This is a genomic window from Bacillus sp. FSL K6-3458 (assembly GCF_038005045.1).
Taxonomy (GTDB): domain Bacteria; phylum Bacillota; class Bacilli; order Bacillales; family Bacillaceae; genus Bacillus; species Bacillus altitudinis.
In genome coordinates, this window is sequence record NZ_JBBOSI010000001.1 from 2,130,860 (window position 1) to 2,188,530 (window position 57,671).

The following is a 57,671-nucleotide window of genomic DNA, read 5'->3' on the forward strand; positions in this document are numbered from 1 at the left end:
GCGAAAAAATATATGGTTGACCGGGCATTAACGGTTGGACACACATATGATGTGAAAAATGAAACAGAGGAATTTCTCTTTGTCGTTGATAATACGGGTAAAGTAGGCGGGTATTACAAAGAGTATTTCGAAGACAATTCTGCTGAATGATTTTGATGGTCATCACTCATACTAAGAAAAACAGTAAAGGGTGATGATGATGAAAAAGCAGCAGCAAGAAGAGCAGAAACATCAAAATGCTTGGCATGACAATGAAGATGCTGATATGGCGATGACACTTGAGCAAATTTCTGATGTGTATGCCGAAGGAACGATTGATACCCCGAAAGATGAATAGTCATTTAAAACAGTGATTTTACATAATCACTGTTTTTTTATGGTCTCATAACGAATGATTTCTTGAAAAACCTGAAACTTTTTTCCTGCTTTAACAGTCTAAATAAGTAGAGGAAAGAGCATCGGATCAAAAAGAAAAAGTTAAATGAAATTTAATCTATTCGTAATGGAATAACGACGATTTATAGCGTATTCTATAAGTGAGAATAAAACGTACCCACAGAGCCGTGTGGCCGTTTTGTCATAAAGGAATTTGATGCAGGAAGAGGGGGTTTACGTGGGTATTTTTTCTGTCAGTAAACAAAATGATCATAAAAAATTCGAATCCTTATTAATTGAAGGAGAAAGAATTGAGGCTGTTTACAGACTGCGTCACGACCAAATTTGTTTCACCAATAAACGACTGATCTTTGGCGATAACCGCGTATTTTCTAAAAAGAAAGTCAGGGTCTCCTTGCCGTATCGATCAATTGAAAGTTTTGCCATTCAAGAAGCTGGCGTGTTTGATCAGGACACTGGTATGCTGCTTGTTACAAGCTCAAAAGTATTTGAACTCGATTTTTCTAAAGATACAGATTTGAGTGACGTGCAGGCCATTTTAACAAAACATCTTTGCTGATCAACGATGCGATTACATAGATCACATGCACTTTTCTCATTCTTTGTTCTTATTTTTATCTATCGCATATCCCTTGAGCTTTTCCCATCACAGTGGGGAAGGCTTTTTTCTATTCGTGTGTTTGAATCACATCAAAAAAGGATAAAGATGAAACAGATACAGAAAGGAGAATGAACAATGAAAGTATTAGTTGCTGGAGCAAACGGACATACAGGGAGACTTGTCATTCGATATTTAAAAGAAAAAGGACATGAGCCGCTTGCTCTCATTCGAGATGAAAAACAAGCAGATGCGCTAAAAGAACTTGGAGCAGCGCCTGTCATCGGTGATCTTGAAAAGGATGTGACAGATGCTGTGAAGCAAGCAGAAGCTGTCATCTTTGCAGCTGGTTCAGGCTCAAAAACAGGTGCAGATAAAACCATCGCTGTTGATCAAGAGGGGGCAAAACGCCTCGTTGATACAGCCAAAAAAGAAAATATTCAGCATTTTGTGATGCTGAGTTCTTATAATGCCGACGATCCTCATCAAGGAAAAGGACAAGGCAGTATGGAGATTTATTATGAAGCGAAAAGAAAAGCCGATGAACATTTAAAACAGTCTGGTCTTTCTTACACCATTGTGCGGCCAGGAGCACTGCTGCATGAGGAGAAGACAGGGAAAATAGAAGCGGCTGCTCATATTCCAGACGATCGTGACATTGAGATTTCAAGAGAAGATGTAGCCACTGTCTTAGTGGAAAGCTTAACGGAATCCAATGTGAAAAATAAAGCCTTTGACTTAATCAAAGGTGATACACCAGTAGAAGAAGCACTTCGCAATCTTTAAATGAAGAAAGCTGCTGCCAAAGGCGGCGGCTTTTTTTGATGTTTTCATTTCGCATGGAGCGGGAAGGTAAAGAGAAAGGAGTGATTGACCGTGAGCTTAACGAAAGAGCAAAAAGCTGATTTATATGAAAGACTTATTCAATTAAAAGAAGATGTGAAAGGATCAAAAAAGAAAGAAGAATCCATGCTGGTCGAATCGAATGAGATTTCAAATGGTGTTGGAAACCATATCGCAGATCACGGAAGCATCTATTTAGATCGCATGACCGAACAGACGCTGGATCAAGTCGATGATCAGATCGAAGGTGAAATTGATGCGGCGCTTAAGCGGATGGAAGACGGAACATATGGAATTTGTGAAAAAACAGGAAAAGATATTCCATATGACCGTTTGAAAGCAGTACCCTATACTCGTTATTCAATTGATGCAAAGAAAAATGAAGAAACCAATCAAGATCCAAATGAATTTGACCGTTCGTTCTCTGAGCAAATGCGTGATTTAACAAATAGAGAAACAATGGATCAATTACATTCAGATACGTATGAAAGGCTAGAAGAAGAGCAAGATGTTGATGTAGATGAGGAAAAATAACATGATGAGAGGAATTTATGTTTTCTCAACATAATGTTTTCCCACGTCTACATGGACAAAAATCTTGTATACATGAGTATTTTTTTAGAAAAAACATATCTTGAAATTTAATAAACTTTCGTGTAGTATAGTTTAAAGGCTGCGATGCGCGTAATGTTAATTAAGTTTTAACCTTTAAGCTGTAATAGGGAGTTTTATATTGAAGCCGGAATGTCACGCCTCCTTCGAGAGGAAGACAGGAACGTTTCTGCAAACACCCACTTTGAGGAGTGGTGGTTTAAAACTTTCTTACTTAGATTACGGCATCCGCAGCTTTTCCTAGGATGATTCAAGCCATTTTCCATTTTTGGAAAATGGCTTTTTATTTTGTCCAAAATACGATTTTGAACAGACCGAATGTGGATGTACAAATGTATGTTAAAATAGACAAAACAAACGACGGAGAGGGAATTGGATGTTACAACAAGCAGAAGCACTTCTTAAACAATATTATGGCTTTGATGTTTTTAGACAAGGACAAAAACAAGCCATTGAATCGATTGTGAATAAACGGAAGGATACGGTCTGCATTATGCCGACAGGCGGAGGGAAATCGGTTTGCTACCAGATTCCTGCCCTTATGATGGAAGGAACGACAATCGTTGTATCTCCGCTTATTTCTTTAATGAAAGATCAGGTTGATGCGTTAAATGAGATGGGAATACGATCGTCCTTTTTAAATAGTACACTTTCAGCAGGTGAAATGAATACAAGGCTGAAAAAATGTGAACAGGGGGAGTATGATTTGCTTTATATCACCCCTGAACGCTTACAAAATGAACGTTTTTTTCAGCTGCTTGATCGATTGACGATTCCTTTAATGGCTATTGATGAAGCGCACTGTATATCTGAGTGGGGACATGATTTTAGACCGAGCTATCGCTTTATACAAGAATGTGTAAACAAGCTTTCAAAAAGGCCTGTTATTGTAGCATTAACAGCCACTGCTACAAAGAAGGTCCAACAGGATATATGTGAGCAACTTGGCATGGACGAAGAAGAAACAATCTTTACTGGTTTTGCTAGAGAAAATTTGTCTTTTCAAGTGGTGAAAGGGCAAAACAGCGACCAATTCATCACACAATATATGAAGAAAAACAGTCTTGAGTCAGGCATTATTTATACAGCCACACGAAAAGAAGCAGATCAAATTTATCATCGTCTAAAAAAGCAAAAGATCAAAGCGGGTGTTTATCACGGAGGATTAGATGATGAAGTGAGAGAAGAACAGCAAAATCTTTTTTTAAATGATGATATTCAAGTAATGGTAGCTACATCTGCATTTGGTATGGGGATTAATAAGTCTAATGTACGTTTTGTCATTCATCATCAAATTCCAAGAGATATTGAAAGTTACTACCAAGAAGCAGGACGTGCCGGGAGAGACGGGCTTGAAAGTGAATGCATTTTACTGTTTTCACCGCAAGGCGTACGCGTGCAGCGCTTTCTCATTGAACAATCAACAGAAGATGAATTGCGGTATCAGCATGAATTGCTCAAGTTGAGACAAATGGTAGACTACTGTCATACGGAACAGTGCCTTCAGCAATTTGTGATGGATTACTTTGACCAATCATCAAGTGCCCCTTGTCAAAAATGCAGCAACTGTCTAGACGAGAGAGAGCGTGAAGACGTCACGAGAGAAGCACAAATGGTTTTGTCGTGTACCGTTAGAATGAACGAACGATTCGGAAAAATGATGATAGCTCAAGTATTAGCCGGCTCTAAAAACAAAAAAGTGCTTGATTTTGGTTTCGACCGGCTTCCTACTTATGCTTTAATGAAACAGCATTCAGCCCAACATATCAGTGATTTCATTGAATTTTTAATTACGGAAGAGTATTTACACATGTCTGAAGGAGCTTTTCCAACACTAAAAGTGACACAAAAAGGAAAGAAAGTGCTAGTGGGGCAGGAGACCGTCTATAAAAAGCAGGCGATAAAGGCAGAGGCTATTCAAGAAAATGATGCATTATTTGAGCAGTTAAGAATGGTCAGAATGAAGTTGGCAAGAGAGCAGGGCGTTCCGCCATTTGTTGTCTTTTCTGATCAAACATTGAAGGAAATGTCAGCAGTAGAGCCTAAAACAGAAGAAGAACTTTTAAATATTAAAGGTGTCGGTGCACAAAAAAGAGAGAAATATGGAGATGTTTTTTTAGAAGAAATTCGTTTATTTATAGAAAAAGAGAAAAAATAAAGAGTTTGAAGAAGGAAAATAAATTTTTTTCGTTTCACTTGGACGCGTTTTCATCATGATGATTTCCATCCCTATAAAACCTTGATATGATGCGGAATTGAGCCATTTAGTGGGCTGATTTACCAATGGAGAGAGATGTTTCATGTAAAGGAACTGTAATCTAAAACATATCGTTTTGTTATTGAAATGACATTTACATATGTTACGATAGCACTCGTTAGCCGCCATAAAAAGCTAACAAGGGAGGATTTACTTTATGAAGAAGACTATTATGTCCTTGGTTGCTGTTGCAGCAATCTCAACAACAGCATTAGGAGCACAGCAAGCTTCTGCAAAGGAAATCACTGTACAGAAAGGTGATACACTTTGGGGAATCTCTCAAAAAAATGATGTGTCTCTAAAGGACCTAAAGGGTTGGAACAATTTATCTACAGACATGATCTATGTAGGAGATAAATTGACAATCTCTTCAAAAGAGAAAACTCAGGAGCAGTACAAAGTCCAGAAGGGGGACAGCCTCTGGAAAATCGCTCAAAAATTCAATGTGTCAATTAGCGATATTAAGTCTTGGAATAACTTAAACTCAGATATAATTATGATTGGTTCAACATTAAGTGTTGCTGGTCAAAGCTCAGCTCCGGTAAGCTCAGAACCTGTTCAAAAACAGGCACCTGTCCAAAAAGAGCAAACAACGAAAAAAGCTGCTCCTAAAAAGGAAACAGCTAAAGCAGAATCATCTTCTGCTAGTCAAAGTGTTCAAAAAGAAATGACTGTAACGGCTACGGCTTATACAGCAAATGATGGTGGCATCTCAGGTATCACTGCAACAGGGGTAAACTTAAACAAAAACCCAAATGCAAAAGTAATCGCAGTAGATCCTAATGTCATTCCATTAGGAAGTAAGGTTTATGTTGAAGGCTACGGTGAAGCCATCGCAGCAGATACTGGCGGCGCAATTAAAGGTAACAAAATTGATGTACACGTACCAAGCAAATCCCAAGCTAAAAATTGGGGCGTAAAATCAGTCAAAGTGAAAGTACTTAACTAGTAGTCTATTGTTTTTGGAAGAAAGCATCAGGTGGCGGCCTGATGCTTTTATTATACCTTTTTTTGGCCGGAAATACACATATTTTTCTGAAAAATTCGCATTTTCGACAAAAACCAGCGTATAAGTCCATCTCAACGCTGGTTTTTGTGTCGTTAGCTGTCCACCCAATAAATTTCTCCACTTTGCTCTTTCCAATTAATTTGGACATCAAAATGGTGTTTTTCATAAAAATGAATCAGGCGGTCCACATGGTTCCAATCTCTTTTGACGAGATCCCCAGTAATGACTGGAATGTTTTGCTCTCTTGCGATTTCTTTTAAATGCTTCATACAAATGGATCCATAGCCATTATCAGGCGGGCCTTTAATATCGGCAATGTGAATCTTTCCTTCTTCAGGATATTCCGCGATCAAGGAAAAATCAGATTGTCCGCGAAAAGCTTTTTCACAATCGCTTAACATGATTTTGCACGTATCTGCATTCTCAATTGCAGAGACGATCATCCATTCATCTTCCTTCGCTTGATCAATGCCAATAATCTTTGCTTTTTTTGAAATATCTTTTATATTTTCTTGCATTCGATACATTTGGAACTGCAACTGCTGTAATTCTTGCTCTAATGTCTTCACATCTTTTGTTGTTTCCTGTAAGATTGACAAGTCTATTGCTCCTTTCATAAAAGAGTTGATAAAAACCACACAAATTCCCATTCTAAAGGAAGTGAGTGGATCTTTCAAGCCGCTAGAAGGCAGGCAATCGGCAAGTTTGTCTAAAATTCGACGAAGACAGCGAATTCATTGACTTTAGAGACAAAGTTAAATAACATACTCTTAGTCGGAACTAATAAAGAGAGGTTTTCAAACATGAACGAACAGAATCAAAAACCGAAAAATTTCACCGGCATTGTTGTCTTTTTAACAATTGCCATAAACGGCTTAATTGCTTTATTATTTTTCATGCCAAAAACAGATAAATTTAGTCATCTGGATATTACATTTCTGCCGTTACTGAATGCCGTGATGAACAGTTTTACGTTTATCTTTTTACTTTCAGCGCTCATTATGATTAAACAAAAGAACATTAAAGCCCATAGACGATTTATCTTTGCTGCTTTTTCAACAACACTTGTCTTTTTAATTTCGTATGTAACGTATCATTCAATGGCAGCTGATACACACTTCGGGGGAGAAGGAATCATTCGTCCGATTTACTTCTTTATTCTCATCACACATATCGTCTTATCTGCCGTCATTGTACCGCTTGCACTGATCACCCTCTTTAGAGGCGCACAAATGCAAGTCGAACGTCATCGTAAAATTGCCAGATGGACCATGCCTCTTTGGCTCTATGTCAGTCTAACAGGTGTCATCGTATATATTATGATTTCTCCATACTACAGCTAACGTATGTCCATCTGGACATACGTTCTTTTATTTACAAGATGAAGTGCTTTGGATAAAATGGGAATTGGGTATCCGACTTGCACGGTATCTTCCCACCTATAGAATCACATCATGTCTGGCCGTTTGCTCGTTTGGAGAACACAATTGAACGAAACGGGGGTTATATGATGACTGAACAATTGCAGTACAAACCGGGGCTTGAAGACATTGTGGCAAGCGAAACGTCAATTTCGTTCCTAGATGTCCAGCAAGAAGAAATTGTGATTCGCGGTTATGACCTCATCGAGCTGGCACAAAGCAAGACGTACTTAGAAACAGCCTATCTGCTCATTTATGGAAGATTACCAGATGCAATGGAATATCACCAATTTCAGCAAGATATTTCCTCACAAACAAGCTTACATCCAACCATTCAAACCATTTTGACAAAACTGCCAAAAACCACTCACCCAATGGATGCCATGAGAACGTGTTTATCTGCTCTTGCAGGGTACGATGAACAACTGAATGATCGATCAGAAGCATGCCAACAAGCGCGTGCCGTTCGATTACTTGGCCAGCTGCCAGCGATTGTTGCGGGAAGCTATCATATTCTCACACAAGACACCACACCTACTCCAGACCAGACCAAATCCTACACTGAAAACTTTCTAGCGATGTTAACAGGCCGCACTCCGGCACAAGACGAAATCAAAGCATTTGACCAAACGCTCACACTTTATAGTGAGCATGAGCTGCCGAATTCAACATTTGCAGCAAGAGTCATTGCATCTACTCATTCTGACATGTATGGTGCTTTTACTGGAGCGATTTCTTCATTAAAAGGTGACTTACACGGAGGCGCAAACGAAGCAGTCATGCACATGCTGCTCGAAGGCAAAACAACAGAAGGTTTCCTTGCGCTCATCGAACGTAAATTAGCCGCAAAAGAAAAAATGATGGGCTTTGGACACCGGGTATACATGAGAAAAATGGACCCAAGAGCGGCTCTTTTAAAACGATCGTTGAAAACGCTTACCGAATCAAAAGGAGACACGACGCTTTATGACATGTGCGTCGCAGGCGAGGCATACATGAAAGAAAAGAAAAACCTCTATCCAAATCTTGATTATTACGCAGCACCTATTTATTACGTGCTCGGCATTCCTATTTCACTTTATACACCGATTTTCTTTGCTGCGAGAGCAAGCGGATTAGCAGCGCATGTCATCGAGCAGCATTCACACAATCGGATTTTTAGACCGAGAGTACGGTATTTAGGACCAAGAGGATTAAAAGTCTCAAATGATGATGGAAAAACGGGGGAATGAATATGAATAAAACAGCAGTAGCCAATCAAACAGACCAACTATTAGCAGATATCGCAGCCTATGCCGTGGATGGAGAAATTACGAGCAAAGAGGCCATTGAAACAGCTCGGTATGTACTTATGGATACACTCGGCTGCGGTATGCTGGCGCTCAACTTTCCAGAATGCACGAAGCATCTTGGACCAATCGTACCTGGAACTGTTGTCCCTAACGGAGCAAGAGTGCCCGGCACTTCATTTGTATTAGATCCTGTTCAAGCGGCTTTTAATATAGGATGTATGATCCGCTGGTTAGATTATAATGACACGTGGCTTGCACAGGAGTGGGGCCATCCCTCAGATAACCTGGGTGGGATATTGGCTGTAAGCGATTATATCAGCAGAACGAGGCTTGCAAACGGAGAAGAACCGCTTTCGATGAATGACGTACTGCATGCGATTGTAAAGGCACATGAAATACAAGGTGTGCTTGCTTTAGAAAATTGTTTGAATCGAAATGGCTTGGATCATGTTCTTTTTGTCAAGGTGGCATCAAGTGCAGTCGTTTGTGCAATGCTTGGCGGAACGAAAGAAGATGTGCAGCATGTGTTATCACAAGCATTTGTGGATAATTCACCGCTTAGAACGTACCGGCATGCCCCGAACACAGGATCAAGGAAATCGTGGGCAGCAGGGGATGCCACAAGCCGTGCAGTGAGACTAGCGATGATGACATTGAAAGGAGAAATGGGCTATCAGACGCCCCTCAGTGCAGAAAAGTGGGGATTTGAAGATGTGTTAATGAAAGGAAAACCACTCACACTTGCCCAGCCGCTCGGGTCATATGTGATCGAAAATGTACTCTTTAAAATTGCCTATCCAGCAGAATTTCATGCGCAAACTGCCGCTGAGGCCGCTGTCATTCTACATGACGCGGTAAAAGACCGTTTAGATGAGATTGACAGGATTGAGATTACGACACATGAATCAGCCATTCGAATTATTGATAAAAAAGGACCGCTTTACAACCCGGCAGACCGTGACCATTGCTTGCAGTATATTACGGCCATTGGGTTAATCTATGGTGAGCTGACTGCTGATCATTATGAAGAAGAGACGGCGCAGAATCCGCTCATTGACCGTTTGCGTGATCAAATGATCGTCAAAGAAGATAAACGGTATACAGAAGACTATTTAGATCCGAAAAAGAGATCAATTGCAAACTGTGTTCAAATCTTCTTTAAAGACGGAACGATGACAGATCGAATTGAAATTGAATATCCGCTTGGTCATCGCAGAAGAAGGCAGGAAGGGATCCCGCTGCTTGAAAAGAAATGGGCATATCATTTGAAAACGAGATTTCCACAAAAACAAGTCGATCAAATTGTTTCACTTTGCCAAAATCCAAATCAATTAAAAACAACGACAGTACCAGCATTTATGGATTTATTTGTCATATAAGGGGGAGCTAGTGTGTGGATCGTGAATGATGAAGTAAATCAAGCTGACTTAGCCGCAGCTTTTAAAGAGCAAATGCACAAATCCGCTTTATTTCAAATTCCAGGCGTTCACGATGGAATGTCTGCGCTCTATGCGAGGAAAATCGGATTTCAAGGGCTTTATTTATCGGGTGCCGCTTTTTGCGCAAGCAAAGGGCTTCCTGACCTCGGGATGATTCATTCCACTGAAATGGCGGAAAAGGCAAAGGAAATCATTCGAGCTTCTCAGCTGCCTCTTTTAGTTGATATGGATACTGGCTATGGCGGGGTATTAAATGCAGCCAGGGCAGCAAAAGAAATGGTTGAGAGCAAGGTAGCGGCTGTTCAAATTGAAGATCAGCAAATGCCGAAGAAATGCGGACATTTAAACGGAAAATCACTCGTTTCTGTAGAAGACATGATGGCGAAAATCAAAGCGATCAAACAAGCGGCACCTACACTTCTCGTCATCGCAAGAACAGATGCGAAGTCAGTAAACGGGATGGAGGATGTCATTCACCGGGCTAATCTCTATCTAGAAGCAGGAGCAGATGCCATTTTTCCTGAGGCGCTGATCACAGCAGAAGATTTCACGTATGCTTCAAACAATATAAAAGGGCCGCTTCTTGCAAACATGACGGAGTTTGGAAAAACACCTTATTATCATGCAGACGAATTTTCTATGTTTGGCTTTCAAATGGTGATTTATCCAGTGTCATCCCTGAGAGTTGCTGCAAAAGCGTATGAGCGTTTATTTACAGAGATTAAAGAAAAGGGGACGCAACAGGGAATGCTGGAGGACATGCAAACGAGAAAAGAGCTATATGAAACGATTCATTATGATGAATATGAAGAAATGGATCAGCATTTAGCCAAGACGATCCTGCCGGAAATCGGGAAAGAGCATTCATAAAATGAAAAGCACTTCCTTCATGGAAGTGCTTTTTTTACGATGATGGTGTGGATGATGAAGCCAATTTCATCTTTTCTTCAACTGTTTTCGTTTTTTCTTTTACTTTTTCAGCATAAGTGAAATCACCGTAGCAATACGGATAGCGGAAGTTATCTTTGTCGCCCCCGCATGTATAGACTTCAGGGTTTCGCTTCACTTGCTTTTTGGAGTATTGCTTTGCCAATTTTTCGGAATGTTTTCCCCCGTTTTTTGCAACAAAATCAATATAGCCGATTCCCATGTTATAGCTTTGAATAATGGTTTCCAAATCAACGCCTTTTTTCTTCCCATGCTTGTACATGGTTGAAAAATGATGGACTCCTTGTTTAATGCTTTTCTGAGGGTCATTGATTTCATTTCGTTTCAAACCAAGAGATTCAGAGGACTGCATTGGATCTCCGCCTCTGCCTTTTGATTCTTGATACATCATACCGAGAATTAACGCGGTATATTGATCTAAATCTTGATCTCTTAACTCTGTTTCTACAAGCGGTTTGTAATCATCCAGTCTCGACAAAACAATTGATTCCGTATCAATCGGCAGCTTTTTTAACTCCTTTTGATTAAAGGAAATGACAATGGCCGCTAATACGCAAACAAACAGAAAAATCGTGAAACAGCCTGAAATGGCAAAACATCCTGTTTTTTTCTTTTTCAAGGTCAGTTCACCCCTGTTTTGCCCCGCTTTTAAAAGGGAAGTACAGCCTTTATATTATGCCATATCCTGCACAGGATACCAAGTGAAAACCTTATATTCAATCATAGCCAAACGTAAATTCTGTTCTTGTTTTCAGTCTATAGCAGAAATAAACAAAACCGATCATGAGCCACACCATGCCGATGATTAATGCATTTGTACTGATGCTTGTTAAGAGCCAAATACAAAAAGCCGTTCCGCAAAGAGGGATGATGGCATACCTCAGTGTGTTTAATACACCTCTTTGTTTTTGTTTGATGAAATAGTAAGCGAAAACAGACAAGTTAACAAACGTAAATCCAATTAATGCCCCGAAGCTGATAAACGAGTAAATGACCTCAAGCTCACCAACAACTGCGGTTAACGAAAAAACACCAATTAATAAAATATTAAATACAGGCGTTTTCAATGTTGGGTGAATATAACCGAAGAAACGCTTTGGTAATGATTGATCTCTTCCCATCGCATACAAGAGTCTTGCGGCACTCGCATGTGATGATAGGGAGGAAGAGATGACAGCGACCATGGTGCCGGCTAAAAAGAATGAGTGGAGAAACGCGCCGCCCACAAATTCTGCAATTTCAAGTGATGCCGCATCTGGATGCTTGAACTGTTGAAAATTTGGAAACACCTGCTGTAAAAAATAAGAGGTGAGGGTAAACAGCACACCTCCAATAGCGACCGTTAAAAATATGGCGAGAGGAATCGTTCTTTTTGGTTTAATTGTTTCCTCAGACATGGTCGAAATCGCATCAAATCCTAGAAAAGAAAAACATAAAATCGTCGCGCCGGAAAAAATAAGGGCGGGATTTAAGCTCGCTGAATAAAACGGACGGGTTGATAGTATCTCTCCCGTGCCTGCATGCTGCGTGAGCCCATAAATAATAAACCCAACAAATGTCACAGCGACAATCACCTGAAAGGTCACAAAAAGCGCTGTAATGTTGGCTGTAAGACGTATACCGATTACATTGACAGTCGTTATGGCGATAGCAAGTATGATGATCCAAATGTAATGAGGTACATCAGGAAAGGCTGCGGTTAAATATGCACTTCCGATTGCAAAATTCACCATAGGCAAAAATAAATAGTCCAGCAATAGTGTCCAGCCTACAAGGAAGCCAACGTGAGGATGAATACTTTTTTGCGCGTATGTATATGCAGATCCTGCTTTTGGAAAAGCCTTCACCATATTCCCATAGCTAAGCGCTGTCAATAGTAATGCCAGTAAAGTAAAGATATAAGCTGCAGCAACGTGTCCTTTCGTCAGCTGAGCAACAATGCCGTATGAATCAAATACGACAAGTGGGTCCATATAAGCAAGCCCGATCACAACAAGTGGAAAAACAGTCAGGCTGCGTTTTAGTCTTGGCTCTTCAGTCAATTTGCCTATCAGCTCCTCTAAAAAAATGAATAAATAATGCTCATTTTAAAAAGAATGCTACCACGTGTCAATGCTATTTGAATAAATCTTTTTTCAAAAGGTGTGGAAGCTTTGCATGCTACACGTTTTGGTATATGATGATACATAGAATAAGTCGTGAGTTGACTGACAAGAAAGGTGAAGCGAAATGAAGGAAGAACTGAATACAAATCAAGAACAGGAACGGATGGAGCTGGACGAAGAAAGTCTATTTCTTGTCTCCCAAACATTTAAAGCCTTATCTGATCCGACGCGTATTCGTATTCTGCATTTGCTGTCTCAAGGTGAACATTCAGTAAATGATATAGCAGAAACACTAAACCTTATGCAATCAACCGTATCTCATCAGCTGCGCTTTTTAAAAAATCTTCGTCTCGTGAAATCTAGACGAGCAGGGACCTCGATTTTTTACAGTCCTGAAGATCAGCATGTGATGGAAGTGCTTGAACAAATGATACACCATGCACAGCATGATTGAGAAAAAACCTTCCTACTTTTATATAGGAAGGTTTTTTATGCATGATGTACTTGGGTTGATCGTTTATTTGCTTTCATCATTTGATAAGAAAACACAATATAGTAAGCCGCTAGAAGGAAAAAGCTGAGTATTGTCAGCGCATCATCGCTGACAATATGCTGATACAATTCAACGATATCCATTTTGGTGATCGCATGTGTTGTCAGATTGACCGATTTAAATGCAAGCCTAGATAAAAACAAACATAAAATAAAGCTTTCAATCCATTTACTTGTTTTCATATACAGCCGGCCATTTTCTAATTTCATCTGAATCGTCTGATAGGCGTGAACGGCGAGACTGCTCCCGAAGATCATGCCAATGACGGCATAGATAAAAATACTGTGATTTTGCCATCCTTCTGATAAGAGAATAAGGGCAGTGAGACTAAATACATACATTCTCATGAAAAGATTTACCGGGCGCACAAGCTGATAGCGTCTCATTCGATTCATTCGAATGATGATCCAGACGAGCATGACGATCCCGATCATGAACAACTGCCATACGTAATGTGTCATGATGCAACCTCCTCCTGCACAGGCAGGGATGTAAACGAATGCTGGCTGTTACTTATCATTACCATTCTTTCTTTTTTTATCAAATCAAAACCTATATTTATGAAAAAGAGGAAAAGTCATGAAAATTGATCGCATTTTGTCCATTGTGATGATACTGATTAGCAAACGGCAAGTACAGGCGAAAGACCTCGCTGAACTACATGAAGTGAGCGTAAGAACCATATACCGTGACATTGATACGATTAATCAAGCGGGGATTCCAGTTGTCACAAAACAAGGCGCAGGGGGTGGAATTTCACTCGTTGACGACTATCGTCTAGAGAAAAAATTATTCACCGATGATGATATTGAACTGATTTTAACAGCTCTTGAAAGCATTACGAGTGCATACACCTTTAAAGAAAGTGAACATGTACTAAAGAAAATGAAATCCCTGATTCCGTCTCAAAATGAAAAACAGCAACATGTATTTATTGATTTAAGCTCTTGGGGGAAAGACAGCTACTTAGAAAAGAAGCTCCAGCTCATTCATACCGCTGCCTCAGCGCATCAATATATCCAGTTCACCTACCGCAATGCAAAAGGCGAAACACTTCCTAGAAAAGTAGAGCCTTATACACTTGTCTTAAAAGGAAGACACTGGTATTTGTATGCGTATTGCTGCGTGAAAAAAGCGTTTCGCCTGTTTAAACTCAAAAGAATGTCAGACCTTATCACGCATTCAGTATCCTTTCTTCCTAAACGAATAAAAAATGAAGAAAAGCCTTGGAATGATTCTTGGCACGAAGAACCTTCCGTCAGTACACTAACGCTCAGGTTGACTGAAGATTCTGTTGGTAAAGTGAAGGAATGGATAGATGAAAATGAATTTACCGTATGTGCAGATGGTACGTATCTTGCCACAATCACGTTGCCTCAGGATGATTGGTTATATAGCTTTCTTTTTTATTTAGGGCCAGATGTCGACATTGTCTCTCCGCCATCCGTTCGGGAAGCGTTTGATCTCAAGTTGAAACAATTTCAAAAACCAAAAGGAACTTGACACAATGTTGTCAGGTTTCTTTTTATATGATGGAAAAAAAGGAGATGAGAATGTATGTACGATATCGTGATTTTACAGAAACAATGGATCAAGGGATTATCTGTTCGAACAACAAACGAAATGGAGCAAACAAACGAGCGGAAGATTGCACCGCTTTGGCAGCAATTTTTCACGCAGCAGCTTCGCGGAGGACATGCGCCAGTCATAGGGCTGTATTCAGATTATGAAAAGGATGAAAATGGCGCTTATTTGTTCACAGCGGGGCAATTGGTTGACCAGCAGCTAGCACAAGATGCAAAAGAGATTCCAGGCTCCACCTACGCAAGATTTCAAACGAGAAAGGGCCCGATTGAAGAGGTTGTGTTTGAAACATGGCAGCAGATTTGGAGTTGGGATCAGCGTTATTTGCGAACATATACTGGCGATTTTGAATGGTACGACGAACGATCGATTGATCCAAAAGAAGCGCAAATTGATATTTATATTGCTGTCGATGAAAAAATAGTTGCTAAAACTAATGATATTAGTTAATATAAAACTAACGACATTAGTTTTAGGGGGAAAACAAGATGAGATTGACAACATTTGACCGTTTGCACCAGCTTACATTAATGCCGCGTATTTTTCCGGTAAATTGTTATGTATTTGAGGAAGAGAATGAACTCATCTTAATTGATGCAGCTTTGAAAATGGCAGCAAGCTCGATAATTGAATTTGCACATCAATTAAACAAACCCATTAAAAAAATTATTCTGACTCATAGTCATATGGATCATATTGGCGCACTAGATGAAGTGAAAAAGGTTTTTCCAGAGGCAGTTGTTTATTTATCGAAACGAGATGCTCGCCTGTTTGCTGGCGATTTCTCTTTACTTCCTGGTGAGCCAGAGAAAAAAGTCAAAGGCAGTTTTTCAAAAGACATTCACACAAAACCAGACGTGCTTGTTGAAGAAGGGGACGAGATTGGGTCCCTGAAAGTCATTGCCACACCAGGACATACACCAGGAAGCATCTCTTTATACGATGAAAAGTCAGGGGGTGTCATTGCGGGTGATGCAGTTGTGACAAAAGGCGGTTTATTTGTAACGGGTGAGTTTCGCTTCACCTTTCCATTCCCGGCTTTTGCCACTTGGGATGCAGAAACAGCACTAAAAAGCGCTGAAAAATTACTGGCACTTCCCTTGTCTTGTCTCGCAGCAGGACATGGTGATCTCATCATAGAGCCTGAGGCAAAGCTCAGAGCCGCTATCGAAAAAAGGAAGCAGCAGCTACAAAAGGGGGGACAGTAAGCCATGTCTCCAAGAATGGGTATCACACAAGAAAAAATTGTTGAATCTGCCATCGAATTTGTCGATGAAGAGGGCTTTTCCGCTTTGACTATTGCAACATTGTCCAAACGGCTTAACATCAGACCACCATCTCTTTACAACCATATATCCGGTCTTCATGAAATACAGGCAGCTCTTGCTGTCAAGGGGCTGACAATGCTTTGTGAGGCCGGCAAACAAGTAACAGCGGGGCTGGAAAAAGAAGACGCTGTTTTAGCATTTGCAAGACAATATGTTCAATTTGTTCGTCAGCATCCCGGTCTTTATGAGGCTGCTTTTTCACATATGAATGAAAAAGAAGTCAGTGTGGCTGCAGAGCATCTTGCTGATTTTGTCCAATCCATCATGTCTCGTTTTGGTGTAAAAGAAGAGGACATGACGCATGTCGTCAGAGGGCTCAGAAGCTTACTGCACGGTTTTGGAGATATTTCAAATAAAAAGGGATTTCAACGGAAAGAACACCTTGAAGATAGTGTGAGCTATGCGGTCCGTCTTTATATTGCAGGCATCAAAGAGCAAGAAGATCTGTCTCGTTGACAGGTCTTTTTTATGTATCGAACCGATATGATGAAGGAGATGTAAACAAATCAAAACATTTTTTGGGCAAAAAACCAATAAAGATTTGACAGTTTTGTGAAACATGGTATGCTTATTATGTGAAATAATTCACATAGAGGAGTAGAGGCAGATGAAAAGAAAGCCTGTTTATGTGGAAACAACCATTCAAGCACCTATTGAAAAAGTATGGGAGTATACGCAAAATCCAAAGCTTCATGAACAATGGGATTTGCGATTTTCGACCATTTCATTAAATGGACCTAGTGATGAACAGCCCCAATCCTTTTTGTATGAGAAACACCTTGGATTCGGCATTAGTGTAACTGGGACAGGAGCGTATCGAACGAGCGTGAAGGATGAGCGTCATGAAAGAGCATCCTCACTTCAATTTAAATCATCACACCCTTTGTCTTTCATCAAAGAAGGCGGAGGGTATTGGAAATACATGAAAACGAATGATCACATTGTGTTTCAAACGCAATTTGATTATGAAACAAAGGAAGGAAAAGGGTGGAAATGGGCAGACCGTTTGTTTTTTCGACCAATGATGGGGTTTATGACTGCCTTTAGCTTTGGCGCATTAAAGACGTGGCTTGAAAAGGGCACGCATCCCCGGTTGCTGCTAGAGAGAACACTTGCCCATTATGGCATTTGTTTGTTGTTTGCTATCGTCTGGTTATGTCAAGCGATCATTCCTTTTTCACCTTCTGCTTTTGAACATAGCACCGGATTTCGATTGTTTTATGCGCTATTAGGTGTATCATGGCTCATGCCTAAACTGCCAAAGAAATATATATTCATCCTTCAAAGCATCTTTCTGCTGCTGATGCTTGGTATAGGGATTTTATCGCCAGAAACAACTCTGCACGAGCCGCTGGTGCTGAGTGCATTTTTCATTTTATCCGTTGCAGGAATGATTAATTTAAAAGATTGTGTTGATGTGTTTTCGATCAAACGAAAAAGGGGAGGTAGACATGGTCGTTCATCATCATCAAGTAAAGGATTACGATAAGCTGCATCCAACATTAAAAGAACGTTATAACCGCGCGTTTACGGCCGAAGGCATCATGGAGGAAATAGGAGGCGGGACAAAGCTCATCCGATTGTTATTCAAAATCGGCCCATTGTTTCGCTGTTTTTTTCCTGAAAGAGGGCGAAATATTCCCTTCCAAATTGTGAACAAGCCTTTTACGACAAGTAAGGGAGAAGAAGGGATGCACTGGTTTCGAACGTTCTATTTTCCTGAAAAGGAAAGACATTTTGATGCAGATATGATCATTGATCAGAAGAGCCATCAAGTACTGGACTACTTTGGAAAACCTAGGCTTCTTGTGTCAGAGCTTCATTTTACAGTCACGGAAAAAGGGTTCTTGCACATTCAATCAGGTAAGCAAAAGTTTTTGCTGTTTGGGCGAGAGTGGCCGCTCCCTTCTTGGCTTTACGGTGAATCTGATGTAACAGAAGGGTACGATGAGCGTGCAGGTGAGTATACGATTGATGTTCAAGTGAAAAATCGCCTTTTTGGCACTCTTTTTACTTATAAGGGCCGGTTTACGGAAAGGGTGTCATCTCATGAATAAATGGCATTTGATGTGTAGCATCGTGTTGATGTCCTGCTTTCTCGTTACACGTTTGACGACAGCTCCCATACCAGAATTTTTTGTTTTGATTGCGATTTTATTTTTTCTTCCCGCTTTCTTACACTTTTTTTATCAGGAAGAGAAGAAACGGCAGCAGGAGGGGCTGATCGGTTTCATAATGAAAGCCTTTCCAGTAGCAGCTCTATGTGCAACAGGCGCATTCATCTATCATTCTCTTTGGCTTGCCTTGGGATGGCTTTTCTTTACAATGATTCTGGCTTTATTTGGTTTCACCCGTTTGCTGAAAAGAGGGGCTCATCCGCTTCATGAGCTGATGATCGATGGCGCATGTATGTATATCGCTCTAGGTGGGCTTTGGTTCTGGCTGTACATAGCAGATATACAAGTGATGACATTTTCACCGATGATTGTTCTTTTGACTGCTATTCATTTTCATTACTCGGCTTTTTTTATCCCTATCTTTTATGGCTTATTAGGAAGGCAACGGAAAAAAGAGACGACGCTATACAAAGTGGGCGGCTGGGTTATTTTACTGTCGCCAGTGATGATTGCTGTTGGAATCAGCTATTCTCGCCTGTTTGATACGTTCAGCGTCATTTTGTATGTGATCGCACTTTATTTGTATGGAATTTTGTGTATGACAACTTCTTTTCGTTCAACTGTCGCAAAAGGGTTCGTTGTGTTTTCTAGCATCATGTTAATGGGAACCATCGTCCTATCATTCCTTTATTCTGCCGGAATGCTTTTACATGTTACCTACATCAGCATGGATCAAATGATTTGGTTTCATGGCAGTATCAATGCAAGTTTGGTTATTTTACCAGGCCTCATTGGATGGTTGATTGAAAGACCAGCTGATCGATTGAAACAGAAGGATTTTCCGGTATCGAGAGTTCACGGTCGTTTTCAGGTCATGTCTTTTCAACATGACGACATGCAGCATGATGAGAAGATTGGTTTAGTCGATTCTCTTGACCAATTAAATGGAAAGGCATTTTCAGCAGAGAGTGTGTCACCGGTTATTCGCAGATTTTATGAGGACCCGATGTCCTTTACGTTAAAAGCAGCCGTCTGTTTTCATTGGTGGGTAAGGCCGTTTGTCTTTTTGCTTCAACCTGTTTTTAGACAAATAGGACAGCTCTATTTAGGGTCATCACGAATGCCATATGAAATGCCGGGGAGTCTTTCAAGATTTCAACATCCTCTTGAAGAAAGGAAGAATGTACGTGTGTGGATCAGGCGCAATGAGAAAGGCGAGCAAGTCTTTTATGCGCTCTATGCCCAGCACCATGATGAAGAGACAGTCTATATGAATATTGCTTTGCCGCTTCCTTTTTCACAGCTTACGGCTATTTTAAAACCTTTGAATGAAAAGGAAGATTTTCTATTAAAAAGTAAAAGTCCAAATGGCAGTACGGGTGATGAAGGATTGTATTTGCATACGTCTTTCATCACCATGAAACTGCCAATGGAAGAAAGCTTTCATATGAAACCGGAGACGGAAAAAAGTCTCACAGCAATTCATCAAATGAAGCTATTCGGTATTCCTTTTTTAACGATTCAGTATCAAATCGACAGTGAAAGCCACTCATCTTAATCAATGATGTCGCATGGTTCACCGTGACGAATGATGTTCACAATCGCTTGCCCATCACTCGGATGATGATCTGCATACTGTACTGGCAGTAAAGCAAAAAATACATAGTAGACTGAGAAGTAAGCAAATTGATAGAAAAATTGATGTTCTGGCAGGAAATCGTTGGCGATCATTGTGTTCAATATGAGAACACTGAGCAGGTTGCATAATGATCCGCCTAAGTAGACAAGAATGTGTGAGAAACGGTTATTTCTCCTCATTTCTTCATAGTGGCAAAATGCATCTAGAAAATAGATTCTTCTAATTTCAACGACGCCTATTTTCAATACTTTTTTGCCTCTGCCAAGCGCAAACGAAACCTTTGCTCCAAACAGCCAGGCGACTACAATATGGCCCAGCTGATGCAAGATGGCAACGATAGGAAGAATGACGAAAAACGACCAGCAAAACGTCCACATATCTGATAATGTAAACAAGTGTTAACCCTCCCTGAAATATTCGAGAGGAAGCAGTAGGATTATTTGCCATTTTACCGAATTCATTTTCATGATGCAAATATTTAATAGACTACTATAAAATCATTATGTAAACTAAAAAGGATTTTCAATGAATAGGCTTTTTAACCCTTTCTTTTAGAAGAGTAGGGTGTGCTACAATAAAGAAATTAGTGGAAGACAAGTGGTCATCTAGCAGAAGAAAAATGTGACCTTTTTTATGAAAGATTGAAAGGGAGAGAGATTCTAATGGCAGATATTGAACAGTTTTTAGCGTTAGACATTCGCGTTGGGACGATAGTAGAAGCAGAATTTTTTGCAGAAGCAAGAGTGCCTGCTTTCAAGCTGAAGATTGACTTTGGGGATGAGATTGGCATAAAACAATCTAGTGCACAGCTGACAAAACGTTATCAGGCTGAGAATCTCACTGGGAAACAAATTATTGCAGTGGTCAATTTCCCGCCAAGAAGAATTGCCGGGTTTAAATCAGAGGTGCTTGTCTTAGGAGGCATGCCGTCAAAAGAAGACGTTGTCCTGCTTGCCACCGATGAGCCGGTTGAAAATGGCACCAAAATAGGGTAAGAAAAAAGACATCTTCATCAGAAGATGTCTTTTGCGTATTGAGGCGGAATAACCACACGCCACATTCGTGTGTGTCTCAAAGAGACGTGTTACCCGACTTACACAATTCAGCTCATCGCTTGATTAATATAGCATGGGATTGGTATGAATGCAACCATTATTTGAGTTCTCTTTGTTTTTGGAAGAAAAAAAGAAGGTTCATATCCTCATATCATAGAAAAAATGACAAGAAATCAATTATTTGGATTATTTTTTCAAAAAATATTGAAAAGTCAGATCATATTTTATAAAATGAATTCATCTTAGTTTGTTTAATCGATAAACTAAGATGGCGATCATCTATTGATCTATTGTTTAAAGCGAATGATTTGCTGCTATGTGGGCTAAGCTGAAAGAAAGAGATGTTCAGCTTCATTTTTACAACGAATTGAAAGCGCTTTATTTTCGACCTATTGATTGCTGCTGCCCTGCACCATCTGTCCGTTAGAAGAGGCTAAGTGAAGAAGGGAGAAAACTCATGGTGAGTGAGAATTTAAAGAAGATTCGTATGTCTGAAAAAGTGGGGTATGCTTCAGGAGATTTCGCATGTAATTTAATTTATGCAACTGTCTCTACGTATCTATTATTTTTTTATACGGATGTCTATGGATTATCAGCAGCAGCAGCAGGGACAATGTTTTTGGTGGTTCGGGCCATCGATGCGCTTGCAGATCCGTTTATTGGGGCGATGGTTGACCGAACGAACAGCCGTTTTGGCCGGTTTAGACCTTATTTGTTATTTGGTGCGTTACCTTTTGCCGTTCTTGCCATTCTTTGTTTTACGACACCGGATTTTTCCGAAATGGGAAAACTCATTTATGCGTACATCACGTATGTTGGTTTATCACTTACATACACGTTCATCAATGTTCCTTATGGTGCTTTAACTTCCGCAATGACAAGAAATAACCAAGAGGTCGTCAGTATTACGTCTGTTCGTATGCTTTTTGCAAATCTCGGTGGTTTAGTTGTTGCTTTTTTTGTTCCGTTTCTTGCGACGTTTTTGAGTGATACAACAGGAAATACAGCACTTGGCTGGCAGATCACGATGGCATTTCTCGGTGTACTTGGGGGCGGATTATTGATTTTCTGTTTTAAAAGTACGAATGAGCGCGTCACGCTTCAAAAGCCAGAGGAAAAGATCAAGTTCAGTGATCTCTTTGTCCAGTTACGAGTGAATCGTCCGCTTGTTGTGTTAAGCATTTTCTTTATCATTATCTTTGGTGTGAACTCGATCAGCAACTCAGTCGGGATCTATTATGTGACGTATAACCTAGGCAGAGAAGATTTAGTGAAGTGGTACGGCCTGATTGGCAGTCTGCCAGCTTTAATGGTGTTGCCGTTTATTCCTAAGCTGCACAAGTTGTTAGGAAAGAAAAAGCTGCTGAATTATTCATTATTGCTGAATATTGTTGGCCTTCTTGCATTACTTGTGATCCCGCCGAGTCAAATCACTTTAATACTTGTTTTCAGGCTCGTTGCGGCTGCAGGGAGTATTACAGCAGGTGCTTACATGTGGGCACTCATTCCTGAAACCGTTGAATATGGTGAATATAAAACAGGGAAAAGAATGGGTGGACTGATCTACGCAGTGATTGGCTTCTTCTTTAAATTTGGGATGGCCTTAGGCGGCATCGTTCCAGGGCTTGTCCTTGACCGATTTGGTTATATTGCAAACCAAGTGCAAACACCAGAAGCTTTACTGGGCATTTTAATCACGACAACGGTGATTCCTGTATGCTTACTAATTTTAGCGATGGTTGATATTAATTTTTATAACCTAGATGAAGAAAAACATAAAAAAGTCGTACGAGAGCTTGAGAATAGAGACAAGGTGTATATCGATCATATGGACGACTTTAAAATGTAGTTCTCTGAAAGAGGAGGAAGTTCAATTGAAGATTACTAATCCAGTGCTCAAAGGGTTTAACCCTGACCCAAGTATTTGCCGTGCGGGAGAGGATTATTACATGGCGGTTTCTACATTTGAATGGTTCCCGGGGGTGCAAATTTATCATTCGAAGGATCTCGTCCATTGGCGGCTCGTCGCGCGTCCCTTGCAAAAAACTTCTCAACTCGATATGAAAGGAAATCCTGATTCCGGCGGGGTTTGGGCGCCGTGTTTAAGTTATGCGGATGGTCAGTTTTGGCTCATCTATTCAGATATTAAAGTAGTAGATGGTCCGTTTAAGGATGGTCATAATTATTTGGTCACAGCTGACGAAGTAGATGGCGAGTGGAGCGATCCGGTTCGGCTCAATAGTTCTGGGTTTGATCCTTCCTTGTTCCATGATCCAAGCGGAAAGAAATACGTGTTGAATATGCTGTGGGACCATCGAGAAAAACATCACTCCTTTGCAGGTATAGCCTTGCAGGAATATAGTGTATCTGAAAAAAAACTGGTCGGTGAGCGGAAGGTCATTTTTAAAGGCACGCCAATCAAACTGACAGAAGCCCCACATCTTTATTACATCAATGATGTCTATTATTTATTAACAGCTGAAGGGGGAACACGTTACGAACATGCAGCCACAATCGCCCGTTCCTCGCGTATTGATGGGCCGTACGAGGTTCATCCTGACAACCCAATTTTAACGGCTTTTCATGCGCCTAGCCATCCACTACAAAAATGCGGGCATGCTTCCATTGTACAAACGCATACAAATGAATGGTATATGGCTCATCTGACTGGCCGCCCAATTCATTCAAGGAAGGAATCCATTTTTCAGCAAAGAGGCTGGTGCCCTTTAGGAAGAGAGACAGCCATACAAAAGCTTGAATGGAAAGATGGCTGGCCGTATGTGGTAGGCGGAAAAGAGGGGCTCCTAGAGGTTGAAGCGCCTGCGATGAGCGTAAAAGAGTTCTCTCCAACCTATCACATTGTCGATGAATTTAAAGATTCATCGTTAAATAGACATTTTCAAACATTAAGAATCCCATTTACGGATCAGATTGGTTCAGTGACGGAAAATCCTCATCATTTAAGGCTGTATGGGCAGGAATCTTTAACGTCTAAATTTACCCAAGCGTTTGTTGCGAGGCGCTGGCAAAGCTTTTATTTTGAAGCAGAGACAGCGGTTTCCTTCTTTCCGAAAAACTTTCAGCAAGCGGCAGGTCTTGTGAATTATTATAATACGGAAAATTGGACTGCACTTCAGGTGACTTATGACGAGGCGCTTGGCCGTATCCTTGAGTTATCTGTGTGTGAAAATCTGGCCTTTTCTCAGCCGCTAATTAAAAAAATCATTATCCCAGACGAGATTCCGTATGTGTATTTAAAAGTGACTGTTCAGAGAGAGACGTACACGTATTCTTATTCTTTTGATCAACAAGAGTGGGAAAAAATAGATGTACCGCTTGAATCGACCCATTTATCAGATGATTTTATTCGAGGAGGGGGGTTCTTTACAGGGGCTTTTGTCGGAATGCAGTGCCAAGACACAAGCGGCGAACGTCTGCCTGCCGATTTTAAGTATTTTCGATACGAAGAAACAACTGAATAAAAAAAGACAACACTCTAAAGGCTGTCTCTCTTTAACATGTATTCCATTATGGTGAAGGCGTGACATCACGCAAAAAAGCTTCAGTGACTAGAGATGTCATCCCTAAGGCTGGTGCGTTTTGTCCTAATGACGAAGGAAGCAGCTCCACCCGTGAGCTGAATTGTGCATCTATTCTAGAGGATACTTCATCTTGAATGACACTTAGAACGGCCTGCTCAGATTCAATGACCTTGTTTCGTAAAATAACGGCTTGTGGGTTGAAGGTATGCAGAACGTTTGTGAGACCTACCCCAATGTAAAAGCCAAAGTTACGCAAGGCATTGAGTGTCTTCATATCATTTAACTTCGCCAGCCGCTCAATATCTTGATAGGTGAATGGCTGACCATCTGTTTGGAGCGATTGGAACAGTGCTTTCTCAGATGCATACAGTTCCCAGCAACCACGATTTCCGCAACTGCATGTCGGTCCATTAAAGTCGATCGTCATATGTCCCATTTCACCAGAAAAACCGTTCGTGCCTCTATATAAATGATGATTGATAATGATGCCTATTCCAATACCAGTGCCGATACTTGCATAGATCAGATGGTCATAATGTTTAGCAGCACCGAAGATTTTTTCACCGTACGCACCGGCATTTGCTTCATTCTCGATAAAAACCGGTACTTGGAATGTGTCTTGGAGACTTGTTTTTAGATCGACATTTTTCCATTTTGAATGAGGCGTAAACACAATTTGTTCATCTGCATCGACCAGACCTGGTATACAAATCCCTATACCAATCAGCCCGTATGGAGAAGAAGGAATGTGCGAACGTAACTGCTGAATCAATTCAATTAATATTCGGACGGTCACATCAGGTGTGCTGGATGGGAGCTTAAGCTGCTCATCATGAATAATCGATCCTTCAAGGTCTGTTAAAATGCCGTTGACATAATCAACACCGACATCAATGCCAATAGAGTAACCTGCACGTTTATTAAACATGAGGAGCACGGGTCTTCTTCCGCCGCTAGATTCGCCTTGACCGATTTCATAAACAAGATGTTCTTTCATTAATGTACTCACTTGAGAAGAAACGGTCGATTTATTTAACCCAGTGCGTTCAGATAATTTTGCTCTGGAAATTGGTGCATGGTGCAGAATTTCGTTTAGCAATAGTTTTTGATTTATTTTTTTCACAAAGTTCTGATCCGCAATATCCATTGTATCCACTCCATTTGTTTCGTCTTTAGATTAAGTGAAGAAAAGCCGTTTTTTGTCGAGTTCATTCTCTATAAAACATGCTTTTCATATTATTATAACGAAAATATTTCTAAAAAACTAAAAAATATGGAAAATTCAAAGAGATTAGTTGGTAAACTCGTTCGTTTGTTTGTTGAGTCAACTTACTAAGTGAATATATAGGGGGAATCACTTATGGTCAAATCAAATATGACTTCGTTAAGTAGTTTACAGGGGATTGGCAACATTCAATATGAAGGAAAACATTCAAAGAACCCATTCGCATTTAAATATTATAATCCGAGCGAAATGATTGGCGGAAAGACAATGAAAGACCACCTGCGATTTTCCGTCGCTTATTGGCATACACTGACTGCTGATGGAACAGACATGTTTGGAACTGGCACGATGAAAAGAGCTTGGGATTCTTATAGTGGAATGGATTTGGCGAAAGCTAGATTGGAAGTGGCTTTTCAGCTCTTTGATTTATTGGATGTTCCGTATTTTTCATTCCATGACCGTGATATTGCACCAGAGGGCGACACGCTTCAAGAGACCAATCAGCAGTTAGACATCATCATAGAAAGAATGAAAGAATACATGCAGCAAAGCGGGGTTCGGCTTCTATGGAACACGGCTAATATGTTTAAACATCCAAGATTTGTTCACGGTGCAGCGACATCCTGTCATGCAGATGTATTTGCCTATGCAGCTGCACAAGTGAAAAAGGGCATCGAAACAGCAAAGGAACTCGGCGCAGAAAATTATGTTTTCTGGGGAGGACGAGAAGGTTACGACACACTGCTGAATACAGATATGAAAAGAGAGCTTGACCATTTGGCGACCTTTTTGCATATGGCGGTCGATTATGCAAAAGAAATTGGATTTACAGGTCAATTTTTAATTGAACCAAAGCCGAAGGAACCGACAACTCATCAATATGATACGGATGCAGCGACATCAATCGCCTTTTTAAAACAATATGGATTGGATACACACTTTAAATTAAATATCGAGGCCAATCATGCAACATTAGCGGGTCATACGTTTGAGCATGAGCTGCGTGTAGCAAGAATTCATGGACTGCTCGGTTCCGTTGATGCCAACCAAGGAAACTCCCTTCTAGGCTGGGACACAGATGAATTCCCAACGGATTTATATGCCACAACACTCGCCATGTATGAAATTTTGCAAAATGGCGGACTTGGAACAGGCGGTCTCAATTTTGATGCAAAAGTCAGAAGAGCCTCCTTTGAACTGGAAGATCTTCTGTATGCCCATATTGCGGGGATGGATGCATTCGCAAAAGGGCTGCGGGTGGCTCATAGACTCATAGAAGACCGTGTGTTTGAAGATGTGATCAAGCACCGGTACCGTAGTTTTTCTGAAGGAATTGGGCGGGAGATTTCAGAAGGAACGGCAAACTTTCATACATTAGAAGAATATGCACTGAAACATCCGCTCATCAGAAACGAATCTGGCAGAGAGGAACAGCTGAAAGCCAGATTGAATCAATATTTGTTAGAAGATTAATGGAGCGGGCTGATGTTTTGAAGGAGTGAACACATGAAGTATGTGATGGGAATTGATCTTGGAACGAGCGGAGTCAAAGTGATATTAGTAGATGAGAGCGGGAAGGTATGCTGCGAGACGACTAAATCTTACCGCCTCATTCAAAGCAAACCAGGTTATTGCGAGCAAAATCCTGAAGACTGGGTAGAGCAGACGATGGCCGCGATGACAGAACTTATGGAGAGAAGGCCTGTTCAGTCAATGCAGGTAGAAGGCATCAGTTTTTCTGGACAAATGCACGGACTTGTTTTATTGGATGAATCCCTTCAGGTGCTCAGGCCTGCCATCTTGTGGAATGACACAAGAACAACATCGCAATGCGGGCGCATGACAGAAAAGCTAGGAGGCAGGCTGCAAGCGATCACAAAAAATCAGGCGTTAGAAGGGTTTACACTGCCAAAGTTGTTATGGGTAAAGGAACATGAACCAGAAATTGATCAACGAATCCATTTGTTTTTACTTCCAAAAGATTATGTCAGATATCGATTAACCGGCACTATTCATATGGACTATTCTGATGCGGCTGGTACGTTACTGTTGGATATTGGAGAACAAACATGGAGTGAGGAGATTTGTCAAACCTTTGATATTCCGATTCGTATTTGCCCGCCGCTCGTTTCATCGGAGGAGAAGATTGGAACAATTTTGCCGCAGATCGCAAAGGAAACCGGGATGACAGAAGAGGCGAAGGTTTTTGCGGGTGGAGCGGATAATGCTTGCGGTGCCATTGGTGCCGGCATTTTATCATCAGGTCACACACTATGCAGCATTGGCACATCAGGTGTCATTCTTTCCTATGAAGAAAATCATAACAGAGAGCTGAATGGAAACTTGCATTTATTCCATCATGCAAAAAAAGCAGCTTTTTATACAATGGGAGTCACTTTATCAGCAGGTTATAGCCTCGATTGGATTAAATCTTTACTTGCTCCAAATGATTCGTTTAAAGCCCTTTTAGCCGGAGCAAAGGATATAGCGCCTGGCGCAAATGGATTGCTGTTTACGCCATATTTAGTTGGGGAAAGAACGCCTCATGCAGATTCAGTCATTCGTGGAAGCTTCATTGGATTAGACAGCCGGCATGAAAAAGCGCATATGGTTAGAGCTGTGCTCGAAGGAATCACTTTTTCATTAAATGAATCGATCGCTTTATTCAGGCAGGCCGGAAAAACAATCGATGCTATTGTGTCCATTGGTGGAGGTGCGAGAAGTCATACATGGCTTCAAATGCAGGCAGACATTTTTCAAGCTAAGGTGATTCAGCTTGAAAATGAGCAAGGGCCTGCGTTAGGTGCAGCGATGCTTGCAGCAGTTGGATGCGGCTGGTACCAGTCACTTGAGGCGTGCGCGGATCAGTTTATCCAACAAGCAGCCGTATTTACACCAAATCAACAGCATGTCGATGTATATGATCATCTCTTTCGTTTGTATCAAAGCATTTATACAAACACAAGAGACATTCATGCGGGGCTAGCACAGTATAGATAATCTAGTAGTGAGTGGGGGCATGAAAGGAGGTGATGAATTCGTTTCATCTTAGAGATGACAGAATCAAAAGGATGAAAAAGGAGAGGAATGGAAGATGAATTTGAGAAAATTAAGACTGTTGTTTGTGATGTGTATTGGACTGACGCTTATACTGACGGCTGTACCGGCCCATGCGAGAACCATTACGAATAATGAAATGGGTAACCATAGCGGGTACGATTATGAATTATGGAAGGATTATGGAAACACCTCGATGACACTCAATAACGGCGGGGCATTTAGTGCAGGCTGGAACAATATCGGAAATGCTTTATTTCGAAAAGGAAAAAAGTTTGATTCCACTAGAACTCACCATCAACTTGGCAACATCTCCATCAATTACAACGCAAGTTTTAACCCAGTCGGGAATTCCTATTTATGTGTCTATGGCTGGACACAATCTCCATTAGCAGAATACTACATTGTTGATTCATGGGGCACATACCGTCCAACAGGCACACATAAAGGAACATTTTATGCAGACGGGGGCACATATGACATTTATGAAACAACCCGTGTCAATCAGCCTTCCATTATCGGGATCGCAACCTTCAAGCAATATTGGAGTGTACGTCAAACGAAACGTACAAGCGGAACGGTCTCCGTCAGTGCGCATTTTAAAAAATGGGAAAGCTTAGGGATGCCAATGGGGAAAATGTATGAAACGGCATTTACTGTAGAAGGCTACCAAAGCAGCGGAAGTGCAAATGTGATGACCAATCAGCTGTTTATTGGCAACTAAAAAAGTCAAAGAAAAGAGCCGGGAGCAAAACGCCTGGCTCTTTCTATCATAATTTTTCAACTTCGACTCTGCCGGAAAAGAACGTCGCACCACCGCCCATATCTGCCAAACGATCAGGTGTGAGGCCATTCACCAAATGTTTTTTGCCTTTTTGGTCTGCCCATAATCCCTGGCTGACAACAACGCCAGATAACACATTTTGTCCGACTGACACGATGAGCTCGCATTCTCCTCGATCATTCAGCACACGAACCATGTCCCCATCTTCAATCTGTCTTTCTTTTGCATCTTGTTCATTCATATGAAGCTTCGGAAATTTCTCAAGCTTTTGATGCTTCTCATGAAGAGAGAAGGTGGAATTAAGAAAATTATGGTTTGGTCCCGGTATAAACGTCAGTGGATAATCACTTTCCTTGAATAAAGGTACATAGGTTGGGAGGGCTGGATATCCATCTTTTTTCATTTGTTCAGAGTAAAGCTCAATTTTCCCGCTTGGGGTAGGGAGCTTTAAATCTTCGAAAGGCCCTCGTTTTGCTTTGATCCACTTTTTCTCTTTTAACGCTTGATATGAAATGTTTTCATAGTGCGGATTTTCAGGATGATGAAGAGCTTGTTCCATTAGTTCCGCATCTGTGTCTTTAAAGGCTTCATCTTCAAAGCCCATCGCATGAGCCAAAAGACGAAACACTTCTGTGTTTGATTTGCTTTCTCCATAACGTTCTATAACAGGTTCTTGAATTTGAATGTAATGATGCCAGTAAGAAGTATAAAAATCCTCATTTTCAAAGGCAGAGGTCGCTGGCAGAACAATATCCGCATAAGAGGCTGTCTCTGTCATGAACAAGTCATGGACAACCGTAAATAAGTCTTCCCGCATCAAACCGTCTCTTACTTTATTTGCTTCAGGTGTCACAACAGCCGGGTTGCAAGAGTAGACAAAAAGAGAATCAATAGAAGGTTCTGCGTTCGTTAGCACGCTGCCCAGCTGATTCATATTAAATGTTCTAGGTTCGCGTTCCTTTAATAATTCCGGCCGCTGAAGAGCGATTTCATTATAACTAAGAAAAGAAGAGTTCGATTTCATCGCACCGCCGCCTTTGTGCAGCCATTGACCGGTGAGGGCAGGGAGGCAGGAGATGGTTCGAATACTCATACCGCCATTATCGTGATGCTGTAGCCCATTGCCAATACGAATGAGAGACGGCGATGTCTCTGCGTACATTCTCGCAAGTGTGATGATGTCTTCTTTCGGGACACCCGTGATTTGTTCAACCGTTTCTGGATCGTACTGCTTCACATGCTCGCGAAGTTCATTGTGACCGACCGTGTAAGTCTCTAAAAATGACGTATCTGTGAGGTCTTCTTTAAAAAGGACATGCATGATCCCAAGAGCTAGCGCACTGTCAGTGCCAGGGCGAAGCGGAATGAACCAATCTGCCATCCGGCCCGTTTGGTTTTTGTGCACATCAATGACGACAATTTTAGCCCCTTGCTTTCGAGCTTTTTGTGCCAACGTGATTTGATGCATATTGGTTGAAACCGCATTGATGCCCCAAAAGATAAATAGTTTCGTATGAATGGTCTCTTCTGGGTCTGTCCCGATGCTTGCGCCCATTGTATATTTATAGCCAGTTGTTCCGGCTGACTGACAAATGGTTCGGTCTAGCTGACTTGAGCCAAGTCGATAGAAAAAGCGGCGGTCCATTCCTTCTGCATTGAGATTCCCCATATTCCCATAGAAGCTGTAAGGCAAAATGCTTTCTGGTCCTTTTTCTTCGATCAGCTTTGTCCATTTTTGACGAATGGTTTCAATCGCTTCTTCCCACGTAATTGGAGCAAACTGCCGGTCACCTTTTTGACCTACACGTTTTAATGGTGTTGTCAGACGTTTTTCATCATATAAACGAGCTGTGACATTCCGCACTTTATTGCAAATGTTTCCTTGAGTGACTGGATGATCTGGATCTCCTTGAACTTTAACGATCTTTCCGTTCTCTTTATGTATTAAAAGACCGCACTGATCAGGGCAATCTAACGAACAAACTGATTTGAATATTCCGTCTTTCATTGTTGTGTAATCGGTCATACGTTTAGCTTCCTTTCCGAATTCCGTGATCACTGTACATATGGATTTTATTTTAGCATGTTCAGACGAGGAAGGTAAGGATAAGCATATGAAAAAAAGCCCCTAATGAAAGGGACTTTTAAAAACGGGTGACCTGCACAGGGAATTCTTTGACCCCAAACACAAACGTGCTTTGAATCGGTTTCAGCTGATCTGCCGCACAGGTGATTTCCCGAAACGTACGGAGTAAAATCTCAAGTGCTAGATGAGCCTCAAGCCGGGCGAGAGGGGCACCAAGACAAAAATGGATGCCGAAGCCAAAGCTCAAATGCGGATTTGATTTTCTGTCAAGACGAAACGTATCTGGATCGTCAAACTTCCGTTCATCACGATTCGCAGATGCCACCCAGCTGATAAGATAGTCTCCTTTTTCAATGTGAGAACCGGCAATCTGAACATCCTCTGCTGCAACTCGCCCAATCGCTTGAACAGGCGGATAATAGCGTAGCGTTTCTTCTGTCAATTGAGGAATGAGAGACAGGTCTTGCCGCACTGATTCGGCGATATGCGGCTGCTCTGTTAAAAGTCGTACGGCATTTGTAATTAAATTCGTTGTTGTTTCATTACCAGCAACGAGTAAGAGTATACAAAAGCCAAGCAGTTCATTTTCTGATAAACGCTCACCGTCAATTTCCGCTTGGATGAGAAGAGAGATTAAATCATCGGCTGGCATTTCTTTTCGTTTTTGGATCAAATGAGCAAAGTACTCTGACAGCTCTTTTTCTGCTTGTTTTTGCATGTCGACAACGGCTTGAACAGCTTCTTTTGAATCATCTTTGGCTCCTGCAACTAGAGCATCTGAATGTTTTTTGATCAGCTCTCTGTCTTTCACTTCTGCACCGAGAAGCTCGGCGATGATCATGACAGGTAGGGGAGCGGCCAGATCTTGCACAATATCAAAGGTCCGTTGATCCTTTACTTGATGTAATAGATCATGGGTCAAGTCTTTGATCTTTTCTTCTATTTGTTTGATCGCTTTTGGCGTGAAGGCTTTATTGACGAGTGCTCTCATTTTGGTATGTTTTGGAGGGTCCATTGTTAAAATACTCGTTTTAGATGTACTTCTTCCTCGCTGTGATGAAAACACTTTTGGCTGCTTCAGAACGGACTGAATATCAGCATATCGAAAGAGATCCCAGCACTTTCTCGTTTCATCGTATCGAATATCACCCTGCGATCGTAATTCATTGTAGATAGGGAATGGGAAAAGAAGGTCATCTGTAGATCGGATTTCTTTCATTGGGATGACATTGACGTAATTTTCTTTTACTTTCATTATGAACGCTCCTTTTTCTCTTGATTCCCTTTCACGGTATCACCACAAAAAACGCATTTCAACGGACATGTTTTCTAAAATATGTCAATAGTCTAATCGAAAGATTCAAACACATTCATCCTATAGGAAAATAGAAAGTCATCAAAATGATAGCGCTTTCTAAAAACTAGAATTGAAGTCACCGAAACCAAAAATAAAATGGTGAATTCAGTCGAACGAAAGGGTACTATGATTCAAATCTGTATAGTTCTTTTGATCTAAATTGATGATTTTAAAAAACACGGCTAACATACATACCGCAAGCTGTTCAGCGTGTATTCGGGACTTTTGAAAAGCGCTGGCTCTTTCTTGACACGATTTCTCATCATGTTACGATAACTAACGTGCGAAAAACACGAACAAAAAGCGAACAAGGGAGAGGATCAATATCATTGATCAAAAGAAAGTTGCTTTCATTGGAGCAGGTTCTATGGCGGAAGGAATGATTGCAGGTATTGTGCGATCAGGTCAGATGCCGCTCAGCCAAATTTACGCAACAAACAAGCAAAATAAGCAGCGATTAAACGAACTAACGAAACGCTACGGAATCCAAACAGCCACAATGGATTCATTTCCTTTTGAAGAAATGGATATGTTGATCCTGGCAATGAAGCCAAAGGATGCTGAAACAGCACTTGAATCATTAAAACCTCATATTCAGAAAGATCAGCTCATCCTGTCTGTACTTGCAGGTGTGAAATCATCGTATATTGAAGACATGCTGCATGAAGGGCAGCCTGTTATGCGAGTAATGCCAAATACGTCAAGTACGATTGGGGCGTCGGCGACCGCTTTATCTGCTGGACGTTATGTGAAAAATGAACATGTAAGCATGAGTCGGGCTCTTTTATCTGAAATGGGAGAAGTGTATACCATTCAGGAAGAGCAAATGGATATTTTCACAGGAATTGCCGGAAGTGGTCCAGCTTATTTTTATTTCTTAATGGAAAGAATCGAAGAGGCTGGAGAAGAAGCTGGCTTATCAAAAGAAATGTCCCGTCAAATCGGTACACAGACACTTCTCGGTGCAGCGAAGATGCTGCAAGAAACAGCTGAAAATCCTTCTGTCCTCAGAGAAAAAATTACGTCACCTAATGGAACAACTGCTGCAGGACTAGATGCATTAGATGATTTTGGCGGAGGAGAAGCCATCAAACAGGCCGTCAAACATGCCGCCAATCGATCAAAAGAAATAAGTGAACAGCAAAAACAAAAAGTAACGATATAAATAGAGCCTCAATACAGGAGTGATAAGGTGTACGCAGATAAAGAGAGAAAACGAATTGTTGTGAAAATCGGAAGCAGCTCTCTTACTAGCTTTCAAGGTGAGATTAGTTTAAAAAAACTAGAAAACCTCGTCAATCAAATTGTAAAACTCAAAGATGAAGGACACGAAGTCATTTTGGTCTCATCTGGTGCGGTTGCAGCTGGTTACCGAAAATTGGGATTTATTGATAGACCGAAAACACTGCCAGAAAAACAGGCGTCTGCCTCAATAGGGCAAGGGCTTTTAATGGAGTCATATTCTACTTTATTTTTATCGCACGGTTATATTGCTTCACAGCTATTAATTACAAGAAGCGATTTTTCAGATGAAACGCGCTATCAAAATGTGCGAAATACAATGAATGTGTTATTAGATCGAGGGATCATCCCGATTATTAATGAAAATGATACAGTGACGATCAATCGGTTGAAGTTTGGGGATAATGATACATTGTCTGCAAAAGTAGCTGGACTGATTGATGCGGATTTCCTCGCTATTTTATCTGATATTGACGGCTTGTATGAAGATAACCCTCATACAAATCCGAATGCGAAGAGAATTCTAGAAGTCACAGAAATCACAGAAGACATCGAAGCAGCCGCTGGAGATGCGGGAAGCAGCGTTGGCACAGGCGGAATGAAATCAAAACTCGACGCCTTTAAAATTTCAATGGCCTCAGGCATCAATGGCTTTTTGGGAAAAGCCGATACACCTCACATTTTAGACAAAGCCATCAACGGGACAGAGGACGGCACTTATTTTACAGCTGACGAAAATTTAGCGCCGCTGAATTATAAAAAACAGTGGATTGCTTTTCATTCTGGCCCAAAAGGCGAAATCGTTGTTCAAGAGAAAACACAGGAGCTTCTCATGCATCGTGAGAAAAGTCTGGATTCTGACGGCATAGTCGATGTAAAGGGTTCGTTTAAAAAAGGCGATGTTGTCCGTATTTTAGATCAAGATGAAAGAGAAATAGGGCTTGGCATTGTCAATTATGCGTCCGACGAACTCGCACTGAACGGTGACTTGCTACAGGATGAAGTGGTGCATGTGGTAGATCTTGAAGCGTTTGTTTGTCATTTAGATTTATCAATACCAGTTTGCTAATCATAAGGGAGGAATTTCATGACACTGACAGCTGAAGTTGTCACATCGGTCAAAGAAAAAGCGAAAAAAGCAAAGCACGTATCAAAAAAACTAGGTTTACTTCAAACAGAGGAAAAAAATGAGGCGCTGCTGAAAATAGCAGAAACACTCGAACAGCAAAGTGATTTTATTTTACAGGAAAATCAAAAGGATTTAGAGGCAGGAAAAGAAAAGGGCTTCTCTGAAGCATTAATGGATCGATTAATGTTAAATGAAGAGAGAATTCATGAGTTTGCGGAAAGTTTGCGGCTTGTGACGAGATTAACAGATCCTGTTGGAGAAATATTGGATGAATGGACTCTTGAAAACGGCTTACATGTGAAAAGCCGAAGAGTACCGCTCGGCGTGATCGGGATGATCTATGAAGCGAGACCGAATGTCACTGTCGATGCAGCAGGGCTTGCCCTCAAGGCAGGCAACTCAGTGATTTTAAAAGGCGGTTCCTCCGCTATTTCTTCCAACAAAGCCATCGTCCGCGTCATTCATGAGGCATTGGATCAAACAAAGATCCCTCGTGATGCGGTACAGTTTATTGAACAAACAGACCGTTCATCGGTTCAAGCGATGTTTCATCTAAAAGAATGGATCGATGTTTTAATTCCGAGAGGCGGGTCTTCTTTAATCAAAACAGTTGTAGAAGAATCGACCATTCCAGTTCTTGAAACAGGGACAGGGAACTGCCATATCTTTATTGATCAAACAGCGAATGTAGAAAAAGCCATTCAGATTGTCATCAATGCGAAAACAAATCGTCCGGCCGTTTGTAATGCGCTTGAGACTCTGATCGTTCATCGCGATTGGCTGAAAGAAAATGGTGCAGCATTGAATGAAGCACTCCTTCAGCATCATGTCACTGTGCATGGAGATCAAGACGCTCAATCTTTCTTTTCCGAAGCGGTTCCTGCGGAGGAAGTAGATTGGACAGATGAGTATTTAAGTCTTGATCTTGCGGTGAAAGTCGTTGACTCAATTGAGGACGCCATTCACCACATTGATCAGTACGGAACCAAACATTCAGAAGCCATCGTAACAGAGGATGAAAAAAACGCACAAATCTTTCTAAACGAAGTCGATGCGGCCGCTGTTTATCATAACGCATCTACACGTTTTACAGATGGCGGTGCACTAGGATATGGCGCTGAAATTGGCATTTCTACTCAAAAGCTGCACGCAAGAGGGCCAATGGGACTTCCTGCACTGACAACAACAAAGCTGCTTCTGTCTGGTGATGGTCAGATTAGAAGCTAGAATGAATGTAACGAACACTACCTTTCTCCTTGGGGTAGTGTTTTTTAGTGTATGATAAAAGAAGAGAGAATAAAGGGGGAACGACATGGAAACGATCAACTCATCGATCTATTTAAGAGATTTCAAAGAAAGCGATGCTGAAACACTGGCAACACTTGAATATGAAAATCGCGAGTTCTTTCAGCCATTTACTTCATTTAGACAAGAGGATTTTTACACCATCCCCGAACAATTGAAGCGAATTCAGACATTTCAGCAAAGCCGCCAAAAAGACGAAACATATGCAAAAGGAATTTTCCAGCGCGCGTCACATCAGCTCATTGGCACAATCACATTATCTGGTGTTGTCAGAGATGTTCTTCAAAGCGCCTGGCTTGGATACGGACTTGATCAAAAACATAATGGAAAAGGCTACACAACTGAAGCAATTGCCCTCATGCTAGATGAGGCATTTCATGTGCTGGATCTTCACAGAATTGAAGCAGGTGTTCAGCCTCATAATATAGGTTCCATACGAGTACTTGAAAAGGCAGGTTTTCAAAAAGAAGGTCTATCTAGACAAAATGTAAAAATCAATGGGGAGTGGAAAGATCATTATTTGTTTGCGATTCTTGCGACGGATGAAAGGCCTCACATTATATCAAAATAAAAACTCCCCAGATGAGGGGTTTTCACTGATTTTAATACAATTTATCTGTTGACTTAGGCTGGACATGGTCCTTCCCATGTCCAGTTTGCTAGCTTTTTGAGATTCATGGCAGCGAAAGTAAGCATCGCCTATATTGAAACTTTTTTGAGTCCACGAAGTTTCGTCCAATTGACTTTGTGTACAGTTATCTAAAAACGAGCAGGACTTGCATATCTCTGAATCAGACGCATATTGCTTATAGCCTTCTCTAGTCGTTGTACGATAATGCCCGTTGGGGCAAATGTAACAATCAAAATATGCATCATACACGTATTCATTCTTTTCAAATAACCAGCTTTTGTTCTTGGCGAATGCGAGTGTCTACACGCTGAAACTCCCCCATATGAGGGGGGGGGTTATGAACTTGAACGGTCTTTTTTCATGACTTTCTCAAATTTGAAAAATTCAAATGTCTCAGGTGCTAAAGTGTCATTTTCTTGATCGTTCTCATGAGGCAAGCTCGGATCTGGATGGTGCAAGTGATAAAACTCAACAATCTGAAAACCGCATTTGTTCACATAGAAATGAATGTTGCGCTTTTCAAAATAAGGAGTGACAACTTCCCACACCTTCGTTTCTGGATATTGCGCCTCAATGGCTTTCCATGCTGCCTGACCAATGCCTCGGCTGTGAGATGATGAAGAGATATATAACAGGTCCACCGAATTGCGGTGTGTGAGAGGGTTGATTTTTAAAACAACGCCTCCTGCCTTTTGACCGTTTAGTAAAATATGATAGACAAGGTTCTCAGTCGAATAAAAAGATTCATCAATCGATTCATCAGGTGGAATTGGTCCACCTTCTGCATCGCCAAATGCATCAATGATGCCAGCTGTGAAAGCATCTTGCAGTTCCTTTTTCATCAAAGGGAAGTCTTCTTGATTTGCAAGTGATAATGTGACTTGATCTTGTGTGATTTTGTTCATGTGTAAATCCTTCCTCCACATATGTGGTGTTTCTGCATGTTATCATAAAGGATGGAGTAACTCCATAGTCAAGAAAGGAGCCCTAAAAATGATGAGCGATGTTCAAAAAACATTTTTAACTGGAGAATTTGCGGCATTATTTGAAGTGAAAAAAGATACACTGCTCTATTATGATAAGATCGATTTGTTTAAGCCGGCAGGTGTTCAGGAAAATGGGTACCGCTATTATACATTTGAACAGTTTGATCATTTCATGGCCATTCAATCTCTTCGTGCTGTTCAATTTCCGATCAAGCAATTAAAACAATACTTTACTGAGCCTTCTCAGGATAAATTGCAAAGCCTGGCTGTTGAGCAAGCAGAAAAGGTCGGGGAGGAGATCCAAAAACTACAGGATATTCAATCTTTTCTTTTTCGTGTGATCGAGACAACGAATGAATTATCATCAGTGAAAACAGGGGAGGTCTTGTTTCAAGAACTGCCAGAAGAACCGATCGTCCTCAGTACATCAAACCCAATTGATTCAAATACACCTGTAGAAGAAATTTCTCGAATTGTAGGAGAATTTCTGAAAGGAATTGGTATTAAAGGTGCCGCGGCAAATGGTTCTGTTTTAAACAAGGAGCAGTTTTTGCAGCGTCATTATCATCAGTCTGATAGGCTGTTTTGCCGAATGGAAGGGCCGGATGCAGTCAAAAAGCCTGCGGGTCTATATGCAGTCATGTATCAACAAGGAACATATGAAGAGATGGAGACTGCCTATTCACGTTTATTAGATCGAATCGAAGCAGAGGATATGATACTGGATGGAGATGTCTTTGAGGAGTATTTACTTCATTCTCTGATGTCTAAAAATGAAGCGGATTACATGACAAAACTCAGTGTGAAAGTCAGAAAACGGGAAGCTTAAGGCATCACAAAAAGGATAGACAGGCATTTTCACATGCTGTCTATCCTTTTTGGTGCTGTTTAACCGACTTGGTTTTCGGCAAATTGACTCATATAGAGGTCGGCATAAAAGCCTTTTTCTTTCAAAAGCTCACGATGAGTTCCTTTTTCAATGATCGTGCCATCTTTCATGACTAAAATGAGATCGGCATCTTTAATCGTTGAAAGTCGATGTGCAATGACGAAGCTTGTTCTGCCGTTCATTAATTCATTCATCGCTTTTTGAATATGCATCTCTGTCCGTGTATCGACACTGCTTGTTGCTTCATCTAAGATTAATATCTTCGGATCAGATAAGATGGCACGGGCGATGGTTAACAGTTGACGCTGACCTTGTGAGAGGTTGCCGGCATCTTCTGTTAAGAGTGTGTCATATCCATCTGGAAGGGTGCGGATGAAATCGTCTGCATAGGCATGTTTAGCGGCCTTCAACACATCCTCTTTTGAAACATTTGGTCTGCCATATGCGATGTTGTCATAAATTGTGCCTTCAAAGAGCCATGTATCCTGAAGAACCATCGCAAATAAGTCACGCACTTGCTCTCGGCTGAGGTCGGTTGTTTTTACGCCGCCAATGCGAATGGAGCCTTGATCTAGCTCGTAAAAGCGCATTAACAGATTAATAATCGTTGTTTTTCCAGCGCCTGTTGGCCCAACAATGGCCACCGTTTGTCCTTCTCGGACTTGTAAATTCAAATCTTTAATAATGGGTTGATCTTTCTCATAACCGAAGTGAACGTGCTCAAAGGCCACATCTCCGGAAAGGGATTTAAGATCAATCGCTGCATCTTCTTCCGCATGTTCTTCTTCTTCATCCAGAATTTCAAACACCCGTTCAGCAGAAGCGATAGCAGATTGAACTAAGTTTGCAACACTGGATGCTTGCACAAGCGGCTGCGACATTTGTTGTGTGTATTGGATAAATGCTTGCACATCCCCAACACGAATATTCCCATTAATGACAAGAATTCCGCCAGCAACACTTACCGCCACATAGCCAAGATTCCCAATAAAGGTCATCATCGGCATCATTAAGCCGGAGATAAATTGTGCTTTTCTTGAAGATTCATATAGTTGTTCGTTTAATTGATCAAATGTATCAATGGCTTTCTTTTCATAGCCATACGCACGAACCGTCTGATGTCCTGTGAACATTTCATTAATATGTCCATTGATCATCCCTAGTTCTTTTTGCTGTGCTTTAAAATGCTTTTGCGAAAATGATGTAATGCCTCGAATCGCAAACAAACTAAGAGGCAGCGTCAAACAAACAAGCAGCGTCAGTAGCGGACTGATGAAAAGCATCATGACGACAATTCCAATGACTGTAATAACAGATGTGATCACTTGCGTGAGTGCCTGCTGTAAAGAAGTATTAATATTATCAATGTCGTTCATCACCCGGCTCAGCGTGTCTCCGTGTGTTGTTTTATCAAAATAACGAAGGGGGAGACGTGTGAGCTTGTCATTTGCTTCTTGCCTTAATTCAGCAATGGTCTGCTGCGAGACACCCGCCATTACATATTGCTGCACGAATGAGAAAAGAGATGCTACGACATATAATAGAACAAGCAGCAATAAAATGCGTGAAATGACATCGAATTGAACGCCAGTTCCTTGTGTAAAACTTTCAAATAGGGAAGAGGTGGCATCCCCAAGTAATTTTGGACTGACGACATTAAAAACGGTTGAACCGATCGCTGCAATCAGGACAATGATCAGCTGAAATTTCCTCGGTTTTAAATAGCCCGTTAAACGAAGAAGTGTTTTTTTAAATTCCTTCGGTTTTTGTACTGGGCCCCTTGGGTGACCGCCTTTATGTCCCATTCCAGTAGACATTTTTTTACTCATCCTTGCTCCACCTCCTGACCTTCCTGTGATGCGACTATCTCTTGATAGACAAGGTTATCTTTCAGTAACTGTTCATGTGTACCGATACCTGCTATTTTTCCATCATCTAACACAATGATTTTATCGCTATGCTTCACTGTGCTGATTCTTTGAGCCACAATAATCAAAGCAGCATGCTCTTTTTCAGTTTCTAGCGCTGACCGAAGTTTTGCATCCGTTTTGTAATCAAGGGCAGAGAAGCTATCGTCAAACAGGTAGAATGCGGGTTTTCTTACGAGTGCTCTTGCGATCGAAAGACGTTGTTTTTGACCGCCAGAGAGATTCGAACCCCCTTGGTCTATCTCTGCGTGAATTCCGCCATCTTTTTGCAAAACAAATTCTTCGGCCTGTGCTGTCCGCAGTGCCTGCCAAATCTCGTCATCTGTAGCATCTCGTTTGCCAAAGCGCACATTATCGGCAATGGTTCCGCTAAATAAAATGGCTTTTTGAGAAACATAACCCATCTGACTTCTCAGTTTCTCTTGAGGCAATTCTCTAATATCGACACCATCTAATGTAATTTTTCCTTCTGTTGCCTCGTAAAAACGTGTCATCAGCTGAAGAAGTGTCGTTTTCCCGGAACCTGTACTGCCGATGATCGCCGTCGTTTCACCCTTTTTGGCTTCAAACGTCATGTCTTGAACGGCTGGTTTTTCAGCATTTGAATAATAAAATGACACATTCTCAAAGCGAATGGACTGGGCTGGCTGATCAAGTTTAGTGACAGCTTCTTTTTTGTCTTTAATTTTTGGTTCTAGATTTAACACTTCATTCATCCGTTTAGCTGATGCCTGAGCTCTAGGCACCATAATAAAACTCATAGACAGCATAATGAGTGCCATTAAAATCATCATCGCATATTGAATGAAGGCGATCAGATTCCCGACTTCCATCTGTCCGGCATCAATCCGATTAGCGCCAATCCAGACAATGCCGATATTCGTGAAGTTCATGATAATGAGCATAAAAGGGAACAAGTACGCCATTAATCGATTGACCTTAAGGCCAGTATCCTTATACGATGTATTGGCTTCTTGAAAACGTTCCTTTTCGTCATCTACTCGGTTAAACGCACGAATGACCCGAATGCCTGAAAGCGACTCTCTCATAATCAAGTTCAGCCGGTCCGTTTTTTTCTGAAGCTGGCCAAAGAGGGGGATTGCTTTTCTTGACACCAAATAAATGAACCCGCCAAGAAGGGGAAGAGCTGCTAAAAAGATGAGAGATAACACAGCATCTCTAGATACAGCCAAAATAATTCCACCAACGAGCATAAGAGGCGCCCGTGTCATCATTTGTAAGATCATGATCGTGACATCTTGAACTTGTTTCACATCATTTGTGGATCTTGTAATAAAGGAAGATGTCCCGATTTTTTGAAATTCTTCTAATGAGAATTGTTCGACATGCACAAACAGCTGTCTTCTCATATCACGCCCGAAGCCTAGAGCTGTCTTAGATGACAAGTAGGACTTCCAAATCGTGAGCAAGATGGCAAGTAAAGAACAACCCACCATCCAGCCCCCAACTTTCCATATATAAGCGACATCTCCTTGGACGATCCCGACATCAACGATATCTGCCGTAAGCGTCGGTAAATACAGCTGGAGCATACTGCTTAAAAAGGTGAGAATCACAATGGACACAACGGATAGCCGATAGGGCTTTAAAAACGATAAAATTGATTTCATACGATTACCTTTCTTCCATATAGTCTGTTGTTCTGTAACTCATCATATACAAAGAGGGATTATTTCTACAAATGAAATGTCTTGTTTTAATGAATTATTTATATTGTTCAATTTTTGAAAAGAAGTCCTTTACAAACATATAAAAATCATGGGCAGAAGGAGACATCTCTCTCGATTTAGACGCAATAATTCCGACCGTTCTTCTCACTTGAGGGAAATCAATGGAAATTTTCACTGTAAATCGCGGTGTTGTTTCATAAAAAGCACTTTCGGGTAATAAAGTAACGCCCATACCCGCTGACACAAGACCTTTAATGGCATCCAAATCTTCTCCTTCAGATGAGATAGTTGGCTCATAGCCAGCCTGCTTACAGGCATCAACCGCAATTTGTCTCAGCACATATCCTTCAGGAAATAAAACGAAATGGTCTTTTCTCAAATCACTTAAATGAATACTTCTTTGCCCGCTAAAGGGGTGACTAATAGGTAAAAGGGCATAAATGCTTTCGGAAAACAAGATATTTCCTTCTATTTGAGGATCGTTTGTCGGGACGGGTCCTAAAAAGGCAAGATCAATGTCTCGATTTTTGACAGCTTCAATCAGAAACTTATAGGAACCTTGCCGGAGTAAAAAGTCGACCTCTGGATATTCCAGCTTAAATGCGGAAATGACAGAAGGGAGCACTTGGCTTGCTAGACTTGTAGGAAATCCAATGTTCACTGTCCCTTTGTGGGGGTCTAAGTATTCATCAATTTGTTCTTTGGCGTAATCTATCGCTTTTAGGGCGGTTCTGACATGGTCCAAAAATTGTCTGCCGATTTTCGTTAATTTGATATTTCGTCCTTCTCGTTCGAATAAAGCCACTCCAAGTTCTTCTTCTAAATTGGCAATCTGCCGGCTGATGGCAGATTGGGCAACGTGTAAGTTTTCAGCCGCTTCTGACACGTGTTCACGGTCAGCAACTTCTACAAAATAACGTAATTGACGAAGCTCCATTTTTGCACTTCACACCCATCTATCTCAAAAAGAGATTGTTTTGATCTAAATTATATATTGTTTATATTAATTTGAAAACTTAAAATAAGTTACAGAGTTTGTGAGATTTTATTACTGTGAAAAAACGGATCTTTTAAACGGGGGAGAGAAACGATGACTTATAATCAACTACCACAACCACAAGGTCTCTACCGTCCTGAATTTGAACATGATGCATGTGGAATCGGACTGTACGCCCATTTAAAAGGGGAGGCGACACATAGCATCGTCAAAAAGGGATTGCAAATGCTGTGCCAGCTTGATCACCGCGGCGGGCAAGGCAGTGATCCGTATACAGGTGATGGTGCCGGATTAATGGTACAACTGCCAGACGCTTTTTTTAGAAAGAACTGTCAAGACTTTGCACTTCCTGAAAAGGGCCGTTACGGGGTAGGAATGGTGTTCTTTTCAAAAGATGATGATGCCAAAACGCGTCAAGCGATCGAACAAAAGATCAACGGCTTCATTAAACAAGAAGGACAAACATTAATTGGCTGGAGAACGGTCCCTGTTGATGCTGGGAAAATTGGAACGGTTGCAGCGAAGAGCTGTCCGGTTGTCCGGCAAGTGTTCATCGGAGCAAACGACAACGTAACAGACCGTTTGTCATTTGAACGAAAATTATACGTCATCCGCAAGCAGGCTGAAAACTGGGGAACAGCAGAGGAAAAACAATTTTACTTTGTCAGTCTGTCTAGTCAAACCATTGTATATAAGGGGCTTTTAACATCAGATCAAGTTGATGCTTTTTATCTTGATCTACAGGATGAAACATTTGTTTCTGCATTTTCACTCGTTCACTCAAGATTTAGTACAAATACATTCCCGACATGGGAACGAGCGCATCCAAACCGTTACTTAATTCATAACGGAGAAATCAACACATTAAGAGGAAACATCAATTGGATGAGAGCAAGAGAACAACAATTCGTGTCTGAAGCCTTCGGAGAAGATCTAGACAAGATTTTGCCAGTGCTGAATGCAGACGGAAGTGATTCATCCATTTTAGACAATGCCTTTGAATTTTTCGTGCTTGCAGGGCGTACTCCTGCTCATACAGCGATGATGCTGATTCCTGAGCCGTGGACGGAGAATACGCACATGTCTAAAGAGAAACGGGCATTTTATGAATACCATAGTTCGTTAATGGAGCCGTGGGATGGTCCGACAGCGATTTCGTTTACGGATGGTAAACAAATCGGCGCCATCTTAGATCGGAACGGATTAAGACCCGCGAGATACTACGTGACAAATGACGATCATATCATTTTCTCATCTGAGGTCGGCGTCATTGACACAAATGAAGAAGATGTGAAGTATAAAGATCGTCTTGAACCAGGTAAAATGCTGTTAATCGATTTAGAAGAAGGACGCATTATTTCGGATGAAGAAGTGAAATCTTCGATTGCGAATGAACTTCCTTATCAAAAATGGCTCGATGAAGAAATGGTTCACGTCAATCGCTCTGAAGAAAATTCAGAAAATTCTAGTATCATGAGTGATTTGTTAACGCGTCAGCGTGCTTTCCATTATACGTACGAAGACATTCAAAAGTATTTAATTCCTTTACTCGAAGAAGGAAAGGACCCAATTGGCTCAATGGGAAGTGATACACCGCTTGCTGTGTTATCAGATCGTGCACAGTCGCTGTTTTCTTATTTCAAACAGCTGTTTGCTCAAGTTACGAATCCGCCGATTGATGCCATTCGTGAGCAGCTTGTTACATCGACCATGACTTGGTTAGGTGCAGAAGGAGATATTTTACATCCAAATGAATATTCATGCCGAAGAATTAAACTTTATACACCTGTTTTAACAAGCGGGCAGTTCAACGGCTTGAAAACAATTGTTCATAACGCCTTTAAAAGCAAAACGATTCATACACTTTTCACTGATGACCTAAAACGAGGTCTTGATGCGATGTTTGAAGAGGCAGAAAAAGCCATTCGTGAAGGGGTATCTTTACTAATTCTTTCCGATCGTGACATGACGGAAGAAAAAGTGCCGATTCCACCACTTCTTGCATTGAGTGCACTTCATCAGCATCTTGTGCGTCAAGGCTTACGAACAAAGGTGAGCTTAATCGTCGAATCTGGAGAAGTAAGAGAGGTTCATCATTTTGCCGCACTGATTGGCTACGGTGCAGATGCGATCCATCCGTACCTCGTTTACGAAACATACAAACAGCTTATTGCTGAAGAAGCGATTGCGATTAGCTTTGATGAGGCTGTCACAAAGTTTGGGAAAAGTGTGACTGAGGGCGTCGTTAAAGTAATGTCTAAAGTGGGAATTTCCACTGTCCAAAGCTATCGAGGCGCACAAATTTTTGAAGCAGTCGGCATTAGTGAAGATGTCATCCAGGCGTATTTCACAGGAACAGCTTCACAGCTAGGCGGTATTGATCTTGACACCATTGCAAGTGAAGCAAAGCTTCGTCATGAGGCTGGGTATCAGGCATCAACAGATCAAACGCTAGAATCAGGCAGTGAGTTCCAGTGGAGAAAAAATGGAGAGCATCATGCCTTTAACCCAAAAACCATTCATACCCTTCAGTGGGCATGCCGCAACGAAGATTATGATCTATTTAAGCAATATACGAAGGCGGCGGATGAAGAACGAATTGGTTTCCTTAGAAATCTATTTGCTTTTCGTTCAAAACAAAAGCCAGTTCGTCTAGAAGAAGTTGAATCTGCTGAATCCATTGTACGCCGCTTTAAGACAGGTGCGATGTCATTTGGTTCACTAAGTAAAGAAGCGCATGAAGCACTAGCGATTGCGATGAACCGAATTGGCGGCAAAAGCAACAGCGGAGAAGGCGGGGAAGACCCTGCACGCTTCACAGTAGATGAGCACGGGGATGATCGCAGAAGTGCGATTAAACAGATTGCTTCTGGCCGCTTTGGCGTGAAAAGTCATTATTTAGTCAATGCAGATGAACTGCAAATTAAAATGGCGCAAGGTGCAAAGCCGGGAGAAGGCGGACAGCTGCCAGGAAATAAAGTATATCCTTGGGTCGCAGACGTACGTGGTTCTACGCCAGGTGTTGGCCTAATCTCACCACCGCCTCACCATGATATTTATTCAATCGAGGATTTGGCTCAATTGATCCATGATTTGAAAAATGCAAACCGTGATGCACGCATCAGTGTCAAGCTAGTTTCTAAAGCTGGCGTTGGTACGATTGCAGCAGGTGTAGCAAAAGGGACAGCGGATGTCATCGTAATTAGTGGATATGATGGCGGTACTGGAGCTTCTCCGAAAACAAGTATTAAACATACAGGACTTCCTTGGGAGCTTGGATTGGCAGAAGCGCATCAAACCCTTGTCTTAAACGGCCTTCGAGAGCGAGTCGTTCTTGAGACGGATGGCAAATTAATGACAGGACGCGACGTTGTCATGGCTGCGATTTTAGGAGCAGAAGAATACGGCTTTGCGACAGCTCCACTTGTCGTATTAGGATGCGTCATGATGAGAGCATGTCATTTAGATACTTGCCCAGTCGGTGTCGCTACTCAAAACCCGGAACTTCGCAAAAAATTCATGGGTGACCCTGATCACATTGTCAACTTCATGATGTTTATTGCAGAGGAAGTAAGAGAAATTTTAGCTGAGCTTGGCTTTACATCAATGGATGAATTGATAGGGCGTACGGATGTTTTATCAGTAAGTGAAAGAGCAAAAGCACACTGGAAAGCAGGACAGCTGAACCTTGAAACCCTGCTTTATCAGCCAGAGGGACCACGCACATTCAGAACGCCGCAAAATCATAAAATTGATGAATCACTGGATATGAATGAGATTCTCCCTTATGTACAGGAAGCGCTCGATCATCAAACACCGGTTGATCTGTCACTAAACATTCGCAACATTCACCGTGTAGCTGGAACGATTACGGGCAGTGAAGTGTCTAAGCGCTACGGAGAAGAAGGTCTGCCAGAGGATACGATCACACTTCGGTTCACTGGTTCAGCTGGACAAAGCTTCGGCGCATTTGTTCCAAAGGGGATGTCTTTATATTTAACAGGTGACTCAAATGACTATATCGGCAAAGGACTCTCTGGAGGCAAAATTGCTGTCAAAACATCTGATCACTTTGTACAAAATGGACATGAGAACGTGATTGTCGGTAACGTTGCATTTTACGGCGCGACAAGCGGAAAAGCGTATATTAACGGTCGTGCAGGTGAACGATTTGCCGTTCGTAATTCAGGTGTCAATGTGGTCGTTGAAGGAATCGGTGATCACGGCTGTGAATACATGACTGGCGGACGTGTTGTCATTTTAGGTGACGTTGGGAAGAACTTTGGCGCAGGGATGTCTGGCGGTATCGCTTATGTGCATACATCCGATGCAAAACAGTTCAAAAGAATGTGTAACATGGAAATGATCATGTTTGAAAAACTCACAGATCACGAAGAAGAACAAGAAGTGAAGCAAATGATTCAGGAACACCTTGATTATACAAACAGCTCAAAAGCAGCAGCACTTTTAGAGAACTGGGCACAAGAAAAGAATCAATTCATTAAGATCATTCCGAGAAATTACAAAATGATGCTTCAAAGCATTGAGGAACAAAAACAAGCAGGCCTCAGCCACGAGGAAGCTGTTATGTTCGCATTTGAAGCAAACACAAAACCGAAAAATAAAGAAACGGCAAACGGGCAAAAAGCAGCCGTCGCTCATTAAGAAAGGGGAGAGGACAATGGGCAAAGCAACAGGTTTTATGGATTATAAAAGAGAAAAGCCAAATGAACGTGACCCTCTCACTCGTCAAAATGACTGGAAAGAATATTCAGCTCCTTATACAGATGAGGTATTGAAACAGCAGGGTGCTAGATGTATGGATTGCGGAACACCGTTTTGTCAAATTGGGATGGAGATCAGGGGCGGCGTTTCTGGCTGCCCGATCTACAATTTAATTCCAGAATGGAACGACCTTGTCTACCGGGGCAGATGGAAAGAAGCGCTTGAAAGACTACAAAAAACGAACAATTTCCCTGAATTTACTGGAAGAGTATGTCCAGCACCTTGTGAAGGCTCATGTACCGTCGCGATCAATGATCCAGCAGTATCGATTAAAAATATCGAACGGACGATCATTGATAAAGGATTTGAAAATGGCTGGATTACACCAAGAATTCCTTCAAGTCGTACAGGGAAAAAGATCGCCATTGTCGGATCAGGACCAGCAGGACTGGCAAGTGCAGACCAACTAAACCAAGCAGGACACGCTGTAACCGTGTTTGAACGATCTGATCGTCTAGGCGGACTGCTCACTTATGGTATTCCGAATATGAAGCTCGACAAAGAAGTCGTTGAGCGCAGAGTCAAACTTTTAAGACAAGAAGGCATTGACTTTGTGACCAATACAGAAATTGGTGTGGATATCACGGCTGATGAACTGAAAGAGCAATTTGATGCGGTCATCCTTTGTACAGGTGCACAAAAGCAGCGTGACCTGTTAATTGAAGGCAGGGAAGCAAAAGGGATTCACCTGGCAATGGATTATTTAACACTCGCAACAAAAAGCATGCTTGATTCAGGATTCAAAGATAAAAACTTTATTGACGCAAAAGGGAAAGACGTCATTGTGATTGGCGGAGGAGATACAGGCGCTGACTGCGTCGCAACTGCACTTCGCCAAAAAGCAAAAAGTGTTGTTCAATTCGGAAAGCATCCAAAGCTTCCAGATACACGTGAAGGGGATAACATGTGGCCAGAACAGCCTTATGTCTTCTCTCTAGATTATGCTTACGAAGAAGCACAAGCAAAATTTGGAGAAGACCCGCGCCAATATTCGATTCAAACCACAAAGATTGTGGCTGATAAAAATGGGAAGTTAAAAGAGCTTCATACCATTCAAATGGAAAAGGTGAAAAACGAGCAAGGGAAGTTTGAATTTCATGAGATTCCAGGAACAGAGAAGGTATGGCCAGCTCAGCTAGTCTTTATTGCGATTGGTTTTGAGGGAACTGAACAGCCACTAGTGAAACACTTTGGCGTGGACAGCAAAAACAATCGGATTGACGCAAAATATGGGGAATATACAACGAATGTAGAAGGCGTATTTGCAGCGGGAGATGCAAGACGCGGTCAAAGCTTAATTGTCTGGGCAATTAACGAAGGCAGACAAGTGGCGCACGAGGTAGACCGTTATTTAATGGGGAGTTCGGTTCTGCCAAAATAGGTCAAACAAAGGGTGTTTACCATATATAGAGAAAAGCCATGACCAAAGAGTGGTCATGGCTTTTTATGATTCAGACATGGTTGGCTGGATAATGACTTTTTTACGTTTGAACTGGGATACAACCAAACAGAGGAAGACAGCAAGAACAAAAAGAGAAATGGTCAAAAAGCCAAACGTATAGGAGCCCGTCATTTCTTTTAAACTGCCAAGAACGTTTGGTAAAAAGAATCCCCCAATGCCGCCTGCAGCCCCTACAATTCCAGTCACAATCCCAATTTCCTTATGAAACACTTGCGGCACAAGCTGGAACACCGCCCCATTCCCCATACCAAGACACATCATTCCGACAAATAAAAGCGCAATGACCACTGGTAAAGCAGGTAGACTACTCACTGCCCCTAAACAGATACCAATCAAAGCAAATAAACCGAGCAGTACTTTCATCCCGCCAATTTTATCGGCAATCAAACCGCCAACTGGCCGAAAGAAGCTGCCTGCCGCCACGCAAAGCGTCACAAAATCACCGGCATGAATTTTCGAAATCGCATATTGGTCCACAAAGAAAATACTCAAGAAACTTGAAAGGCCGACAAAACCACCGAATGTAATTGCATAAAGAAGACAGAAAAACCACGTTGTCTTTACTTTAAAGACTGAAAAATAGGACCGAAGCGGCTGAGGGGCCGGCTGGTTTGGTGCATCTTTTGCTGTGAAAATAAAAAACAAAAAGACGAAACTTAAAGGAATAAGAGCGAGCCCCATCACTGTATGCCAGCCATACATCTCCGCAAGCCTTGGTCCAAAGAGTGTCGAGATCAGTGTTCCGCTGTTTCCGGCGCCGGCAATTCCCATCGCTACCCCTTGTAAATGAGGAGGATACCAGCGGCTTGCCATCGGTAAAGCGACCGCAAAACTCGCACCTGCAACCCCTAATAAAATCCCGATCAGTACTAGCTCTGAAAGGGTTGTACCACCGAAAAACCCCCATATAAGCGGAATGGTGGTCAAAATCATGCCCATCATCGCTGTTTTTTTAGGTCCCATTCGGTCTGTTAATAGGCCTAGCACAATTCGAAAAAAAGATCCGGATAAAATCGGAATGGCTACAATCATGCCTTTTTCTATTGTCGATAAGGCAAAATCTTGTGCAATAAAAGCACCGAGTGCCCCCAGCAAAACCCAAATCATGAAACTCACGTCAAAATATAAAAATGAACCAAACAATGTCTTAGGATGACCACTAGAAGTCAATTCTGAGAGTTTCACAAAACCCCTCCTTTATTTTGAATTTTCTGACTCAAAGATAGCGAGTTGATAGAAGGAATGGAAGTGTTGTGTTAGAAAAAATGACATGGATAAACACTTTTTTACAAATGTGTGCCATAATCTAGGCAAACATTGCTTTGGCGCAAAAAGCTAGAAAGGTTGATCTCACATGGCAAAACGTAAACTCGTGTTTATCGGAAACGGCATGGCGAGTATGAAATGTATCGAACATATCGTAAAGAAACAGCCAGAACGCTATTCCATCACAATCATTGGAAAAGAGAAGCACCCGGCCTACAACCGAATAAAACTTTCGTCAGTTTTACAAAAAAGTGAATCGTTATCTCAAATTGAACTAAAGCCAAAAGAATGGTACACCAAACATGACATCACCATCCAAACAGGCGAAGCAGTTGTCCACATCGATACAAAGCGTCAATTGCTCATGACAGAAGCACGCCGGAAAATCCCGTATGACAAACTAGTTATCGCCACAGGCTCATCGCCTCATTTTCTGCCTATACAAGGCGTATCCAAAAAAGGGGTCTATGCTTTTCGTACGATTGACGATTATGAGGCCATTTACGCTGATTCTTTTCGCTATGAGCGTGCAGCAGTCATTGGAGGTGGTGTACTTGGTGTGGAAGTGGCCGCTGGTTTACAGATCGCTGGACTGAAGGCAACCTTGATTCATCACACGGATTGGCTTATGCAACGCCAATTAGATGAAACAGCTGCAGGGCTTTTGTCTCAACAATTAAGTCGCAAGGGGATTCAGGTAAAAACAAATGCTCATACGATTGCATGTTTAGGAAACGAGAGAGTAGAAGGCGTTCTGTTAAAAAGTGGAGATATCGTGGATGCTGATCTCGTGGTTTTCACAACGGGGGTCCGTCCGAATATAGAGCTTGCAAAACAGCACGGCATTCATACAAGAAAAGCCATTGTTGTAAATGATGTCATGCAGACAAACGTTGAGAATATTTATGCTATTGGAGAATGTGCAGAGCATAAGGGGATGGTGCACGGTCTTGTGCAGCCTATTTATGAACAAGCAAACGTGCTTGCGAATCATTTATTAGATGAACTGGTCACGAATTTACCTCCTGCCATTTATTCAACAAAATTGAAAGCAAATGACATATCTATTTATTCTGCTGGCAGTATTGTAAACCGATCCCCCTCCGCTTCAGTGGTGACTTACTTAGATGAAGAACAAGAAGTATATAAAAAACTAGTGTTTGAACATGATGTGCTCACAGGCGTTGTATTAGTTGGTCAACTTGAGAGAGCTGAGCAGCTTTTGCAGGATGTAAAAGTGGGGCGTGATAAAAGCGTAGTCATGAAATCACTGAATGAAGAGCAGATATCCCCTTTAGATTCATTAAAAGCAGAGGATCTCATCTGCCAATGCCATACGGTGACGAAGGGAGCAATATTCAAAAGCATATCGGTCCATCAGCTGACAAATTTAGAAGAGATAAAAAAACAGACAGGGGCCGCAACGGGCTGCGGAGGCTGTCAAGAGCTTGTTCGTGCCTGCTGCCATGTCTCATCAAATCAGCTAACGGAAGCACTGGAGACGTTTTGCTCGTGCACAAATGTAGAGAAACAGACCATTTTTTCGTATATAAAAAATCAGCAGCCGCTGAATGAAGAGCAAGTAAGAAGACAATTTAATTGGATGACAGATAACGGCTGTGACAAATGCCGAGCAGCCATTCCATACTATCTTGAGCAGTTTCAAGATCTTTTCGTAAAAGACAGCCCATCAGATCATGAGCACATACTAATGCCTCAGTTATATGGTGGCCGTCTTGATCTGACATTTTTACAGATGATAACCGGATTGTTAGAGCAAAAGCAAATTCAGCACGTAGAACTAACGGAGAATAAACGAATTCGGCTGATCGGTATTTCACAAGAGGCCGCCCATATTGTAAAAGAACATGGACACATCATGCCACAAGAAAGCAAGAGACTTTCTCATGTTCTTTCATGTGATTGTCGTCACGATCCATCTGTCACAACACTTGTCATGGAGATCGAAAGACAACTAGAAAACACGCTTTTACCTGCAGTCACATCGATTCATATCGCTGGTCCTTCCTGCATATGTCATTTCAGCCCCATCTATGACATCTGCATCAAGAAGCAGCTGGATGAATGGGACATTTATATAGGAGGCAGCATACGTCAACCTAAGGCAGGTCAGCTTTTTTATTCTGTGAGCCGAAGGGATGAGCTGATTCCTTTTTTAAAAGCACTGCTTGAAGACTATAGAAAACGTGCATATTTTCAAGAATCTATTGGAGACTGGATCCAAAAAAACGGCATCATTTCCATCCGAGAAAAATTGCTCGATGAGGAAATGAGAGAAGAGCTCTGCGAGCAATTTGAGCAAAGTAGACAAAAGGGTGTGAATGTATGAATCAATCTTTTTTACAATATGTGCAGCAAACATCAGAGCAGCAAGAGCGAAAAAGGGTGTTCCCATCTCAATGTCCGTTTTGCAGTATGCAGTGCAAAATGCAATTAGTCGAGCAGCACGCAGAAGGGCGAACACGCTACCAGACGATAGGTATTCATAATCCAACCACGTTCGGCAGGATCTGTATGAAAGGGCAGCATGCCCACCAGCACGCACTGCACAAGGAACGATTGAATCACCCCCTCATCAAAAGAAACGGTCAATTTGTCAAAGTGACTTGGCAGGAGGCACTTGACGAAATCAAAGCACGCACTCAAACCCTTCAGACGGAACATGGGTACGATGCTATCAGTGTGTATGGTAGTGCATCGATTACAAATGAAGAAGCTTATTTACTCGGAAAATTTGCAAGGGTCGCCCTTAAAACGAAATACATTGATTACAACGGAAGACTGTGTATGTCTTCAGCAGCAACAGCAGCTAACCAAACATTTGGACTTGATCGGGGTCTAACCTTTCCGCTTCGTGACATCAAGCATGCCCGGGTTTTACTATTGGTTGGAACCAATATAGCGGAATGTCAGCCGACCCTCATGCCGTACTTGGAAGAAGCTAAAAAGAACGGGGCATTTCTCATCGTGATCGATCCGCGAAAAACAGCAACAGCCAAACTAGCAGACTTACATGTCAGCTTAAGGCCTGGGTCAGATGCTGCACTCGCAAATGGAATCTTACACGTCATGCTTCATGAACAGTTACTAGACGAAGAATTTATTAAAAAACGAACATCAGGTTTTCAAGAAATGAAACAGCATATTTCACACATGTCCCTGCAAGACATTACGCAGCAAACCGGTGTATCGATGAAAGTCATTCAAAAAATAGCGAGAAAATTCGCCCGCGAAAAAACAGGCATGATTCTGACTGCAAGAGGCATTGAGCAGCAAATAGACGGGACAGCATCCGTTCGTAATTTCCTGAATATTCTGCTTGTTACTGGGAAAATTGGACGGATTGGGTGTGGCTATGGCGCGATTACTGGGCAAGGAAATGGACAGGGTGCAAGAGAGCATGGACAAAAAGCAGATCAGCTTCCTGGTTACCGTGATATCACAAACCCAGTACATAGAAAAGAAATTTCTGAAATATGGAAGATCGATGAAAAAGAACTGCCTGGAAAAGGTGTATCTGCTTTTGAAATGTTTGAAAAAATGCAGAAAGGAGAGATAAAAGCGCTCTTTTTAATGTGTTCTAATCCCGTTCAATCAGGTCCGCATGCAAGCTTTATCAAAAAAGCCATCGAGCAGCTGTCCTTTTTTGTCGCAATTGATTTATTTATCTCTGAGACGGCTGCACTCGCAGATGTTATTTTACCAGCTTCGTCATATTTAGAGGACGAAGGGACCATGACGAACATTGAAGGACGCGTTACGCTGAGAGAAGCAACCTATCCACTCAAACACCAAAGAAAGCACGATTGGCAAATCATTTGTGATATAGCAGCAGTATTAGGCAAAGGCGGCTCTTTTTCTTTTTCATCTGCAGAAGACATCTTTGAGGAATTGAGAACAGCAACGAAAGGAGCCAAAGCCGATTATTCCGGTATGACCTATGACAGGTTAAGGAAGACGCAAGGCATATTATGGCCCTGCTCTCATTTGGAAGACCGAGGAACAGAAAGACTATTTGAGCATCAATTCTCACATCCTGATCAATTAGCAAAATTTGCAGTCGTTGCACATGGACAACAGGGTGCAAAAGAACCAGTCAGTCCAGAATATCCACTCTATTTAACGACCGGCAGGGTGATGGCTCATTACCAAACGGGCGTTCAAACAAGAAAAAGCACCTCTCTTGTTGCCCGGCAGTTTGAAGCTTATGCAGAGCTTCATCCTGACACAGCCGAAGCTTACGGATTTCAGCACGGGGAGCTCGTCACCATCCAGTCAAAACGAGGAAGCGTCATCATGAGGTGCCACATAACAGATAGCATCCGAAAAGATACTGTGTTTGTTCCGTTTCACTGGAATAAACATCAATCAATTAACCTATTAATTGGTAAACAGTTAGATCCACACAGTAAAATGCCAGGTTTTAAAAATTGTCCTGTACAGCTGTCAGCCTACAAGAATTGAAAACTATGTGAGAAATTTTAACATGTATTTTCCATCTTTGTTTAGATTATGGTACTTTCTAAAAAACGATCACATGAGGGGTGTTTTTCATGAAAGAAAAACTCGTATTAGTAGGGAATGGTATGGCTGGTATCCGAACGCTCGAAAACATTTTAAAAACGGACAATGAACGATTCGACATGACTGTATTTGGAACTGAGCCGTATCCTAACTATAATCGGATTCTTTTATCGAAAGTTCTCCAAGGGGATACAAAGACAGAGGATATTACGTTAAACGATTGGAATTGGTACAAGGAACATCATATTCAGCTGTTTACAAATGAGACCATTGTGAAGATCGATCCAGACAATCAAACCGTTATGAGTGATCAAGGACGGACCGTGCATTATGACCGTTTAATTTTAGCGACAGGGTCACTCCCGTTCATCCCGCCCATTCCAGGGAGCGATAAAAAAGGGGTAACAGCTTTTCGTACATTACAAGACACAGAGGAAATGGTCAAAGCATCTATGATGTACAAAAAAGCAGCCGTCATTGGAGGCGGGCTCCTTGGACTTGAAGCCGCGCGTGGTCTATTAAACTTAGGTATGGAAGTGACCGTCATTCACCTTGGCTCTCATTTAATGGACCGTCAGCTCGATCCGGTGGCAGGTCAGCTTCTGCAAGCAGCTTTAGAAAAACAAGGCATGAGCTTTCTATTAGGAAAACAGACAAATGAGATTTTAGGAGATACAAGGGTAGAAGGGCTAACATTTTCAGATGGTTCTACATTAGAGACAGATATGGTGGTCATGGCGGCAGGAATTAAACCGAATCACAAGCTTGCCGAAACGAGCGGCATTGAAGTGAACCGGGGGATTATCGTCAATGATTTCATGGAAACAAGTGTCCCGCGGATTTACGCAGTCGGAGAATGTGTTGAACATAGAGGACAAACGTACGGTCTTGTCGCGCCATTATACGATCAAGCAAACGTGCTCGCACAGCATGTATGTGACATGTCTCCGGCGCCTTATGAAGGATCTGTACTATCGACACAGCTAAAAGTATCAGGGGTTGATGTATTTTCAGCTGGAGATTTTATCGAAAATGATGAGAAACAAGCGATTAAGATTTTTGACGAACAGCAAGGTATTTATCAAAAACTAGTCTTCCAGCAAAACCGATTAGTCGGCGCCGTCATGTTTGGAGAAACAAGCGATGGACCACGTTTATTCTCGTACATTAGAGAAGGTGTTGATATGTCAGATATGGAAAAAGTATCTGTCTTAACATCAAATGAGCTGGCGCAAGAAAACACGATTGAACAAATGGCAAACGACCATATCGTTTGCGGCTGTAATGGTGTCTCAAAAGGTCAAATAGTGGCAGCTATTCAAAAAGAAGGCCTAACGACTATACAAGAGGTCAAGCAATGTACAAGTGCTTCTCGGTCATGCGGAGGCTGTCAATCTGTTGTGGAAGAGATTTTATGGCACACTTTAGGCGATGATGCAAACCGCACTGCGCAAAAAGAAACCATCTGCGCCTGCACCACCTTATCAAGAGATGAAGTGATTCATGAAATAAAAGAGAAAGGTTTGCAGCATGTCAAAGAAGTGATGAATGTACTTGACTGGGAAACA

The 57,671-nt window shown here is 41.6% G+C and carries 48 protein-coding genes, 1 other RNA gene and 1 pseudogene (2 of these 50 running past the window's edge); 36 read left to right on the forward strand and 14 right to left on the reverse strand.

Annotated features, from left to right (window positions below; all coding sequences use genetic code 11):
- The 8 genes from MHH23_RS11475 to MHH23_RS11510 all read left to right on the forward strand — a co-directional run.
- Positions 1-150, forward strand: the 3' portion of a protein-coding gene (locus MHH23_RS11475) for a DUF6501 family protein (protein ID WP_017367443.1). Its footprint begins 63 nt before the window's first position; the window shows 150 of its 213 coding nt (coding positions 64-213); its start codon lies beyond the left edge, outside the window; its stop codon occupies positions 148-150.
- 46 nt (positions 151-196) lie between these two features.
- Positions 197-337 (forward strand): YozQ family protein, encoded by a 141-nt coding sequence (locus MHH23_RS11480; RefSeq protein ID WP_327859671.1) that lies wholly within the window; start codon positions 197-199, stop codon positions 335-337.
- 276 nt (positions 338-613) lie between these two features.
- Positions 614-955 (forward strand): PH domain-containing protein, encoded by a 342-nt coding sequence (locus tag MHH23_RS11485; protein ID WP_008346505.1) that lies wholly within the window; start codon positions 614-616, stop codon positions 953-955.
- Positions 956-1,132: 177 nt separating this feature from the next.
- Positions 1,133-1,780 (forward strand): SDR family oxidoreductase, encoded by a 648-nt coding sequence (locus MHH23_RS11490; RefSeq protein WP_017367442.1) that lies wholly within the window; start codon positions 1,133-1,135, stop codon positions 1,778-1,780.
- 90 nt (positions 1,781-1,870) lie between these two features.
- On the forward strand, positions 1,871-2,371 hold the full coding sequence (locus MHH23_RS11495; RefSeq protein ID WP_144665617.1) for a TraR/DksA family transcriptional regulator: 501 nt from the start codon (positions 1,871-1,873) through the stop codon (positions 2,369-2,371).
- Positions 2,372-2,504: 133 nt separating this feature from the next.
- Positions 2,505-2,690: non-coding RNA, 6S RNA (gene ssrS / locus MHH23_RS11500), on the forward strand.
- 135 nt (positions 2,691-2,825) lie between these two features.
- Positions 2,826-4,607, forward strand: a complete 1,782-nt coding sequence (recQ, locus tag MHH23_RS11505; protein ID WP_138278629.1) for a DNA helicase RecQ — start codon at positions 2,826-2,828, stop codon at positions 4,605-4,607.
- Positions 4,608-4,863: 256 nt separating this feature from the next.
- Positions 4,864-5,655 (forward strand): LysM peptidoglycan-binding and 3D domain-containing protein, encoded by a 792-nt coding sequence (locus MHH23_RS11510; RefSeq protein WP_007500712.1) that lies wholly within the window; start codon positions 4,864-4,866, stop codon positions 5,653-5,655.
- Positions 5,656-5,807: 152 nt separating this feature from the next.
- Here the strand turns inward: MHH23_RS11510 and MHH23_RS11515 are convergent, their stop codons facing one another.
- Positions 5,808-6,314, reverse strand: coding sequence for a GNAT family N-acetyltransferase (locus tag MHH23_RS11515; protein WP_008346514.1), 507 nt, complete (start codon positions 6,312-6,314; stop codon positions 5,808-5,810).
- A 204-nt stretch (positions 6,315-6,518) separates the two neighbouring features.
- On the opposite strand from MHH23_RS11515, the gene MHH23_RS11520 reads away from it, so the two are divergent.
- The 4 genes from MHH23_RS11520 (at position 6,519) to prpB (ending at position 10,737) form a co-directional block, all read left to right on the forward strand.
- Positions 6,519-7,058 carry a DUF420 domain-containing protein gene (locus MHH23_RS11520; protein WP_008346516.1) on the forward strand — a complete coding sequence of 180 codons (540 nt, stop codon included), beginning with the start codon at positions 6,519-6,521 and terminating at the stop codon, positions 7,056-7,058.
- A gap of 167 nt (positions 7,059-7,225) precedes the next feature.
- Positions 7,226-8,368 carry a citrate synthase gene (gene mmgD / locus MHH23_RS11525; protein ID WP_019743303.1) on the forward strand — a complete coding sequence of 381 codons (1,143 nt, stop codon included), beginning with the start codon at positions 7,226-7,228 and terminating at the stop codon, positions 8,366-8,368.
- Positions 8,369-8,370: 2 nt separating this feature from the next.
- Positions 8,371-9,807, forward strand: a complete 1,437-nt coding sequence (locus tag MHH23_RS11530; protein WP_039165498.1) for a bifunctional 2-methylcitrate dehydratase/aconitate hydratase — start codon at positions 8,371-8,373, stop codon at positions 9,805-9,807.
- A gap of 12 nt (positions 9,808-9,819) precedes the next feature.
- The gene (gene prpB / locus MHH23_RS11535) at positions 9,820-10,737 is read left to right on the forward strand and encodes a methylisocitrate lyase (RefSeq protein WP_335352776.1); all 918 of its coding nucleotides are present in this window, start codon (positions 9,820-9,822) and stop codon (positions 10,735-10,737) included.
- A 34-nt stretch (positions 10,738-10,771) separates the two neighbouring features.
- On the opposite strand, the gene MHH23_RS11540 is transcribed toward prpB, so the two are convergent.
- Both MHH23_RS11540 and MHH23_RS11545 read right to left on the reverse strand, forming a co-directional pair.
- Positions 10,772-11,434: a lysozyme family protein gene (locus MHH23_RS11540; RefSeq protein WP_017359484.1), complete on the reverse strand. Its 663-nt coding sequence runs from the start codon at positions 11,432-11,434 to the stop codon at positions 10,772-10,774.
- A gap of 97 nt (positions 11,435-11,531) precedes the next feature.
- A complete protein-coding gene (locus tag MHH23_RS11545) occupies positions 11,532-12,857 on the reverse strand; it encodes an APC family permease (RefSeq protein WP_340959518.1) in 1,326 nt (441 codons plus the stop codon).
- 187 nt (positions 12,858-13,044) lie between these two features.
- Here MHH23_RS11545 and czrA point away from each other — a divergent pair, with 187 nt between their 5' ends.
- On the forward strand, positions 13,045-13,374 hold the full coding sequence (czrA, locus tag MHH23_RS11550) for a Zn(II)-responsive metalloregulatory transcriptional repressor CzrA (protein ID WP_007500691.1): 330 nt from the start codon (positions 13,045-13,047) through the stop codon (positions 13,372-13,374).
- Between the two features lie 35 nt (positions 13,375-13,409).
- Here the strand turns inward: czrA and MHH23_RS11555 are convergent, their stop codons facing one another.
- Positions 13,410-13,934 (reverse strand): mother cell-specific membrane sporulation protein, encoded by a 525-nt coding sequence (locus MHH23_RS11555; protein WP_135009157.1) that lies wholly within the window; start codon positions 13,932-13,934, stop codon positions 13,410-13,412.
- 118 nt (positions 13,935-14,052) lie between these two features.
- On the opposite strand from MHH23_RS11555, the gene MHH23_RS11560 reads away from it, so the two are divergent.
- From MHH23_RS11560 to MHH23_RS11590, 7 genes are all read left to right on the forward strand, one after another.
- The gene (locus MHH23_RS11560; protein WP_282901071.1) at positions 14,053-14,976 is read left to right on the forward strand and encodes a helix-turn-helix transcriptional regulator; all 924 of its coding nucleotides are present in this window, start codon (positions 14,053-14,055) and stop codon (positions 14,974-14,976) included.
- 54 nt (positions 14,977-15,030) lie between these two features.
- Positions 15,031-15,507, forward strand: coding sequence for a GyrI-like domain-containing protein (locus tag MHH23_RS11565; RefSeq protein ID WP_046526860.1), 477 nt, complete (start codon positions 15,031-15,033; stop codon positions 15,505-15,507).
- 38 nt (positions 15,508-15,545) lie between these two features.
- A complete protein-coding gene (locus MHH23_RS11570; protein ID WP_282901072.1) occupies positions 15,546-16,265 on the forward strand; it encodes an MBL fold metallo-hydrolase in 720 nt (239 codons plus the stop codon).
- 3 nt (positions 16,266-16,268) lie between these two features.
- The gene (locus tag MHH23_RS11575) at positions 16,269-16,841 is read left to right on the forward strand and encodes a TetR/AcrR family transcriptional regulator (RefSeq protein WP_041507091.1); all 573 of its coding nucleotides are present in this window, start codon (positions 16,269-16,271) and stop codon (positions 16,839-16,841) included.
- A gap of 151 nt (positions 16,842-16,992) precedes the next feature.
- Entirely contained in the window at positions 16,993-17,874 is an 882-nt protein-coding gene (locus MHH23_RS11580) for a membrane protein (protein ID WP_039169644.1), read from the forward strand.
- Positions 17,837-18,442 carry a DUF4166 domain-containing protein gene (locus MHH23_RS11585; RefSeq protein ID WP_268440220.1) on the forward strand — a complete coding sequence of 202 codons (606 nt, stop codon included), beginning with the start codon at positions 17,837-17,839 and terminating at the stop codon, positions 18,440-18,442. Before MHH23_RS11580 ends, MHH23_RS11585 begins: the two co-directional genes overlap by 38 nt.
- Positions 18,435-20,060, forward strand: coding sequence for a YndJ family protein (locus tag MHH23_RS11590; RefSeq protein WP_138278620.1), 1,626 nt, complete (start codon positions 18,435-18,437; stop codon positions 20,058-20,060). Before MHH23_RS11585 ends, MHH23_RS11590 begins: the two co-directional genes overlap by 8 nt.
- Here the strand turns inward: MHH23_RS11590 and MHH23_RS11595 are convergent.
- Positions 20,057-20,536, reverse strand: coding sequence for a hypothetical protein (locus MHH23_RS11595; protein WP_007500681.1), 480 nt, complete (start codon positions 20,534-20,536; stop codon positions 20,057-20,059). The genes MHH23_RS11590 and MHH23_RS11595 overlap by 4 nt on opposite strands.
- A 267-nt stretch (positions 20,537-20,803) precedes the next feature.
- On the opposite strand from MHH23_RS11595, the gene csaA reads away from it, so the two are divergent.
- From csaA to MHH23_RS11610, 3 genes are all read left to right on the forward strand, one after another.
- Positions 20,804-21,136 (forward strand): chaperone CsaA, encoded by a 333-nt coding sequence (gene csaA, locus MHH23_RS11600; RefSeq protein WP_017367427.1) that lies wholly within the window; start codon positions 20,804-20,806, stop codon positions 21,134-21,136.
- 517 nt (positions 21,137-21,653) lie between these two features.
- On the forward strand, positions 21,654-23,045 hold the full coding sequence (locus MHH23_RS11605) for an MFS transporter (protein WP_024718316.1): 1,392 nt from the start codon (positions 21,654-21,656) through the stop codon (positions 23,043-23,045).
- A 25-nt stretch (positions 23,046-23,070) separates the two neighbouring features.
- Positions 23,071-24,678, forward strand: coding sequence for a glycoside hydrolase family 43 protein (locus tag MHH23_RS11610; protein WP_268431771.1), 1,608 nt, complete (start codon positions 23,071-23,073; stop codon positions 24,676-24,678).
- Between the two features lie 46 nt (positions 24,679-24,724).
- Here the strand turns inward: MHH23_RS11610 and xylR are convergent, their stop codons facing one another.
- The gene (gene xylR / locus MHH23_RS11615; RefSeq protein ID WP_268431815.1) at positions 24,725-25,885 is read right to left on the reverse strand and encodes a transcriptional repressor XylR; all 1,161 of its coding nucleotides are present in this window, start codon (positions 25,883-25,885) and stop codon (positions 24,725-24,727) included.
- A gap of 213 nt (positions 25,886-26,098) precedes the next feature.
- Between xylR and xylA the strand changes: the two genes are divergently transcribed.
- From xylA to MHH23_RS11630, 3 genes are all read left to right on the forward strand, one after another.
- A complete protein-coding gene (gene xylA / locus MHH23_RS11620; protein WP_268373097.1) occupies positions 26,099-27,436 on the forward strand; it encodes a xylose isomerase in 1,338 nt (445 codons plus the stop codon).
- Between the two features lie 33 nt (positions 27,437-27,469).
- The gene (xylB, locus tag MHH23_RS11625; protein WP_268431770.1) at positions 27,470-28,963 is read left to right on the forward strand and encodes a xylulokinase; all 1,494 of its coding nucleotides are present in this window, start codon (positions 27,470-27,472) and stop codon (positions 28,961-28,963) included.
- A 94-nt stretch (positions 28,964-29,057) separates the two neighbouring features.
- Positions 29,058-29,744, forward strand: a complete 687-nt coding sequence (locus MHH23_RS11630; RefSeq protein WP_008346560.1) for a glycoside hydrolase family 11 protein — start codon at positions 29,058-29,060, stop codon at positions 29,742-29,744.
- 46 nt (positions 29,745-29,790) lie between these two features.
- Here the strand turns inward: MHH23_RS11630 and MHH23_RS11635 are convergent, their stop codons facing one another.
- Both MHH23_RS11635 and MHH23_RS11640 read right to left on the reverse strand, forming a co-directional pair.
- A complete protein-coding gene (locus tag MHH23_RS11635; protein ID WP_340959522.1) occupies positions 29,791-31,830 on the reverse strand; it encodes a molybdopterin oxidoreductase family protein in 2,040 nt (679 codons plus the stop codon).
- A 118-nt stretch (positions 31,831-31,948) separates the two neighbouring features.
- Entirely contained in the window at positions 31,949-33,145 is a 1,197-nt protein-coding gene (locus tag MHH23_RS11640) for a cytochrome P450 (RefSeq protein ID WP_125590404.1), read from the reverse strand.
- A gap of 469 nt (positions 33,146-33,614) precedes the next feature.
- On the opposite strand from MHH23_RS11640, the gene proC reads away from it, so the two are divergent.
- The 4 genes from proC (at position 33,615) to MHH23_RS11660 (ending at position 37,494) form a co-directional block, all read left to right on the forward strand.
- The gene (gene proC / locus MHH23_RS11645; RefSeq protein WP_008346567.1) at positions 33,615-34,412 is read left to right on the forward strand and encodes a pyrroline-5-carboxylate reductase; all 798 of its coding nucleotides are present in this window, start codon (positions 33,615-33,617) and stop codon (positions 34,410-34,412) included.
- 27 nt (positions 34,413-34,439) lie between these two features.
- Complete coding sequence (proB, locus tag MHH23_RS11650) at positions 34,440-35,558, forward strand: glutamate 5-kinase (RefSeq protein ID WP_008346569.1); 1,119 nt, start codon at positions 34,440-34,442, stop codon at positions 35,556-35,558.
- An 18-nt stretch (positions 35,559-35,576) separates the two neighbouring features.
- Positions 35,577-36,845: a glutamate-5-semialdehyde dehydrogenase gene (locus MHH23_RS11655; protein WP_340959523.1), complete on the forward strand. Its 1,269-nt coding sequence runs from the start codon at positions 35,577-35,579 to the stop codon at positions 36,843-36,845.
- 85 nt (positions 36,846-36,930) lie between these two features.
- Positions 36,931-37,494: a GNAT family N-acetyltransferase gene (locus MHH23_RS11660; RefSeq protein ID WP_041507100.1), complete on the forward strand. Its 564-nt coding sequence runs from the start codon at positions 36,931-36,933 to the stop codon at positions 37,492-37,494.
- 53 nt (positions 37,495-37,547) lie between these two features.
- Here the strand turns inward: MHH23_RS11660 and MHH23_RS11665 are convergent.
- Positions 37,548-37,841, reverse strand: a pseudogene (locus MHH23_RS11665) (IS5/IS1182 family transposase); the annotation flags it as partial.
- A 48-nt stretch (positions 37,842-37,889) separates the two neighbouring features.
- On the reverse strand, positions 37,890-38,459 hold the full coding sequence (locus MHH23_RS11670; protein WP_340959526.1) for a GNAT family N-acetyltransferase: 570 nt from the start codon (positions 38,457-38,459) through the stop codon (positions 37,890-37,892).
- Positions 38,460-38,547: 88 nt separating this feature from the next.
- Here MHH23_RS11670 and MHH23_RS11675 point away from each other — a divergent pair, with 88 nt between their 5' ends.
- Complete coding sequence (locus MHH23_RS11675) at positions 38,548-39,369, forward strand: MerR family transcriptional regulator (RefSeq protein ID WP_259254495.1); 822 nt, start codon at positions 38,548-38,550, stop codon at positions 39,367-39,369.
- Positions 39,370-39,428: 59 nt separating this feature from the next.
- On the opposite strand, the gene MHH23_RS11680 is transcribed toward MHH23_RS11675, so the two are convergent.
- From MHH23_RS11680 to MHH23_RS11690, 3 genes are all read right to left on the reverse strand, one after another.
- On the reverse strand, positions 39,429-41,258 hold the full coding sequence (locus MHH23_RS11680; RefSeq protein ID WP_340959528.1) for an ABC transporter ATP-binding protein: 1,830 nt from the start codon (positions 41,256-41,258) through the stop codon (positions 39,429-39,431).
- Entirely contained in the window at positions 41,255-42,988 is a 1,734-nt protein-coding gene (locus MHH23_RS11685; protein ID WP_327855648.1) for an ABC transporter ATP-binding protein, read from the reverse strand. Before MHH23_RS11685 ends, MHH23_RS11680 begins: the two co-directional genes overlap by 4 nt.
- Positions 42,989-43,082: 94 nt before the next feature.
- Positions 43,083-43,985, reverse strand: a complete 903-nt coding sequence (locus MHH23_RS11690; protein ID WP_340959530.1) for a LysR family transcriptional regulator — start codon at positions 43,983-43,985, stop codon at positions 43,083-43,085.
- Positions 43,986-44,138: 153 nt separating this feature from the next.
- Between MHH23_RS11690 and gltB the strand changes: the two genes are divergently transcribed.
- Both gltB and gltD read left to right on the forward strand, forming a co-directional pair.
- Complete coding sequence (gltB, locus tag MHH23_RS11695; RefSeq protein WP_138825896.1) at positions 44,139-48,710, forward strand: glutamate synthase large subunit; 4,572 nt, start codon at positions 44,139-44,141, stop codon at positions 48,708-48,710.
- Between the two features lie 16 nt (positions 48,711-48,726).
- The gene (gltD, locus tag MHH23_RS11700; protein WP_268431757.1) at positions 48,727-50,211 is read left to right on the forward strand and encodes a glutamate synthase small subunit; all 1,485 of its coding nucleotides are present in this window, start codon (positions 48,727-48,729) and stop codon (positions 50,209-50,211) included.
- 63 nt (positions 50,212-50,274) lie between these two features.
- Here the strand turns inward: gltD and MHH23_RS11705 are convergent, their stop codons facing one another.
- Positions 50,275-51,477, reverse strand: a complete 1,203-nt coding sequence (locus MHH23_RS11705; RefSeq protein ID WP_017367412.1) for a nitrate/nitrite transporter — start codon at positions 51,475-51,477, stop codon at positions 50,275-50,277.
- A 169-nt stretch (positions 51,478-51,646) separates the two neighbouring features.
- Between MHH23_RS11705 and nirB (MHH23_RS11710) the strand changes: the two genes are divergently transcribed.
- From nirB (MHH23_RS11710) to nirB (MHH23_RS11720), 3 genes are all read left to right on the forward strand, one after another.
- Complete coding sequence (gene nirB / locus MHH23_RS11710; protein ID WP_268431755.1) at positions 51,647-53,908, forward strand: nitrite reductase large subunit NirB; 2,262 nt, start codon at positions 51,647-51,649, stop codon at positions 53,906-53,908.
- Positions 53,905-56,043, forward strand: coding sequence for an assimilatory nitrate reductase catalytic subunit NasC (gene nasC, locus MHH23_RS11715; RefSeq protein WP_268431754.1), 2,139 nt, complete (start codon positions 53,905-53,907; stop codon positions 56,041-56,043). Before nirB (MHH23_RS11710) ends, nasC begins: the two co-directional genes overlap by 4 nt.
- Before the next feature lie 89 nt (positions 56,044-56,132).
- Positions 56,133-57,671: the 5' portion of a nitrite reductase large subunit NirB gene (nirB, locus tag MHH23_RS11720; RefSeq protein WP_268431753.1), read on the forward strand. Its footprint extends 873 nt past the window's final position; 1,539 of the gene's 2,412 nt are visible here — the first part of the coding sequence; its start codon is at positions 56,133-56,135; its stop codon lies off the right edge, out of view.

Excerpts from the sequence above, each read along its gene's own strand:
- proC (WP_008346567.1), top strand. The coding sequence starts at position 33,615 with ATGGCGGAAGGAATGATTGCAGGTATTGTGCGATCAGGTCAGATGCCG.
- MHH23_RS11630 (WP_008346560.1), top strand. The coding sequence starts at position 29,058 with ATGAATTTGAGAAAATTAAGACTGTTGTTTGTGATGTGTATTGGACTG.
- MHH23_RS11605 (WP_024718316.1), top strand. The coding sequence starts at position 21,654 with ATGGTGAGTGAGAATTTAAAGAAGATTCGTATGTCTGAAAAAGTGGGG.
- MHH23_RS11490 (WP_017367442.1), top strand. The coding sequence starts at position 1,133 with ATGAAAGTATTAGTTGCTGGAGCAAACGGACATACAGGGAGACTTGTC.
- MHH23_RS11640 (WP_125590404.1), bottom strand. The coding sequence starts at position 33,145 with ATGAAAGTAAAAGAAAATTACGTCAATGTCATCCCAATGAAAGAAATC.
- MHH23_RS11555 (WP_135009157.1), bottom strand. The coding sequence starts at position 13,934 with ATGACACATTACGTATGGCAGTTGTTCATGATCGGGATCGTCATGCTC.
- MHH23_RS11680 (WP_340959528.1), bottom strand. The coding sequence starts at position 41,258 with ATGAGTAAAAAAATGTCTACTGGAATGGGACATAAAGGCGGTCACCCA.
- czrA (WP_007500691.1), top strand. The coding sequence starts at position 13,045 with ATGAAGGAAGAACTGAATACAAATCAAGAACAGGAACGGATGGAGCTG.
- csaA (WP_017367427.1), top strand. The coding sequence starts at position 20,804 with ATGGCAGATATTGAACAGTTTTTAGCGTTAGACATTCGCGTTGGGACG.
- MHH23_RS11520 (WP_008346516.1), top strand. The coding sequence starts at position 6,519 with ATGAACGAACAGAATCAAAAACCGAAAAATTTCACCGGCATTGTTGTC.
- MHH23_RS11480 (WP_327859671.1), top strand. The coding sequence starts at position 197 with ATGATGAAAAAGCAGCAGCAAGAAGAGCAGAAACATCAAAATGCTTGG.
- MHH23_RS11590 (WP_138278620.1), top strand. The coding sequence starts at position 18,435 with ATGAATAAATGGCATTTGATGTGTAGCATCGTGTTGATGTCCTGCTTT.
- MHH23_RS11675 (WP_259254495.1), top strand. The coding sequence starts at position 38,548 with ATGATGAGCGATGTTCAAAAAACATTTTTAACTGGAGAATTTGCGGCA.
- MHH23_RS11570 (WP_282901072.1), top strand. The coding sequence starts at position 15,546 with ATGAGATTGACAACATTTGACCGTTTGCACCAGCTTACATTAATGCCG.
- mmgD (WP_019743303.1), top strand. The coding sequence starts at position 7,226 with ATGACTGAACAATTGCAGTACAAACCGGGGCTTGAAGACATTGTGGCA.
- MHH23_RS11560 (WP_282901071.1), top strand. The coding sequence starts at position 14,053 with ATGAAAATTGATCGCATTTTGTCCATTGTGATGATACTGATTAGCAAA.
- MHH23_RS11565 (WP_046526860.1), top strand. The coding sequence starts at position 15,031 with ATGTACGATATCGTGATTTTACAGAAACAATGGATCAAGGGATTATCT.
- MHH23_RS11530 (WP_039165498.1), top strand. The coding sequence starts at position 8,371 with ATGAATAAAACAGCAGTAGCCAATCAAACAGACCAACTATTAGCAGAT.
- xylA (WP_268373097.1), top strand. The coding sequence starts at position 26,099 with ATGGTCAAATCAAATATGACTTCGTTAAGTAGTTTACAGGGGATTGGC.
- gltB (WP_138825896.1), top strand. The coding sequence starts at position 44,139 with ATGACTTATAATCAACTACCACAACCACAAGGTCTCTACCGTCCTGAA.
- xylB (WP_268431770.1), top strand. The coding sequence starts at position 27,470 with ATGAAGTATGTGATGGGAATTGATCTTGGAACGAGCGGAGTCAAAGTG.
- xylR (WP_268431815.1), bottom strand. The coding sequence starts at position 25,885 with ATGGATATTGCGGATCAGAACTTTGTGAAAAAAATAAATCAAAAACTA.
- nirB (WP_268431755.1), top strand. The coding sequence starts at position 51,647 with ATGGCAAAACGTAAACTCGTGTTTATCGGAAACGGCATGGCGAGTATG.
- MHH23_RS11575 (WP_041507091.1), top strand. The coding sequence starts at position 16,269 with ATGTCTCCAAGAATGGGTATCACACAAGAAAAAATTGTTGAATCTGCC.
- MHH23_RS11510 (WP_007500712.1), top strand. The coding sequence starts at position 4,864 with ATGAAGAAGACTATTATGTCCTTGGTTGCTGTTGCAGCAATCTCAACA.
- MHH23_RS11580 (WP_039169644.1), top strand. The coding sequence starts at position 16,993 with ATGAAAAGAAAGCCTGTTTATGTGGAAACAACCATTCAAGCACCTATT.
- MHH23_RS11690 (WP_340959530.1), bottom strand. The coding sequence starts at position 43,985 with ATGGAGCTTCGTCAATTACGTTATTTTGTAGAAGTTGCTGACCGTGAA.
- gltD (WP_268431757.1), top strand. The coding sequence starts at position 48,727 with ATGGGCAAAGCAACAGGTTTTATGGATTATAAAAGAGAAAAGCCAAAT.
- MHH23_RS11670 (WP_340959526.1), bottom strand. The coding sequence starts at position 38,459 with ATGAACAAAATCACACAAGATCAAGTCACATTATCACTTGCAAATCAA.
- nasC (WP_268431754.1), top strand. The coding sequence starts at position 53,905 with ATGAATCAATCTTTTTTACAATATGTGCAGCAAACATCAGAGCAGCAA.
- MHH23_RS11585 (WP_268440220.1), top strand. The coding sequence starts at position 17,837 with ATGGTCGTTCATCATCATCAAGTAAAGGATTACGATAAGCTGCATCCA.
- MHH23_RS11635 (WP_340959522.1), bottom strand. The coding sequence starts at position 31,830 with ATGACCGATTACACAACAATGAAAGACGGAATATTCAAATCAGTTTGT.
- MHH23_RS11655 (WP_340959523.1), top strand. The coding sequence starts at position 35,577 with ATGACACTGACAGCTGAAGTTGTCACATCGGTCAAAGAAAAAGCGAAA.
- MHH23_RS11660 (WP_041507100.1), top strand. The coding sequence starts at position 36,931 with ATGGAAACGATCAACTCATCGATCTATTTAAGAGATTTCAAAGAAAGC.
- recQ (WP_138278629.1), top strand. The coding sequence starts at position 2,826 with ATGTTACAACAAGCAGAAGCACTTCTTAAACAATATTATGGCTTTGAT.
- MHH23_RS11685 (WP_327855648.1), bottom strand. The coding sequence starts at position 42,988 with ATGAAATCAATTTTATCGTTTTTAAAGCCCTATCGGCTATCCGTTGTG.